60 protein-coding genes (1 of these 60 running past the window's edge) are annotated in these 54353 nt (G+C 70.9%); 31 read left to right on the top strand and 29 right to left on the bottom strand.

The window, feature by feature from the left end:
* The 6 genes from OCEPR_RS00280 to OCEPR_RS00255 all read left to right on the top strand — a co-directional run.
* Positions 1 to 448, top strand: partial view of a Bug family tripartite tricarboxylate transporter substrate binding protein gene (locus OCEPR_RS00280; protein WP_013456695.1) — the 3' end only. The gene continues 527 nt to the left of window position 1, outside the view; the window shows 448 of its 975 coding nt (coding positions 528-975); the start codon falls outside the window, past its left edge; it ends in the stop codon at positions 446 to 448.
* 2 nt (positions 449 to 450) lie between these two features.
* Complete coding sequence (locus tag OCEPR_RS00275) at positions 451 to 900, top strand: tripartite tricarboxylate transporter TctB family protein (protein WP_013456694.1); 450 nt, start codon at positions 451 to 453, stop codon at positions 898 to 900.
* A gap of 8 nt (positions 901 to 908) precedes the next feature.
* Complete coding sequence (locus tag OCEPR_RS00270) at positions 909 to 2414, top strand: tripartite tricarboxylate transporter permease (protein WP_013456693.1); 1506 nt, start codon at positions 909 to 911, stop codon at positions 2412 to 2414.
* Positions 2415 to 2482: 68 nt separating this feature from the next.
* Positions 2483 to 3046, top strand: a complete 564-nt coding sequence (locus OCEPR_RS00265) for a LemA family protein (protein WP_013456692.1) — start codon at positions 2483 to 2485, stop codon at positions 3044 to 3046.
* Between the two features lie 4 nt (positions 3047 to 3050).
* Positions 3051 to 4052, top strand: coding sequence for a DUF3137 domain-containing protein (locus OCEPR_RS00260; RefSeq protein ID WP_013456691.1), 1002 nt, complete (start codon positions 3051 to 3053; stop codon positions 4050 to 4052).
* Complete coding sequence (locus OCEPR_RS00255) at positions 4043 to 5047, top strand: DUF3137 domain-containing protein (RefSeq protein ID WP_013456690.1); 1005 nt, start codon at positions 4043 to 4045, stop codon at positions 5045 to 5047. The genes OCEPR_RS00260 and OCEPR_RS00255 overlap by 10 nt, the downstream gene beginning before the upstream one ends.
* On the opposite strand, the gene OCEPR_RS00250 is transcribed toward OCEPR_RS00255, so the two are convergent.
* Genes OCEPR_RS00250 through prfA form a run of 5 tightly spaced genes read right to left on the bottom strand, consistent with a single transcriptional unit; the run spans position 5030 to position 9845 of the window.
* Positions 5030 to 6238, bottom strand: a complete 1209-nt coding sequence (locus OCEPR_RS00250; RefSeq protein WP_148229241.1) for a hypothetical protein — start codon at positions 6236 to 6238, stop codon at positions 5030 to 5032. The genes OCEPR_RS00255 and OCEPR_RS00250 overlap by 18 nt on opposite strands.
* Before the next feature lie 31 nt (positions 6239 to 6269).
* Positions 6270 to 6983, bottom strand: a complete 714-nt coding sequence (locus OCEPR_RS12085) for a tetratricopeptide repeat protein (RefSeq protein WP_013456688.1) — start codon at positions 6981 to 6983, stop codon at positions 6270 to 6272.
* Positions 6980 to 8299: a glycogen synthase gene (locus OCEPR_RS00240; RefSeq protein WP_013456687.1), complete on the bottom strand. Its 1320-nt coding sequence runs from the start codon at positions 8297 to 8299 to the stop codon at positions 6980 to 6982. The genes OCEPR_RS12085 and OCEPR_RS00240 overlap by 4 nt, the downstream gene beginning before the upstream one ends.
* 3 nt (positions 8300 to 8302) lie before the next feature.
* A complete protein-coding gene (locus OCEPR_RS00235) occupies positions 8303 to 8803 on the bottom strand; it encodes an NUDIX hydrolase (protein ID WP_013456686.1) in 501 nt (166 codons plus the stop codon).
* Positions 8769 to 9845, bottom strand: coding sequence for a peptide chain release factor 1 (gene prfA, locus OCEPR_RS00230; protein ID WP_013456685.1), 1077 nt, complete (start codon positions 9843 to 9845; stop codon positions 8769 to 8771). Before prfA ends, OCEPR_RS00235 begins: the two co-directional genes overlap by 35 nt.
* A gap of 85 nt (positions 9846 to 9930) precedes the next feature.
* Here prfA and OCEPR_RS00225 point away from each other — a divergent pair, with 85 nt between their 5' ends.
* From OCEPR_RS00225 to OCEPR_RS00215, 3 genes are all read left to right on the top strand, one after another.
* Positions 9931 to 10596: a metal-dependent transcriptional regulator gene (locus OCEPR_RS00225; RefSeq protein WP_013456684.1), complete on the top strand. Its 666-nt coding sequence runs from the start codon at positions 9931 to 9933 to the stop codon at positions 10594 to 10596.
* Entirely contained in the window at positions 10593 to 11843 is a 1251-nt protein-coding gene (locus OCEPR_RS00220; RefSeq protein WP_013456683.1) for an Nramp family divalent metal transporter, read from the top strand. The genes OCEPR_RS00225 and OCEPR_RS00220 overlap by 4 nt, the downstream gene beginning before the upstream one ends.
* A gap of 70 nt (positions 11844 to 11913) precedes the next feature.
* A complete protein-coding gene (locus OCEPR_RS00215; protein ID WP_083804352.1) occupies positions 11914 to 12669 on the top strand; it encodes a ZIP family metal transporter in 756 nt (251 codons plus the stop codon).
* 898 nt (positions 12670 to 13567) lie between these two features.
* Here OCEPR_RS00215 and OCEPR_RS12940 read toward each other — a convergent pair.
* Both OCEPR_RS12940 and OCEPR_RS12080 read right to left on the bottom strand, forming a co-directional pair.
* A complete protein-coding gene (locus tag OCEPR_RS12940) occupies positions 13568 to 13735 on the bottom strand; it encodes a hypothetical protein (protein WP_013456681.1) in 168 nt (55 codons plus the stop codon).
* 463 nt (positions 13736 to 14198) lie between these two features.
* Entirely contained in the window at positions 14199 to 14705 is a 507-nt protein-coding gene (locus OCEPR_RS12080; RefSeq protein ID WP_013456680.1) for a helix-turn-helix transcriptional regulator, read from the bottom strand.
* 98 nt (positions 14706 to 14803) lie between these two features.
* Here OCEPR_RS12080 and OCEPR_RS12075 point away from each other — a divergent pair, with 98 nt between their 5' ends.
* On the top strand, positions 14804 to 15379 hold the full coding sequence (locus OCEPR_RS12075) for a GNAT family N-acetyltransferase (RefSeq protein WP_013456679.1): 576 nt from the start codon (positions 14804 to 14806) through the stop codon (positions 15377 to 15379).
* A gap of 178 nt (positions 15380 to 15557) precedes the next feature.
* Here OCEPR_RS12075 and OCEPR_RS00195 read toward each other — a convergent pair whose 3' ends face one another.
* Positions 15558 to 16493: a nucleoside hydrolase gene (locus tag OCEPR_RS00195; protein ID WP_013456678.1), complete on the bottom strand. Its 936-nt coding sequence runs from the start codon at positions 16491 to 16493 to the stop codon at positions 15558 to 15560.
* Positions 16494 to 16523: 30 nt separating this feature from the next.
* Positions 16524 to 18539 carry a WD40/YVTN/BNR-like repeat-containing protein gene (locus tag OCEPR_RS00190; protein WP_049773438.1) on the bottom strand — a complete coding sequence of 672 codons (2016 nt, stop codon included), beginning with the start codon at positions 18537 to 18539 and terminating at the stop codon, positions 16524 to 16526.
* Between the two features lie 272 nt (positions 18540 to 18811).
* Between OCEPR_RS00190 and OCEPR_RS00185 the strand changes: the two genes are divergently transcribed.
* Positions 18812 to 19534, top strand: a complete 723-nt coding sequence (locus OCEPR_RS00185; RefSeq protein ID WP_013456676.1) for a spondin domain-containing protein — start codon at positions 18812 to 18814, stop codon at positions 19532 to 19534.
* A 58-nt stretch (positions 19535 to 19592) separates the two neighbouring features.
* Positions 19593 to 21005 carry a hypothetical protein gene (locus OCEPR_RS12695; RefSeq protein ID WP_013456675.1) on the top strand — a complete coding sequence of 471 codons (1413 nt, stop codon included), beginning with the start codon at positions 19593 to 19595 and terminating at the stop codon, positions 21003 to 21005.
* Here the strand turns inward: OCEPR_RS12695 and OCEPR_RS00180 are convergent.
* Genes OCEPR_RS00180 through OCEPR_RS00170 form a run of 3 tightly spaced genes read right to left on the bottom strand, consistent with a single transcriptional unit; the run spans position 20976 to position 23931 of the window.
* Positions 20976 to 22424: a sensor histidine kinase gene (locus tag OCEPR_RS00180; RefSeq protein WP_013456674.1), complete on the bottom strand. Its 1449-nt coding sequence runs from the start codon at positions 22422 to 22424 to the stop codon at positions 20976 to 20978. The two genes, OCEPR_RS12695 and OCEPR_RS00180, sit on opposite strands and share 30 nt — an antisense overlap.
* Entirely contained in the window at positions 22421 to 23113 is a 693-nt protein-coding gene (locus OCEPR_RS00175; protein ID WP_013456673.1) for a response regulator transcription factor, read from the bottom strand. The genes OCEPR_RS00180 and OCEPR_RS00175 overlap by 4 nt, the downstream gene beginning before the upstream one ends.
* Positions 23114 to 23151: 38 nt before the next feature.
* Entirely contained in the window at positions 23152 to 23931 is a 780-nt protein-coding gene (locus tag OCEPR_RS00170) for an alpha/beta fold hydrolase (RefSeq protein WP_013456672.1), read from the bottom strand.
* Between the two features lie 77 nt (positions 23932 to 24008).
* Here OCEPR_RS00170 and OCEPR_RS00165 point away from each other — a divergent pair, with 77 nt between their 5' ends.
* Positions 24009 to 24368, top strand: coding sequence for an ArsR/SmtB family transcription factor (locus OCEPR_RS00165; protein WP_013456671.1), 360 nt, complete (start codon positions 24009 to 24011; stop codon positions 24366 to 24368).
* Between the two features lie 85 nt (positions 24369 to 24453).
* Positions 24454 to 26514 carry a heavy metal translocating P-type ATPase gene (locus tag OCEPR_RS00160; protein WP_013456670.1) on the top strand — a complete coding sequence of 687 codons (2061 nt, stop codon included), beginning with the start codon at positions 24454 to 24456 and terminating at the stop codon, positions 26512 to 26514.
* On the opposite strand, the gene OCEPR_RS00155 is transcribed toward OCEPR_RS00160, so the two are convergent.
* From OCEPR_RS00155 to OCEPR_RS00145, 4 genes are all read right to left on the bottom strand, one after another.
* Entirely contained in the window at positions 26511 to 27017 is a 507-nt protein-coding gene (locus OCEPR_RS00155) for an asparaginase domain-containing protein (RefSeq protein WP_013456669.1), read from the bottom strand. The two genes, OCEPR_RS00160 and OCEPR_RS00155, sit on opposite strands and share 4 nt — an antisense overlap.
* A 112-nt stretch (positions 27018 to 27129) precedes the next feature.
* Complete coding sequence (locus tag OCEPR_RS12440) at positions 27130 to 27756, bottom strand: HNH endonuclease (RefSeq protein WP_083804184.1); 627 nt, start codon at positions 27754 to 27756, stop codon at positions 27130 to 27132.
* Between the two features lie 97 nt (positions 27757 to 27853).
* Entirely contained in the window at positions 27854 to 28903 is a 1050-nt protein-coding gene (locus OCEPR_RS00150) for an inorganic phosphate transporter (RefSeq protein WP_013456668.1), read from the bottom strand.
* Positions 28903 to 29556 (bottom strand): DUF47 domain-containing protein, encoded by a 654-nt coding sequence (locus OCEPR_RS00145; RefSeq protein ID WP_013456667.1) that lies wholly within the window; start codon positions 29554 to 29556, stop codon positions 28903 to 28905. The genes OCEPR_RS00150 and OCEPR_RS00145 overlap by 1 nt, the downstream gene beginning before the upstream one ends.
* A gap of 61 nt (positions 29557 to 29617) precedes the next feature.
* Between OCEPR_RS00145 and OCEPR_RS00140 the strand changes: the two genes are divergently transcribed.
* Complete coding sequence (locus OCEPR_RS00140; RefSeq protein WP_013456666.1) at positions 29618 to 30526, top strand: DMT family transporter; 909 nt, start codon at positions 29618 to 29620, stop codon at positions 30524 to 30526.
* Here the strand turns inward: OCEPR_RS00140 and OCEPR_RS12935 are convergent.
* Entirely contained in the window at positions 30523 to 30693 is a 171-nt protein-coding gene (locus tag OCEPR_RS12935) for a hypothetical protein (RefSeq protein WP_013456665.1), read from the bottom strand. The genes OCEPR_RS00140 and OCEPR_RS12935 overlap by 4 nt on opposite strands.
* Positions 30694 to 30732: 39 nt before the next feature.
* On the opposite strand from OCEPR_RS12935, the gene OCEPR_RS00135 reads away from it, so the two are divergent.
* From OCEPR_RS00135 to OCEPR_RS00115, 5 genes are read left to right on the top strand one after another with little or no spacing between them, the layout of a single operon-like run.
* The gene (locus OCEPR_RS00135) at positions 30733 to 31164 is read left to right on the top strand and encodes a hypothetical protein (RefSeq protein ID WP_013456664.1); all 432 of its coding nucleotides are present in this window, start codon (positions 30733 to 30735) and stop codon (positions 31162 to 31164) included.
* A gap of 50 nt (positions 31165 to 31214) precedes the next feature.
* The gene (locus tag OCEPR_RS00130; RefSeq protein WP_013456663.1) at positions 31215 to 31772 is read left to right on the top strand and encodes a hypothetical protein; all 558 of its coding nucleotides are present in this window, start codon (positions 31215 to 31217) and stop codon (positions 31770 to 31772) included.
* Positions 31759 to 32520 carry an acetylglutamate kinase gene (gene argB, locus OCEPR_RS00125; RefSeq protein ID WP_013456662.1) on the top strand — a complete coding sequence of 254 codons (762 nt, stop codon included), beginning with the start codon at positions 31759 to 31761 and terminating at the stop codon, positions 32518 to 32520. The genes OCEPR_RS00130 and argB overlap by 14 nt, the downstream gene beginning before the upstream one ends.
* A gap of 41 nt (positions 32521 to 32561) precedes the next feature.
* A complete protein-coding gene (locus tag OCEPR_RS12070) occupies positions 32562 to 33185 on the top strand; it encodes a hypothetical protein (protein ID WP_013456661.1) in 624 nt (207 codons plus the stop codon).
* Positions 33186 to 33191: 6 nt separating this feature from the next.
* Entirely contained in the window at positions 33192 to 35027 is a 1836-nt protein-coding gene (locus OCEPR_RS00115) for a cation:proton antiporter (protein WP_013456660.1), read from the top strand.
* Here OCEPR_RS00115 and OCEPR_RS00110 read toward each other — a convergent pair.
* The 3 genes from OCEPR_RS00110 to OCEPR_RS00100 are packed head-to-tail and all read right to left on the bottom strand — an operon-like array spanning position 35004 to position 38666.
* Complete coding sequence (locus OCEPR_RS00110) at positions 35004 to 36611, bottom strand: helix-hairpin-helix domain-containing protein (protein WP_013456659.1); 1608 nt, start codon at positions 36609 to 36611, stop codon at positions 35004 to 35006. The genes OCEPR_RS00115 and OCEPR_RS00110 overlap by 24 nt on opposite strands.
* Entirely contained in the window at positions 36608 to 37408 is an 801-nt protein-coding gene (locus OCEPR_RS00105; RefSeq protein ID WP_013456658.1) for a histidinol-phosphatase HisJ family protein, read from the bottom strand. The genes OCEPR_RS00110 and OCEPR_RS00105 overlap by 4 nt, the downstream gene beginning before the upstream one ends.
* A gap of 55 nt (positions 37409 to 37463) precedes the next feature.
* Entirely contained in the window at positions 37464 to 38666 is a 1203-nt protein-coding gene (locus OCEPR_RS00100) for an adenylosuccinate synthase (RefSeq protein ID WP_013456657.1), read from the bottom strand.
* A 126-nt stretch (positions 38667 to 38792) separates the two neighbouring features.
* Here OCEPR_RS00100 and OCEPR_RS00095 point away from each other — a divergent pair, with 126 nt between their 5' ends.
* From OCEPR_RS00095 to OCEPR_RS00070, 6 genes are read left to right on the top strand one after another with little or no spacing between them, the layout of a single operon-like run.
* Positions 38793 to 39908 (top strand): carboxylate-amine ligase, encoded by a 1116-nt coding sequence (locus OCEPR_RS00095; RefSeq protein ID WP_013456656.1) that lies wholly within the window; start codon positions 38793 to 38795, stop codon positions 39906 to 39908.
* Positions 39909 to 39932: 24 nt separating this feature from the next.
* Positions 39933 to 41078: a M20 family metallopeptidase gene (locus OCEPR_RS00090; protein WP_013456655.1), complete on the top strand. Its 1146-nt coding sequence runs from the start codon at positions 39933 to 39935 to the stop codon at positions 41076 to 41078.
* 14 nt (positions 41079 to 41092) lie between these two features.
* Complete coding sequence (locus OCEPR_RS00085) at positions 41093 to 41368, top strand: hypothetical protein (protein ID WP_013456654.1); 276 nt, start codon at positions 41093 to 41095, stop codon at positions 41366 to 41368.
* The gene (locus tag OCEPR_RS00080) at positions 41365 to 41700 is read left to right on the top strand and encodes a cupin domain-containing protein (RefSeq protein WP_013456653.1); all 336 of its coding nucleotides are present in this window, start codon (positions 41365 to 41367) and stop codon (positions 41698 to 41700) included. The genes OCEPR_RS00085 and OCEPR_RS00080 overlap by 4 nt, the downstream gene beginning before the upstream one ends.
* A gap of 1 nt (position 41701) precedes the next feature.
* Complete coding sequence (locus tag OCEPR_RS00075; RefSeq protein ID WP_013456652.1) at positions 41702 to 42418, top strand: SDR family NAD(P)-dependent oxidoreductase; 717 nt, start codon at positions 41702 to 41704, stop codon at positions 42416 to 42418.
* A gap of 40 nt (positions 42419 to 42458) precedes the next feature.
* Entirely contained in the window at positions 42459 to 43046 is a 588-nt protein-coding gene (locus tag OCEPR_RS00070; RefSeq protein ID WP_013456651.1) for a trimeric intracellular cation channel family protein, read from the top strand.
* Positions 43047 to 43214: 168 nt separating this feature from the next.
* Here the strand turns inward: OCEPR_RS00070 and OCEPR_RS00065 are convergent, their stop codons facing one another.
* Positions 43215 to 44282: a fatty acid desaturase gene (locus OCEPR_RS00065; RefSeq protein ID WP_013456650.1), complete on the bottom strand. Its 1068-nt coding sequence runs from the start codon at positions 44280 to 44282 to the stop codon at positions 43215 to 43217.
* A 93-nt stretch (positions 44283 to 44375) separates the two neighbouring features.
* Between OCEPR_RS00065 and OCEPR_RS12930 the strand changes: the two genes are divergently transcribed.
* Genes OCEPR_RS12930 through OCEPR_RS00060 form a run of 3 tightly spaced genes read left to right on the top strand, consistent with a single transcriptional unit; the run spans position 44376 to position 45047 of the window.
* Entirely contained in the window at positions 44376 to 44546 is a 171-nt protein-coding gene (locus tag OCEPR_RS12930; protein ID WP_187288495.1) for a hypothetical protein, read from the top strand.
* 4 nt (positions 44547 to 44550) lie between these two features.
* The gene (locus OCEPR_RS12925; protein ID WP_013456648.1) at positions 44551 to 44715 is read left to right on the top strand and encodes a hypothetical protein; all 165 of its coding nucleotides are present in this window, start codon (positions 44551 to 44553) and stop codon (positions 44713 to 44715) included.
* A complete protein-coding gene (locus OCEPR_RS00060) occupies positions 44712 to 45047 on the top strand; it encodes a hypothetical protein (protein ID WP_013456647.1) in 336 nt (111 codons plus the stop codon). Before OCEPR_RS12925 ends, OCEPR_RS00060 begins: the two co-directional genes overlap by 4 nt.
* On the opposite strand, the gene OCEPR_RS00055 is transcribed toward OCEPR_RS00060, so the two are convergent.
* Positions 45044 to 45619 carry an HD domain-containing protein gene (locus OCEPR_RS00055; protein ID WP_013456646.1) on the bottom strand — a complete coding sequence of 192 codons (576 nt, stop codon included), beginning with the start codon at positions 45617 to 45619 and terminating at the stop codon, positions 45044 to 45046. The two genes, OCEPR_RS00060 and OCEPR_RS00055, sit on opposite strands and share 4 nt — an antisense overlap.
* A 42-nt stretch (positions 45620 to 45661) precedes the next feature.
* Here OCEPR_RS00055 and ispF point away from each other — a divergent pair, with 42 nt between their 5' ends.
* Entirely contained in the window at positions 45662 to 46147 is a 486-nt protein-coding gene (gene ispF / locus OCEPR_RS00050; protein ID WP_013456645.1) for a 2-C-methyl-D-erythritol 2,4-cyclodiphosphate synthase, read from the top strand.
* Positions 46144 to 46941, top strand: coding sequence for a PhzF family phenazine biosynthesis protein (locus OCEPR_RS00045; protein ID WP_013456644.1), 798 nt, complete (start codon positions 46144 to 46146; stop codon positions 46939 to 46941). Before ispF ends, OCEPR_RS00045 begins: the two co-directional genes overlap by 4 nt.
* Here OCEPR_RS00045 and OCEPR_RS00040 read toward each other — a convergent pair.
* From OCEPR_RS00040 to dnaA, 7 genes are all read right to left on the bottom strand, one after another.
* Complete coding sequence (locus tag OCEPR_RS00040; RefSeq protein WP_013456643.1) at positions 46938 to 47558, bottom strand: TenA family protein; 621 nt, start codon at positions 47556 to 47558, stop codon at positions 46938 to 46940. The two genes, OCEPR_RS00045 and OCEPR_RS00040, sit on opposite strands and share 4 nt — an antisense overlap.
* A 10-nt stretch (positions 47559 to 47568) precedes the next feature.
* Positions 47569 to 47823 (bottom strand): hypothetical protein, encoded by a 255-nt coding sequence (locus OCEPR_RS00035; RefSeq protein WP_013456642.1) that lies wholly within the window; start codon positions 47821 to 47823, stop codon positions 47569 to 47571.
* 8 nt (positions 47824 to 47831) lie between these two features.
* Positions 47832 to 48911 (bottom strand): vWA domain-containing protein, encoded by a 1080-nt coding sequence (locus OCEPR_RS12065; protein WP_013456641.1) that lies wholly within the window; start codon positions 48909 to 48911, stop codon positions 47832 to 47834.
* Between the two features lie 2 nt (positions 48912 to 48913).
* Positions 48914 to 50341: a pyruvate kinase gene (gene pyk, locus OCEPR_RS00025; RefSeq protein WP_013456640.1), complete on the bottom strand. Its 1428-nt coding sequence runs from the start codon at positions 50339 to 50341 to the stop codon at positions 48914 to 48916.
* Positions 50331 to 51599, bottom strand: a complete 1269-nt coding sequence (eno, locus tag OCEPR_RS00020) for a phosphopyruvate hydratase (RefSeq protein ID WP_013456639.1) — start codon at positions 51597 to 51599, stop codon at positions 50331 to 50333. The genes pyk and eno overlap by 11 nt, the downstream gene beginning before the upstream one ends.
* A 20-nt stretch (positions 51600 to 51619) precedes the next feature.
* On the bottom strand, positions 51620 to 52705 hold the full coding sequence (gene dnaN, locus OCEPR_RS00015) for a DNA polymerase III subunit beta (protein WP_013456638.1): 1086 nt from the start codon (positions 52703 to 52705) through the stop codon (positions 51620 to 51622).
* 260 nt (positions 52706 to 52965) lie between these two features.
* On the bottom strand, positions 52966 to 54294 hold the full coding sequence (gene dnaA / locus OCEPR_RS00010) for a chromosomal replication initiator protein DnaA (protein WP_013456637.1): 1329 nt from the start codon (positions 54292 to 54294) through the stop codon (positions 52966 to 52968).
* Between the last annotated feature and the right edge of the window lie 59 nt (positions 54295 to 54353).

The following is a 54353-nucleotide window of genomic DNA, read 5'->3' as shown; positions in this document are numbered from 1 at the left end:
CGACCCCAAGGCGCTCAAGTACGTGCCCTTCGACGGCGGCGGCGAGGCGCTCACGGCCATGCTGGGCGGCTTCGTCCAGGTCTTCCCGGGCGACGCCTCGGAGACGATCGGCCAGATGCAGGCGGGCAAGATCCGCATCCTGGCGGTGCTCAGCGAGAAACGCCTGGGCGGCGACTTCGCCCAGATCCCCACAGCCCGCGAGCTCGGCTACGACGCGGTCTGGGCGGTATGGCGCGGCTTCTACATGCCGCCGGGGGTGCCCGACGACGCCTACGCCTTCTGGGTGGACGCGATGAAGAAGCTCGAGGCCTCCCCCGAGTGGGCCAAGATCCGTGACGAAAGCGGCCTCGGCCCCTTCTTCAAGGGCGGCGCCGACTTCGAGGCCTTCGTCAAAAAGCAGGTCGCCGACTTCAAGGAGCTGTCCAAGGCTCTGGGGCTGATCAAGTAACCGTGGAACGCGGCCGGCGCACCGACCGCATCGCGGGCGCGCTCCTGCTGCTGGTGAGCGCCGGCTACGGCCTGGAGGCGTACCGCCTCCAGGCCGACTTCCTCGCCGATCCCCTGGGCCCGCGGGCCTTCCCGCTGCTCTTGGCCGCGAGCCTCGCGGTCTTCTCGCTCTACCTGCTCGTCCGCCCCGACCCCGACCCCGCCTGGCCGCCGCCGCACGTGCTGCGCGGCCAGCTGGGCATGCTGGCGAGCTTCGTGGTCTACAGCTACGCGCTCGCGCCCCTGGGCTTCCTGCTCGCCACCACGCTGGAGATGGCCTGGCTCTCGCGCCTCTTCGGGGCGAGCTGGCGCACCGGACTGCTGGGCGGCCTGGGGCTCGCGGCCGTGCTCTACGTGATCTTCGTCTTCGGGCTGGGCATCCCCCTGCCCCTGGGCCGCTGGTGGCCCGCTTAGGAGGCGCGGTGGACGTTCTCGCGCAACTCGCCCACGGCTTCGAGGTCGCCCTCGCCCCCCTGAACCTCTTCCTCGCCTTCGCCGGCGCCTTCCTGGGCACGCTCATCGGGGCGCTGCCCGGCATCGGCCCCGTCAACGGCGTGGCCATCCTCATCCCCATTGCCTACGCCCTCAAGCTGCCGCCCGAGTCGGCGCTGATCCTGCTCGCCGGGGTCTACTACGGCGCCGAGTACGGCGGGCGCATCTCGAGCATCCTCCTCAACGTGCCCGGCGACGCCGGCGCGGTGATCACCACCCTGGACGGCTACCCCATGGCCCAGAAGGGCAAGGCCGGCGAGGCGCTGGCGCTCTCGGCGCTCAGCTCCTTCATCGGCGGCACCCTGGCGGTGATCGGCCTCACCCTCTTCGCCCCCTACCTGGCCGAGTGGGCGATCCGCTTCGGCCCCGCCGAGTACTTCGCGCTGATGGTCTTCGCCTTCACCACCCTGGCGAGCCTGGCGGGCAGGAACCCGGTCAAGGCGCTGATCGCGAGCGTCTTCGGCCTGATGCTCGCCACCGTGGGCATCGACCCCGGGAGCGGGGTGCCGCGCTTCACCTTCGGCGAGCTCAAGCTCTACGACGGGGTGGACTTTTTGGTGGTGGCCATCGGCCTCTTCGCCATCAGCGAGGTGCTGACGCTGATGGAGCACACCTTCCTGGGCACGGCGACCCGGGTCAAGGTGGAGACCGCGCTGGTCTCGCTGAAGACCTTCATGGGCTCGCTGTGGACGATCCTGCGCAGCTCGCTGATCGGCTTCTTCATCGGGGTGCTGCCGGGGGCGGGGGCCTCGATCGCCAGCGCCGTGGCCTACACCACCGAAAAGCGCCTGGTGGACCGCGAGGGCACCTTCGGCACCGGCGACCCCCGGGGCGTGGCCGCCCCCGAGGCCGCCAACAACGCCGCCTCGGGCGGAGCGATGGTGCCGATGCTGACCCTGGGGGTGCCGGGCAGCGGCACCACCGCGGTGCTGCTGGGGGCGCTGATGATGTTCAACGTCACCCCGGGCCCGCTGATCTTCGAGCAACGGCCCGAGATCGTCTGGGGCCTGATCGCCTCGATGTACATCGGCAACGTGATGCTGCTCGTGCTCAACCTGCCGCTGGTGGGCTGGTTCGCGCGCATCCTCACGGTGCCCCGCTGGTTTTTGGTCCCGGCCATCGCCGCGCTCAGCTTCATCGGCGTCTACGCGGTGAACAACAGCGCCTTCGACCTGCTCTTCATGACCGGGATCGGGGTGGTGGGCTACCTGATGCGCAAGGCCGGCTTCCCGCTGGCTCCGGTCATCCTGGGCCTGGTGCTGGGGCGGCTGATGGAGATCAACCTGCGCCGGGCGCTGGCCATCAGCGGGGGCGACTACACGATCCTCTACGCCAGCCCGCTTTCCAAGGTGCTCTGGGCGCTGGCCATCCTCAGCCTCTTCTTCCCCTGGCTGGCGGGCCGCTTCGCCGCGCGGCGCGTGCCCGAAGGCGAGTGATCCATCCCCCATTTGGGGGTTCCGTGTAAAAACCCCGTTAACTTAAACTCTTTTCGAGGAGGTCTGCCTTGACGGCCCTTTTGATTTTGCTGATCCTCGTCGCCATTGTCGGCGCATTTATGGTTCTTACCTACAACACCCTCATTGCCCGCAAGAACCAGATCGACTACGCCCAGGGCGCGATCGACGCCCTGCTCAAGAAACGCTACGACCTGATCCCCAACCTGGTGGCCACGGTGAAGGGGTACGCCAAACACGAGCGGGAACTGCTCGAGAAGGTGACCGAGCTGCGCGCGCGCATCGGCCAGGCGCGCTCGGACGACGAACGGCTGGGGCTGGAGGGCCAGATGTCCGGCCTCCTGGGCCGGCTGCTCGTCCAGCTCGAGGCCTACCCCGACCTCAAGGCCAACCAGAACTTCCTGCAGCTGCAGGCGGCGCTCAACGAGATCGAGGAGCAGATCTCGGCGGCCCGCCGTGCCTTCAACGCCGCGGTGGTCGAGTTCAACAACGCCATCGAGATGTTCCCCTCGAACATGGTGGCCGGGTGGATGGGCCTGAAGCGCCGCCGCGTCTTCGAGGTGGCCGAGTCCGAATCCGAGGCCCCGAACGTCGGCCGCCTCTTCGGCAGCTAGGACGATGTCCACCTCCCCGGGTCCCCTACGCGCCTACTACCGGCTCGTGCCCCGCATCCGCGGGCTCGAGCCCGAACGGCGCCGGACCTGGGTCAGCCTGATCGCCGCCTGGGCGGGGCTGGTGATCCCGGGGCTGCTGCTGGGGATCTGGCTCTGGCGCCTGGGCGGGGGCTGGTTCCACCTGCTCGCGCCGCCACTGGCCGCGGCGGCGCTGGCCGCCTGGCTCTCGCCCAGCCTGATCTACCCCTTCAAGCACGAGTTCAAGCGCAAGGTGATCCGGCCGATGATGCGCGAACTCCTCCGGGACGTGGACTACGCGCCCCTGGGTTCGGTGAGCCCGATGGACCTGGAGGCGAGCCTCCTCTTCCAGGCCCCCTTCAGCGGGGTGGAAGGGGAGGATTTGGTCATCGGCCGCTTCGACGACGTCGAGATCAAGTTCTCCGAGGTGGTGGGCTACCGCGAGCTGGAATCGCAGGGGTCGGGCGCGCCGCTGGCCCCCCGCAGCGGGCAGAAGCTGCGGACCAAGCAGGTGGTCTTCCGCGGCCTCTTCTTCGTCGCCGAGTTCAACAAGCCCACCCGCGGGCAGGTCGTGGTGCACCCCGACCGCCTGGAGCCGCACCTGGGGCCGATCGCTGCCGCGCTGCAGCCCCGACGCGACGAGGCCGGGCTGGTGCACGTGCGCATGGAGGACCCCCGCTTCGAGCGCCACTACGTCGTCTACGCCTCGAGCCCCGAAACCGCGCACTACGCGCTCACGCCGGCGCTGATGGAACAGCTGGCCGAGTTCCGCGAGCGGGTGGGGGCGCCGGTGGCCTTCTCGATTCACTACGGCAAGCTCTACATGGCCGTGGCCACCCGCAAGAACATGCTCGAGCCCCCGCTCTTCGGCCCGCTGGCGAGCCCCCGCGTCTTCCGCGGCTACCTGGAGGACGTGGAGCTCTTCCTCTCGCTCGTCGAATCGCTGGGCCTCAACCGCAGGATCTGGGGCGAGGGGACGTGGCCCTAGAAGCCGGCGCGCCGCGGCTCGACCTGGACGACCTGATCCGCCGCGCGCAGGGGCTCGAGGCCGACCGGAGTCGTGCGCGCGCCGCGGTGGCGCGCGTCTGGCTCTCCGCCGCTGCTGGCGCGGCGGCGGTCTACCTCCTCAGTGGCCCGCTGCTCGGCCCTTTCGGCGGGTTCGTCTTCCCGGCGACCGCCTTCGCCCTGCTCGTCTGGGCGCTGCTGCGCCACCGGGCGGTGACCAAACCCTACCGCGAGGCCTACAAGCGGCGGGTGCTCGCCCCCCTGGTCGAGGCGGTGCTGCCCGGCTTCCGCCACGAACCCCACGCGGGGCTGCCCCAGGAGGTCTACCTGGCGAGCCGCCTCTTCCCGGCCCGTCCGGACCGCTACGCCAGCGAGGACCGCTTCAGCGGCGCGGTCGCGGGGGTGCCCCTCACCTTCGCCGAGGTGCACGCCGAGCGCGAGCACGAGGACTGCGACAAGGACGGCTGCCGCACCGAGTACGTGACGATCTTCAAGGGGCTGCTGGCGGTGGCCGAGTTTCCCAAGGCGTTTTCGGGCACCGTCCTCGTCTACCCCGACCGCAGCGAGCGCCTGCTGGGGCCGCTTTCCCAGAGCCTGCAGCGGCTGGGCGGGCGCACCCGGGGGCTCGAGCTGATCCGCCTCGAAGACCCCGGGTTCGAGCGGCGCTTCGTCGTCTTCGCCGACGACCCGGTCGCCGCCCGCTACGTGCTCAGCACCCGCTTCATGGAGGCCCTGCGCGGCTACCGCGGCCGCCACGGCCCGCTCTACGCGGCGGTGATCGACGGCACCCTCTACCTCGCCCTCCCCACCCGCGCCGACCTCTTCGAGCCACCGCCGCTGTGGCGCCGGGGCGTTGACGTGCGCAGGCTGGAGCGCTACGCCGGCGCGCTCGCCACCATGCGCGCGGTGGTCAGCGAGCTGGACCTCGATGTGCGCATCTGGGGCGCTCGCGCCCTCAGTTCAAGGAGGCCGAAGTAGCGCCGCCCAGGCGTCGGCCTGCCCCGCGTTCGCGGCGAAGAAGCTGCCGTAGCTGACCCCCGCGAGCCACACGCCGCCTCCGGGCCGCAGCCCCAGGGCCCGCGCCTCGTCCCGCGCCGGCGTGCCCGCCTGCCAGCCCCACGCGGGGCGGCCCGCGGGGTCGAGGCGGGCCAGGAAGGCGTCGAACCCTCCGGCGGAGGCCGCGAAGAGGGCGCCCGCCGTGGCCCCGGCGGCCCAGAGCGTCCCGTCCACGTCGCGCGCGAGCGCGTAGGGCAGGTCGGCCGCGGGGCTGCCCCACTGCACGCCCCCGGCCGGCGCGCCGTCCGCGGTCAGCCGCAACACGAAGGCGTCGCGACCGCCCGCGAAGGCGCCGTAGAGCGAACCGTCGGTCTGGCCCAGCACCCAGACCCCCGCGCCGTCCGCCGCCAGCGCCACGGGCCGCGAAGCGGCGTCCAGGCCCCAGCGGTAGGCCCAGGCCAGCTCGCCGGTCGGCCCGTAGCGGAGCACGAAGCCGCGCTCGCTGACGCGGCGGCAGTCCTCGTCGACGTCGCTGTAACCGTCCAGGTAGACGCCGCCCGCGCCGTCGGGGGCGGCGGCGGTGAGCACGTCGTCGTCGTCCGTACCCCACTGCGCGCCCCAGAGCCGCCGGCCGTCCGCCGCAAAGCGGGCGACGAAGGCGTCGCGCCCGCCGGCGCCGGGTCCGAAGACGCGGCCCTCGCCGAATCCGGCCAGGTAGACGCCGCCATCGGGGGCCGGGGCCAGGGCGCGGGCCTCGTCGGTGAGCCGACCGCCGACCCGCGCCTGCCAGACGAGGCGGCCCGCGTCGTCGAGGCGGGCCAGCCAGGCGTCGGTCTGGGCGCGCATGGCGTCGCCGGCGGCCCCGCCCCGGGTGCCCGCCAGGTAGCGACCGCCCGCGGCAGGCAGCAGGGCGTAGGCGCGTTCGAGCCCCGCCAGCTCCGACTGCCAGGGTCGCGGTTTGGAGCCGTCGAACCGGACCACGAAGGCGTCCACGTCCCGGACCGGCGCGAAGAGGCCGCCCGCGGTCCAGCCGGCCACCGCCCCCGGAGACGCGGCGAAGGCCCCTTCCCAGGCCGGCGTGCCCCACTGCCAGCCCTGCACCGCCGCGCCGGAGGCCAGGACCAGGCCCCCCAACCAGGCCAGCACCGCGGCGCGCAAACGCCTACCCGTCATGGGCATCAGGCTATCCCAAAGCGGGCGGCGGCTAGCGCCGGGTCCACCAGTAGGCCAGCAGGATGAGGGCGATCCAGATCCACCAGCGGTTGCGCCAGCTGAAGAGCGCGCCCGCACGCGCGCGTCGCGGCGGCAGCACCGCGCCCGGCACCTGCTCCTCGCGCGGCCGCAGCCGCATCTTCTGGGCCTTCTTGAGCAGGCGCACCATGCGATCGATGCGGCCGCGGCGCTTTTCCAGGGCCGCCATGCCCTGGTAGACCTCGGGGTAGTTCTCGTTCGCCTTCACCGCTTCGGCGTAGGCGGCCTCGGCGGCGTCGAGGTTCCCCAGCTCGAGCTCGGCGTTGCCCAGGTTGGTGAGGGCGCGCCAGTGCTGGCGGTCGCGCCGCGCGGCCTCCGCGAAGGCGTCGCGGGCGTCCGCGAGCCGCCCCTCGGCCACGTCCAGAAGCCCTTTCTGCACCCAGGCCTCGGCGCCCACCACGGGGTGGGCCAGCCAGTCCTCGAAGCGCTCCTCGGCCAGATCGGCGAGCGCCCGTTCCAGCTCCTCGACGTCGATGAGCTCGGCGAGGGCCTGACGGCCGGCCTCGGCCGCGGCCCGCGCCCCTTCCGCGTCGCGCATGCGCAACGACAGCCGGATCCGCTCGAGCGCCTCCAGCGCCTCGCGGGGGCCCTCGCCGGCCAGGCGCACCCGCGCCAGCGCCTCGGCGATCCGCCCCTCGGCGACGAGCGTCTGCAGTTCTTCGTTCACGAAACCGCCTCCTCGTAGAGCTCCCGGTAGGCCTGCGCCCGCCGGCCCCAGGAGAAGTCGCGCGCCATCCCGGCGCGCGCCAGGGCCTCGGCGTCGAGGTCGAGGATCCGCCGCACCCCCGCGAGCACCCCTTCGCCGCTCGCTTCCTCGAAGAGCACCCCGGTCACCCCGTCCTCGACGGTGTCGGCCAGGCCGCCGGTGGCGCGGGCGATGGGGGGCGTGCCGTAGCGCATCGCGATCATCTGCGCCAGCCCGCAGGGCTCGTAGCGCGAGGGCATGAGGAAGTAGTCGGCGCCGCCGTAGATGCGGTGGGCGCGCGCCTCGTCGAAGGCCGCGTGGAAGGCCACCCGCCGGGGGTAGCGGCGCGCCGCCTCGGCGAAGCCGCGCTCCAGCTCGGCCTCGCCCGTGCCCAGCAGCACGAAGTTGACCCCCAGGTCGAGGATCCGGGGCAGGACTTCGAGCACCAGGTCGAACCCCTTCTGCCAGGTGAGCCGGGTCACCGCGCCCACGGCCGGCAGCCCCGGGTCGAGGCGCAGGGTGGCCAGCAGGGTCATGCGGTTGCGGCGCTTGCGCTCCAGGTGGTCGGCGTCGTACTTCTGCGGCAGGAAGCCGTCGGTGGCGGGGTTCCAGTACTCGGTGTCGAGGCCGTTGAGGATGCCGGTGAGCTTGCCGCGGATGCTGCGCAGCACCGCGTCGAGCCCCATGCCGAACTCGGGGGTCTGGATCTCGCGGGCGTAGCGGGGGCTGACGGTGGTCACCCGGTCGGCCGCGAGCAGCGCCCCCTTCATGAGGTTGACCCGGCCCTCGTGCAGCAGGTCCGCCTCCGGCGCCTCGCCGGTGAGGCGTTCGAAGCGGTCGGGCTCGAGCTCCCCCTGGAAGGCGAGGTTGTGGATCGTGAAGACGGCCGGCCGCGGCGCGCGCCGCACCACGTAGGCGGCGTGCCAGTCGTGGGCGTGCACCAGGTCGTGGTCCTGCTCCGCCAGCCAGGTGGCCGCAGCCTGGGTAAAGGCCAGGTAGCGCGCGTCCTCCGGGGGTTCGTAGGGGGCGGACCAGTCCGGGTCCACCTCGAGGAAGCGGTAGGCCACGCCGCCCAGAGCGGCGCCCCAGACGCGGGCGCGGCGCGCCTCGCCGCAGCAGCGGTAGGCCACCTCGCCCAGGGGCTCGAGCGGATCTGCGATTTCGCGGTAGCGCGGCAGCAGCACCGTGGAACGCACCCCGGTGGCGGCCAGCGCCCGCGGCAGGCTGCCCAGCACGTCGGCGAGCCCCCCCACCTTGACGAAGGGGAGGGCCTCGGCGGCGACGTGAACGACGCGCATGGCTCAGATGGGCTGACCCGGGGTGCTCCAGCTGGTGTAGGCGTAGAAGCGCCCCACCTCGTGGGTCTCCAGGTAGTGGAGCAGCGGCTCGGCCAGGGGGAGGTGGGTGCTCAGGCGCTCGGCCACCTCCTCGGCGTCGAAGAAGCGGGCCTCGACGATGTGGCCGTCGGGGTCGCGGGGGTTGAGGAGGCCGTCCCAGCTCGCGGTGAAGGCCATGGCGATGGTGCGCTCGCGCTTGCGCCGGTCCTCCACCTGGGCCACGTAGGCCAGCTGGTCCACGCTGCGCACCGCAAGGCCGGTCTCCTCGCGCACCTCGCGCACCAGCGCGTCGGGGATCGTCTCGCCCGGCTCGACCATGCCCCCGGGCAGGGTGTAGCGCACCCGCCCGCGGCGGCCCCAGTCGTTGGCGACGAGCAGCACCCGCCCGCGGGCGTCCTGGAGGATCGCCGCGGCGACGAGCAGCTCGCGCCTAAGCGTTCTGGGCCTGTCCGCTGAGTTCTTCAAGCATCCTCTCCTGGTCGGCCTTCTTGAGGGCTTCGGTCAGTTCGTCCAGCTCGCCGGCGAGCACGCCTTCGAGGTTGTGGGTGGTGAAGTGGATGCGGTGGTCGGTGACCCGCGACTGCGGGAAGTTGTAGGTGCGGATCTTCTCGCTGCGCTCGCCGGTGCCGATCTGAGCCAGGCGGCTGGTGCGCAGGGCCGCCTCCTCCTCGGCGCGCTTCATCTCGAGCAGGCGGCTGCGCAGGATCGAAAGCGCCTTCTCGCGGTTCTTGATCTGGCTGCGCGAGTCCTGGATGGTGATGATGATGCCGGTGGGCTCGTGCACCACCCGCACCGCGCTGTCGGTGGTGTTCACCCCCTGGCCGCCCGGCCCGGAGGCGCGCATCACGTCGATGCGGACCTCGCTCATGTCGAGCTCCACGTCGCTCTCCTCGGCCTCGGGCAGCACGGCCACGGTGGCGGTGGAGGTGTGGATGCGGCCCTGGGTCTCGGTCGCGGGCACCCGCTGCACCCGGTGCACCCCCGACTCGTACTTGAAGGTGCCGTAGGCGCCGGGCCCCTTGACCATGAAGCTCACCTTGGAAAAGCCGCCCAGATCGGTGGGGTGGCTCTCCAGCATCTCCACCTGGTAACCCAGCCGCTCGGCGTAGCGGGTGTACATCTCGAAGAGGTTGCCGGCGAACAGCGCCGCCTCCTGGCCGCCGGTACCGGCGCGAATCTCGACGATGGCATTGCGCACGTCGGCCGGGTCGCGCGGCAGCAGCAGCAACTCCAGCTTCTTCTCGAGCTCGCCCAGTTTTTCTTCCAGCTCCGCCGCTTCCTCGCGGGCCATCTCGCCCAGCTCGGGGTCGGCGGCGAGCTCGCGGGCCTGCTCGAGCTCGTCCTGCACCCTGCGGTAGGCGCGGAACGCCTCGATCACCTCGCCCAGCTCGGCGTAACGGCGGCTCTTCTCCCGGAAACGGGCGGCGTCGGCGAGCACCTCGGGGTCGCCCAGTTCGCGCTCGAGCGCCCGGTATTCTTCTTCCAGTTTTTTCAATTTATCCAGCATTGCACGTCCCTACCCCTGAGGATACCACCCGGGGCTTGCGGATTGGTTTAGGCAGGTCTAAACTATTATATCAGGAGTTTTAGGTATGACTAAATCCCACCGCGCCCACCTCTCGGAAGCCCAGGAAGACTACCTCAAGCAGGTCCTGCTGCTCTCGGGGGAAGGGCCGGTGACCACCCAGGCCCTGGCCCGTCGCATGGGGGTGCGCCCGGCCTCGGTGACGGGCATGCTCAAGAAGCTGGCCTCGCTGGGCCTCGTCGACCACGCCCCCTACCGCGGGGTGACCCTCACCGAGGCGGGCCGCGCGGTGGCCCTCGAGGTGCTGCGCCACCACCGCCTGATCGAGACCTACCTGGCCGAGGCCCTGGGCTACGACTGGGACGAGGTCCACGAGGAAGCCGAGCGGCTCGAGCACCACATCTCCGAGGCCTTCGAGGCGCGCATCGCCGAGTGGCTGGGCCACCCCGAGCGCGACCCCCACGGCGACCCCATCCCCACCGCGGGCCTGGCCCTGCCCCACGCCGAGGGCCCGCGCATGAGCGAGAGCCGGCCGGGGCGCTACCGGCTGCTGCGCGTGCGCGCCCAGGACGAGGGCACGCTGGCGCTGCTGGCGCGGCTGGGGCTGGTGCCGGGGGCGCGCTTCGAGCTGATCGAGTGCGGCCCCGAAGGGGCCCGCATCGAGCTGGCCGAGGGCCGCTTCCTGCTGCCGCCGGAGCTGGCGGCGGCGCTCGAAGTGGAGGCGGCGCCGTGAAGGCCGCGCGTGTGCGCTTCCAGCGCCCCTTCTGGTTCTACCTGGGGCCCGCCTTCCTGGTCTCGGTGGGGTACATGGACCCGGGCAACTGGGCCACCAGCCTCGAGGCCGGCAGCCGCTACGGCTACGCGCTCCTCTGGATCGTCACCCTCTCCTCGGCCATCGCCGTGCTGATGCAGGTCCTCGCGGCCAAGCTGGGCATCGCCACCGGCATGGACCTCGCCCAGGCCATGCGGGCGCGCTACTCGCCGCCGGTGGCCCGCTTCCTCTTCGTCACCGCCTTCCTGGCCATGATGGCCACCGACCTGGCCGAGTTCATGGGGGTGGCGCTGGCGCTCAACCTGCTCTTCGGCATCCCCCTCACCTGGGCGGTGGTGCTCACCGTCTTCGACGTGCTGCTCATCCTCTGGCTCGAGCGCTTCGGCTTCCGCTGGGTCGAGATGGTGATCCTGGCCTTCGTGGCCACGATCGGGATGGCCTACGTGCTCGAGATCTTCTTCGCCCACCCGGCGCTGGGCGCGGTGGCCTGGAACGCCTTCGTGCCCAACGGCACCGTCTTCGAGAGCACCACGGCGCTCTTCATCGCCATGGGCATTCTGGGGGCGACGGTCATGCCCCACAACCTCTACCTGCACTCCGCCCAGGTGAAGACGCGCACCAGGGGCAACCCCGAGAGCAAGCGGCGCGTCTTCTTCTGGAGCGTGGTCGACACCGTCACCGCCCTCTCCGCCGCCTGGCTGGTCAACGGCGCCATCCTGGTCATGGCCGCGGCCGTCTTTCACGAGAACGGCCTCCTCGTCACCGAGATCGACCAGGCCTACCTGACCCTGAAGCCGCTGCTGGGGCAGGCCGCCGCCCTGACCTTCGCCATCGCCCTGCTCGCCTCGGGGATCTCCAGCTCCACCACCGGCACCCTCGCGGGGCAGGTCGTCTTCGAGGGCTTCCTGAACGTGCGCGTCCGCAACGTCGCGGCGCTGCGCCTCTTCGTGCGCCTGCTCACCATGGCCCCGGCGCTCGTGGCCGTCTGGTTCTCGGTGCGCCCCGTAACCCTGCTGGTCCTCAGCCAGGTGATCCTCTCGATGCAGCTGCCCTTCTCCGTGATCCCGCTCGTCCTCTTCACCTCGGACCGGCGGCTGATGGGCGGCCTCGCCAACCCACCCCTCCTCCGCGCCCTGGCCTGGATCAGCACGGGCGTCATCGTGGTGCTGAACCTCTTGCTGCTCGCCTTTGCCACCCTGGGGGTCTGAAGTGTTCGAGGGTCTGCAAGGTTACCACCCCGCCCTGCTGGCGCTCCTCGCCGGTCTGTTCACCTGGGGCATGACCGCGTTGGGCGCGGCGACGGTGCTGACGACGCGCGACATGCCCCGGAGCTGGCTCGACGCCATGCTCGGCTTCGCCGCCGGGGTGATGATCGCCGCCAGCGTCTGGTCGCTGCTGCTGCCCGCCATCGACCTGGCCGAGGCCGCGGGCAAGCCGCCCTGGCTGCCCGCGGCGGTGGGGTTCCTGCTCGGCGGCGGCTTCCTGCGCCTGGTGGACAAGTACCTGCCCCACCTGCACCTCTTCCAGCCCGACGAGGCTGCCGAGGGCGTGAGCACCACCTGGCGGCGCACCACCCTGCTCATCCTCGCCATCACCCTGCACAACCTGCCCGAGGGCCTGGCCGTGGGCGTGGCCTTCGGCGCCGCCCACGTGCTGGGCGGGGGCGAGGAGGCGGCGACGCTGCTGGCGGGCGCGGTTACGCTGGCCATCGGCATCGGGCTGCAAAACCTGCCCGAGGGCGCGGCGGTGAGCATGCCGCTCCGGCGCGAGGGGCTCTCGCCGGGAAAGAGCTTCTTCTACGGCCAGCTGTCCGGCGTCGTCGAGCCCATCGGCGCGGTGATCGGCGCGGTGGGCGTGCTGCTGGTACAGCCGCTCTTGCCCTACGCGCTCGCCTTCGCCGCCGGGGCGATGATCTTCGTGGTGGTGGAGGAGATCATCCCCGAGTCGCAGTCCTCGGGCAACGGCGACATCGCCACCTTCGGGGTGATGGTAGGGTTCACGGTGATGATGGTGCTCGACGTGGCGCTGGGGTAACGGGCGCGCGCCCACCCGCACCTCATTGCACGATGCGGCCGTCGCACATGAGCGGGACGCGGTCGGACCGGGTGGCCGCTTCGGGATCGTAGGTGACGATGACGAGGGTGCAGCCTTGTTGGTGAGGCTCGTCAAACAAGTCGTGGATTTCGTCGTGCGTCCTATGTCCAGGTTGCCGCTCGGTTCGCCGGCGAGGAGGGCCTTGGAGCCGATCGCGAAGGTGTGGGTAGGGGACGAGCGCAAGCCAGCGCCCGCGAACCGCTGGGAAAAGTTGAGAATTTATGTGTCACCCTCCCGATACGTTGTCTGTGCGCGGCGAACCGCGAAGCGGCCCTCCTTTGATCCAAACACGTACAAAAACCACCCGGGGATTGCTTGCAAGCTTGCCGCTGTCACGATAAATAGTGGTTGCCGACCGCATCGTGCAGCCTTTCCGGTGCATTCGGTGCCATACCTTGCGGAGGTGTGTATGTGCTGACACCCTACGCGCGTTGCGGATCGCGAGGCTCACGGCAAGCGTAAGCGGGGAGGTTTGGTACCTCCCCGCTGACAAGTGGCCTTTGGGGCAGGGGGCAACCGCGCTCTAATTGCACCCGCTGTATGCGTCGCTATCCGACGAGATGGTTTCGGGAAAACCGGCTACCGTGACGTATGCGGATGCAGCACCGTAGCTGCTGCAGCTCCGGTCTCCGTATTTAGCAGCTGACGCATACGACCCGTCTCGCCCCGAGTCCCGGTTCTGGACCACACTTCCTTCGGCCTCGGCCCTGGCATAAGAGTTATTGTACGCATCCACGCACGATCCCTTGGCGTAAGCCTTGGCCCCGGGGCCGGCCGTGGTGCGCATGGCGGATGCGCACGTACAAGGAAGCAGGTGCGCGGGCGCAACGGATGTGCTTTAAGGTTGGTGAAGATTTGGCTTCACAAAGCGGTCGTACAATTCTTGCTTTTGGGCGGGCGAGAGCCGCTGAAGGTTTTCCCACCCCTGCTTGACGTTGTCTAAGGCGTGGTTCAGCTGGCGCTGAATCATCTCGGCCACGGAGCCGTCCTTGGAGATGCCGTTCACGTCGAGACTCTTCAGGAAACTTTCAAACTGAGGCAGCGTGCGCTCGGTGAAAAAAGGGGGGGTCCATGTGAATGCGCACGCCGTCCGCACGTACGTCAACCCAGACCCCGGGGGCCACTTCCTTCAGCCTTGCGTCAAGCGCCGACCTCATCGCCATCATTTCTTGTACTTCCTGCTCCACTGCGGCATCATCCAGACGGGCAGGGGTGCTGGAAGGTTGAGCTTTGGAACTCTGACACGAAGCCAGCAGCAGGCTAAGCCCTATTGCCAGAGATACCAGCACCATAGAGGGTCTTGACTTACGCATGCTGCCTCCTTTCGTGTACACATGACCGCATTACAGCTCTAGGCTAGGATGGAAATGGGCAGGATTCCACCCTAAAACCTGGAGCTCCCTCCCAGGTATCTAGAGGTGCATGCTTTTCAAACACATGGAGCCGTGGGTGTGGCCTGGAACGCCTGGTTAAGCTGGTGGGTCATGTCGGATCAACCCGAGGTAGGTCAGCACGAGTTCGTGCTGGCTTTCGGCCCCAAGTTTTTCGCGCAGGGCCTGGTAGTAGGTGTAGACGGTATCGCGTTTGACCCCCAGGCGGCGGGCGATGGCGTCGCTGCAAAGCCCCCGGGCCAGCAGGCGCAGGACCTGGCGCTCGCGGGTGGTGGGGAGGTCGAAGGGGAGGGTGGGGGGCGAACCCACGGGCCGGCCCGCGGCCACGAGGTCCAGCGCGGCGTCAATTTCGGCGAGTGAACCGGGTGTGACCAGCAAACCCACGGGCCGACGTTCGAAGAGGTCCAGCAGGTACAGCGGGTACGGGTTGAAGGTGACCACCAGCGCGGGGGCGGGCAGCGGGTCCAGACCCCACAGAGCGAAGCCTGCGGGCTGGTCCAAGACCAGGTGAACGCGCTCGGGCACGGCGTCCGCGAGGAGGTCGCGCCAGAGGCCGAAGTGGCTCCGTCCGGCGTGCAGGGGCATGGGTTGATTATACTTGTTCTTCTTTGTTTGCAGTACGGAATTTACGCTTTTCGCATTCGATAGAGGATTTTCCCCGCCCCGAAGCGTAGGATGGGGGCATGGCCCAGGAGGTCCGCCGGGCGGAGCCGGGCGAGGTCGGGGCGCTGCGGCGCGTGCTGGTGGCGGCGTTCATGGACGACCCGGTCATGGCCTGGTTCGATCCGGACGCAGGCGCGCGCGAGCGGCGGCTCGCGCGCCTATTCGGCCACGTGCTGGAAAAGCACGGGCCGCGGGGAACGGTCTGGGCGAACGCGGACCGTAGCGCCGCGGCCGTCTGGGTGGCGCCGGGCACGCCGGTGACCGCGGCCGACGTGCGCTTCTACCTGCGGCTCTACAGGGACCGGCCGTTGAAGGGGCTCTTCTGGGCGCTCTTCGTGGAGGGCCGGCGGCCGCGCTTTCCGCACTGGCTGCTCCTCTACCTGGGGGTGTTGCCCGGGCGTCAGGGCCGGGGGCTGGGCAGGGCGCTGCTCGAAGCGGGCCTCGAGCGCGCGGCGGCGGAGGGCCGGCCCGCCTACCTGGTGGCCAGCTCACCCGGATCGCGGCGGCTCTACGAGCGCTGCGGCTTTCGGGTGTTGCGCGAGGTGCGGCTGCCGCGGGGGCCGGGCGTCTGGCCGATGCTGTGGCAGCCCGGCTAAGTCGGGCGGCAACCGCGGGCACGCCCGGCGGCGAACTCCGCCTCCATGACGTCGGGAACGGCGACGGGAACCGTGCACACACGAGAGCGCGCCCTATCAAAAGCTCCTTGCCGGCAAAACGCTCACGCTATGAGCGAACTGCGCTCACGCCGTGAGCGATTTGACAGGTTCGGCGGCCTCAGCCGGCGAGCGCGCGGTGGAAGAGCGCCCGCACCCCTTCGCGGTCCAGCCCCGTGACCACGCGCACGTTGGGCGGCTCGGCGCTCCGGCCGTGGTCGAGGACGAGCTGCCCGCGGGTGTGGGCGCCGCAGGTCTCCACCCAGCCGCGGTGGCGTTCGACCGACGTGACCAGGCCGGGCTCGAGCGCCGCCGCCATGGCCAGCGGGTCGGGGATGAGCAGCCCCGGAAGCCCCCTTTTCTCCAGGAAGCCGCGGGTGGTGCGGGTGACGGCGGCGTAGAAGCGGGCCCGGGGCGTGTCCAGCGCCGCCAGCGCCTCGTGCTCGGCCCAGAGGATGGGGTGGGCCAGGGTGGTTTCCCAGGTCACCAGCGTGAGCTCTTCGAAGGCCTGGACCGCCATCTGGGCCGCCTCGGGGTCGTAGTAGAAGTTGAACTCGGCGGCCCAGTGGGGGGTGTTGCCGCGGGCGGTGTGGGCCCCGCCCATGACCACCAGGCGCCGGAGCAGGCGGGGCAGCTCGGGCTCGAGCCGCAGCGCCAGCGCCAGGTTGGTGAGCGGCCCCAGCGCCACCAGGGTGAGCTCGCCCGGGCGCTCGCGGGCGCGGCGCGCGATCGCCACCGCGGCCGGCTCGGGCTCGGGGCGCACCCGGGCGCGGCGATTTGGGTAGTCGCCCAGGCCGTCTTTGCCGTGGAACTCGGTGGCGTGCACGCGCTCCCCGGGCAGCAGGGGCTCGCGCGCCCCGGGGAAGACGGGCACCCCCTCGGCCCCCATCACGTGGAGCACCTCGAAGACGTTGGGGACCACGTGCTCAAGCGGCACGTTGCCGCCCACCGCGGTCACGGCCACCACCTCGGCGCCCGGGTGGGCCAGGGCCAGCATCAGCGCCAGGGCGTCGTCCACCCCGGCGTCGGTGTCGACGATCAGCGGCTCGGGGCGCATCGCCTCATTCTAGCCGCACCGCCCGCGGCCCTAGGGCGAGGTCAGGATCACCCCGCCCCGCCCCACCGCGGCGAAGGCGCCCGGGCGGTAGGCCGCGGCGTAGAGCCACTCGTCCGTGGGCCGTTCCGCGGCGGTCCAGTTCGCGCCCTCGGGCGAGGTGTACACCGCCCCCTCGCTGCCGACGGCGACGAAGCCGCCGGCACCGTAGGCCAGGCCGTAGAAGGAGGCGTCCGCGCCCATGTCGCGCAGCGTCCAGGTTTCGCCGTCGGGCGAGGTGAGCACGGTGCCCGCGTCGCCCACGGCCACGAAGCGGCCGTCGCCGTAAGCGACGGCGTTGAGGTCGCGGTAGGTGCCGGTCGCGTGCGCGGTCCAGGTGATGCCGTCGGGGGAGGAGATCAGGGTGCCGGCCTGACCCACCGCCACGAAGCGGCCCGCAGCGAAGGCGACGTCCTGGAGCCAGTTGTAGGTGCCGGCGTCCCGCTTGCTCCAGGTTTCGCCGGCGGGCGAGGTGAGGACGCGGCCCGCATACCCCACGGCCACGAAGAGGTCGTTGCCGTAGGCCACGGCGGAGAGGTCGTCGTAGGTCCCGGAGCGCCGCGCCGTCCAGCTCGCGCCGTCGGGCGAGACGAGGACCGTGCCGCTCGAGCCCACGGCCACGTAGGTTTCGGGGCCGCGGACGACGCCGTAGAGGGAGTACCCCGAAGGCGAGGCGCGCTCGCCCCAGACCGCGCCGTCCGCGGAGGCCACCACGGTCCCGCCGTACCCCACGGCGAGGAAGCCCCCGCCGTCGGCGATGACGGCGTTGAGGGTGTCGCGGGTGCCCTGCGGCCGACGCGCCCAGGCGCCGGCGTCGGAGGAGGTGAAGACCGCGCCCCCCTCGCCCACGGCCACGTAGACGCCTCCGCCGTAGGCCACGCCGGCCAGCGCGTGGTAGGTGCCGGTGCGGTGGAGGTTCCAGCTCGCGCCGTCGCGGGAGTCAAGGACGACCCCGCCGTCGCCCACGACGACGTACCGCCCCCCGCCAAAGGCGGCCGCGGAGAGGTTGTAACCCGTGCCCGCGTCGCGCGCCGTCCAGGTTTCGCCGTCGGGCGAGGTGAGGAGGGCGCCGCGGAAACCGGCGGCCACGAAGCCTTCGTCGCCGTAGGCCACCGCGTCGAGAGGAACGCCGGTGCCCGCGTCCTGGGTGGTCCAGACGGCTCCGTCGGCGGAGGTGAGCACGGCCCCGCCGGACCCCACCGCCACGAAGACGCCGTTGCCGTAGGCGACGGAACGGAGTTCCTGGTCCGTACCGGAGACCCGGCGCTCCCAGGCCGCGCCGTCCGCGGAGGTGAAGGCCGCGCCGCCCTCACCCACGGCCACGAAGACGTCCCCACCGTAAGCGACGCCCCGCAGGTTGCGCGACGTCCCCGAGGTGCGGACGCTCCAGGCCGCGCCGTCCGCGGAGGTGAGCACGGCGCCGCCGTCGCCCACGGCCACGAAGCGTCCGCCGCCGTAGGCGACGGCGTTCAGTCGGGGGTAACCCGCGGCCGGGTGCGGCGTCCAGCTCGCGCCGTCGGGCGAGGTGAGGAGGGCGCCGCTCGCCCCCACGGCCACGAAGCGATCGGCTCCGTAGGCTGCGGCGAGCAGCGCCACCGAGCGCGGCGTCCAGCGCACCCCCGTGCCGCTTTCGACGGTCACGGCCAGCGCCGTCGCGGCCGAGGCCGTTGCGGCCCGTCCCCGCAACCGCAGGTCGAGTGCGCCGGGCGGAACCGTGAGGCCGGCGGCGAGGTCGAGGGTCAACCGCGCGGGCCCGCCGCCAACCTCGACGCGGCTCGGGGACAGGTGGAGGCCCGCCGGCGCGGCGGCGCCGTCCGCGGTTTCCAGGCGCAGCTCCACCGCTCCGGTGAAGCCGTCGTGCGGGGTTACCGTCAGGGTCAACCCGGCGCCGGCACCGCCGGGCTCCACGGTGAGCCGGTCGGGATCGAGCGCGAGCGTGAAGCCCGGCTCGGGCGGGGGCGCGACCTCCCCGCGGCAGGCGGTCAGAACCGCCGCGGCGAGTAAAAGCAAGCCTGCGGTACGCATCCCATGGGCAAGTGTCTTCATTGGCGTCCTTTCCTGGGCTTTACGGATTCCTGCTCCTGGTCGGCTCGTTCCGGAGATGGTATAGTCTCTCTCGTAACCGTTTCATATAAAGCCCACGGGAGTATACCCCATCCGTCGGTGCCGCCGTGTCGTCTGGGCGACACGGGGCCGTGACCCCTCCGTGATGGTTGCGGGACGGTTCCGTGAGGGGGCCCGTCTAGCCTGCGGGGGAGCTGGACGCTCGAAAGGAGAACGCGATGAAACGAGCATGGACGATGGGACTGGCGGCGCTGACCCTGGCCGCGGCGGCGCAGATGTCGGGGGACAAGGACAAGATGGGTTCGGACGCGATGATGGGCAGCTACGCCTTCGAGGTGCGCGTCGAGAACGTGAGCACCCCGACGACGTTGATGACGATGAAGGGCGGCGTGGCCGTGCCCCTGGCCCCGGGCGTGTGGGCGGTGCACGAGGGCGCAAACCCCCTCTTTACGCCGGGCGAGGCGGCGGGGCTGGGGCTCGAACGGCTCGCCGAGGACGGCGACCCCGCGGCGCTGGCCGCGGAGCTGGCGATGAAGCCGGGGGTGGCTTCGGCGGGCGTCTTCGCCGTGCCCGCGGGCAAGGACGCGCCCGCCCCCATCTTCCCGGGCGAGGCCTACACCTTCCGCATCACCGCCGCCCCGGGGGCGCGGCTCTCGCTGGCGACGATGTTCGTGCAGTCGAACGACTGGTTCTACGCGCCGGGGCCCGAGGGCATCGAACTCTTCCCCATGAACCACCCGCTCGAGGGCGAGGTGACGATGTACTTCAAGCTCTGGGACGCCGGTACCGAGGTGAACGAGCCCGCCGGCGAGGGGCCCAACCAGGCCCCGCGGCAGATGGGCAAGAACTACGGGGCCGACGAGGGCGGCGTGGTCCACGACGTGATGGGCGTCGAGCTCACGGGGCCGGTGATCAAGGTGACGGTCGCGCCGGTGAAGTAGAACTCTATATCCGGACTACCGCACGGTCCTAACAAGGCCGTGTGGTAGAATATTTCCTATGATGAATCCTCTAGGCTTTTTGAGGTTCTTTCGCTCCGAAATTTTATATGTTTATCTTGGTCGACCGGATAAATATAGCATTGAGTTTGGGTTGCACGGTGGCCATATTAAGTCGACTGAGAGCGCACCTCCAGAAAACCTCATTAACTTACGCTTCGCTTTTCGAGAGCTCCCTGACGGAGAACTAGCCATTGCGGCATATAAGCCTGATCTTATGAAGAATACGGCTGCGTCAGAACAATCGAAGTGGGACTGCTTCGAACTAGACCCGTCTGAATTTCAAGACAGCCCAGACCCTAAATTTGAAGAGTGGGTTTCTGTCTACTTGAAAGGAGACTGGGCAAAAGAAACGCCTCCTTTGCAGCAGCTAATTAAACAGGTTGAGTGGGCCAATGCGCTGTCTCAAGTACATGCGGGTTGCGGAATTTTCTCTATTCGACATACCGAGTTAGTATCCCTTCGGTTTCCATTTGTGAATCACACGCACGCCTATGAGGATGCACACAGAGAGCTTTATCGATATATTAACGACGCATTAGATGTGGAATGCATTAATAAGTTAGGCAGCATTCTAAAAAGAAAATCATCTAATAGCAAGAAAGGTTATAAGGCTCTGAAAGCAGCGTTTCCAGAGGCTACATATTTACAAGAAATCCTTGGACACATTAGTAAGTATCGAGGAAAGAGCGTTCATAAGGTGCGTGAAAGCGCGGTCAGATGCGAGGCTTATGAAACGTTTGTCTACGATCTAGAGCGGCTTGCCAAGAGTGTGGAGCATCTCGTTTATATATTAGAATATAATTTTTACACTGGAAAAGAAAAAGCCTTAGCGCTTGCCAGTTTGCCTACATACTCTGACACCCCCGTTGATAAACCAGAGAATACGAATTTATCGAAATACCTCCATCAGGAAATCAGTGGTGTTGAGGTCTGCGAAATCAAGAAAAGTGGAGAAGTCTCAAGAGACGCCCTGCGGATTCGATTCAACAGCGGCTCGCAAATTGCAATCACTTTTCATGCGGACGGAATAACCTTCATTAGCAAGAAAACGCCAGCCGCATCCGACATGAGTGTGAGTTTCTCGATTATTGACCATGACGCTATTAAGCAACTCAAATTGGAGTGCAGCGAGGATCTAACAAAGCTTTATATACATCAAGGAGTCATACAAAAACTTGTAGGCCGTCAGCTTGTTGGCTTCCGTATCCATGCCGTAACCGAAGATAGCGCATACTTGCCGCAGCGCCAGCTGTTATTCTTGGACCTTGAAGACGGTAGCAGTGTTGTTGTTGAGCCAACATGGAACCTAGGCGACAAGGTAGAAGATGGTTTGGTTCATCTAGTGGGTGAAGACACGATGCCCGAAAGTATTCACCTACAGCTAGGGCTGGTATATATCCCGCCCTGGTAAGGGTAGCTTGATCTCAAAGCGGCTGCCCGCGCCCGGGGCGCTCTCCACCTCGACGCGGCCGCCGTGCAGGCGCAACGCCTGCTGGGCGATGGCGAGGCCCAGTCCGGAGCCGCCGTCGCGCCGCTGGAAGGTCCGTTCGAAGAGGTGGGGCAGGTCCTCGGGGGCGATGCCGGAGCCGGTGTCGGCCACCGCGACCCGCGCCTCGCCCTCCGCCTCGGCCAGGCGCACCGTTACCCGGCCGCCCTCGGGCGTGTGCTCCAGCGCGTTGACCAGCACGTTGACGAGCGCCCGCTCCAAGAGCCCCGCGTCGCCCTGCACCACGAGCGGCCCCGGCGGCGGGGCCAGCTCGAGCGCCACCCCACGGGCCTCGAAACGCGGGCGCAGCTCGAGCACCACGTCCTGCACCAGCTCGGCGAGCGCCAGCGGCTCGGGGGCGAAGGGCCAGGCCCCCGACTCGAGCCGCGCCAGGGTGAAGAGGTCGTCGGTCATCCGCGCCAGCCGCGCCGCCTGGGCCCGCGCCGCGGCCAGGTAGCGGGCGCGCTCGGCGGCGCTCAGGCGCTCCCCCGCCTGCTCCAGCGTCTCCAGGTAGCCCGAAAGCACCGCCAGCGGGGTGCGCAGGTCGTGCGAAACCCCGGCCACCAGCTCGCGCCGGTGGCGGTCGGCCTCGCGCTCGGAGGCGAGGAGCGCCCGCACCCGGGCGGCCAGCTCGGCGAAGCGGGCGTGCAGGCGGTCGATCTCGTCGCGCTCGCCCGCGGGCGGGTCGGGCGGGCCGGCCTCGGCCGCGGGGTCGAAGCGCTCCATCGCCGCCTCCAGGGCGGTGAGCCGCCGCGTCAGCCCCCAGGCGGTGCCCGCGGCCACGAGCGCCGCCAGCAGCACCAGCCCCAGCCCCGCCCACAGCGCCAGCCGCAGCACGGTGCTGCCGGCCACGGCCTCGGCCACCGAGTCGAGGGCCAGGTCGGAGAGGAGGACGTAGATCCAACCGCCCCCGGGCACCGGCGCGGCCGAGAAGACCTGGCGGCCCCGCGGCCGCTTGGGGTCGTCGCCCAGCAGCGGCCCCCGCACCTCGCCGCGCACGAAGCGCTCGAGCGGGCGCAGGTCCACCCGCTTGCGCACCAGGGCGTCCATGGGGGGCGAGGCCCCGACGATGCGGCCCTCCGCGTCGAGCAGGTAGACCTCGACGCCGGGGTTGGTCATGGCCAGCTCGGCGGCCAGCGCGTCGAGCGCCCCGGCCCGTTCGCCGCCGACCATCAGGTCCGGACTCTTGTGGAGCAGGTTGGCGGCCAGGTCGCGGTACTGGTTCTGGGCGATCTCCTGGTGGTAGCGGCGCGCGGCGTCGAGCGCCCCCCAGACGAAGAGGGCCCCCAGCGGCAGCACCAGCAGCGAGAACGCCAGCGCCAGCCGCGCGGCCAGGCGCCTCACGCCTCCCCGCCCCCGAAGCGGTAGCCCACGCCCCAGACGGTCTCGACGTAGACGGGGCGTTTGGCGTCGGGTTCGATCTTGGCGCGCAGGCGGTTGATGTGCGAGTTGACGGTGTGCTCGTACCCCGAAAATCCCGCGCCCCAGACGCGCTCGAGCAGCTCGGCGCGGGTGTAGACGCGCCCGGGGTGGCGCGCCAGCTCGTAGAGCAGGTCGAACTCGCGGGCGGTCAGGTTCACCGTCCGCCCGTCCACCCGTACCCGCCGGGCGGCGGGGTCGATCTCGAGCGCGCCGAAGACGAGCGGGCCCGCGGGCTTCGGCTCGGGCCCGACGCCGCGCCGCAACAGCGCCCGCACCCGCGCCTCCAGCTCGCGCAGCGAGAAGGGCTTGGTCAGGTAGTCGTCCGCGCCCAGCTCGAGCCCCAGCACCCGGTCCACCTCCTCGGCGCGGGCGGTGAGCATCAGCACCCGCGGGTAGCCGGGCCGGCGGCGCAGGCGCTCGACGATCTCGAAGCCGCTCACCCCCGGCAGCATCACGTCGAGGACGAGCAGGTCGTGCCCGCCCTCGAGCGCCTCCGCAAGCCCCGCCTCGCCGTCGTGCACGACGCGCACGGCGTGGCCGGCGCGCTCCAGCTGCGCGGCGGCGAGGGCGGCGATCTCGCGGTCGTCTTCGACGATCAGGATCCGCGCCATGCCTCAGTATGGCGCAAGGGGTTCACGAAACCCTCCCGTCAGGCCGCGGCCCAGAACGCGCGCAGCCGCTCCACGAAACGGTCGGGATCGACGAGGTGGGGGTAGTGCCCGTACTCGGGCCAGACCTCGACGGCCGCGCCGGGAATGCGCGCCGCGAGCCAGTCCACGTAGGCCGGCCCCGGGTCGATGCCGTGGAGCGCCAGGTAGGGCGTCCGGTACCCTTCAAGCAGCTCGTTCACCAGCACCGCCAGGTCGTCCTCCGAGAGGACCCAGACGTCGTGCCAGATGCCCAGCACGGCCTCCTGGAGCGGCCGCCGCAGCGCCCGCAGACGGGTGCGCTCGGCGGGGTCCAGGCGTTCGCCCTCGAGCTGGCCCATCAGCTGCTCCATCACCGGCCCGAAGGTCGCGGGGTCCTCCAGAGGCGCCCGCAGCGGTTCGAGCATGGCCTTGAACCCGGCGAGCGCCAGCGGCTGGTCCACGTTCGCCACCGAACGCACCGGGTAGGCGTTTGCGAGCGCCGAGGCGACCAGGCCCCCCAGCGAGTGCCCCACCACGTCGGGCCGCTCGATCCCCGCGGCCTCGATGACCGCGATCACGTCGGCGACCATCGCCGCCAGCCCGTAGCCGTCCGCGCGCCCCGAGGCCCCGTGGCCGCGCAGGTCGAGGCGCACCACGGTGCGCTCTCCGGTCAGGCGCCGCGCCACCGGGTCCCAGACCCGCAGGTTTTCGGTGATCCCGTGCACCAGGACGACCGCCGGTCCCGAGCCTTCGGCGGTCCAGGCGATACGGGTGCCGTCCGCACTCGTCGCATGGTTCATCTTTCCCTCCTTGCTTGTTCAATGTACCACGGCTATATGTCCCTGCCGGAAAGGGCACCTTCGGCTAGAATGAAGGCGTGGCTCGAGACGACGTCGCCGTCTGCACCACGTTGACGCTGCATCCCGAGGCGCTCGAGCGCGCGCGGGCCGCCCTCCCCGACGCCGACACGATCGCGCGGGCCTCGGTGCTGCTCAAGGCCCTGGCCGACCCCACGCGGATGCGCATCCTGCTGGCCATGAAGCAGGGGGAGCTGTGCGTCTGCGACCTCTCGCACCTGCTGGGCATGAGCCAGAGCGCGATCAGCCACCAGCTGCGCGTGCTTCGCGACAACCGGCTGGTGAGCTGGCGGCGCGAGGGGCGCCAGGTCTTCTACCGGCTCGCCGACCGGCACGTCGAGGAGATCCTGGAAGACGCGCTCGAGCACGCCGGAGAGTAGCGGCGCGCCGCGCTCCTTCGCGGGCGCCGCCCCGGTGGGAGAGGCAATACTTGAACGACTGCTCATATTAGCATAAGATGGACCCATGAACGCCCCCGTACGTGAACTCACCTTCGACGTCGAAGGTTTGGACTGCGCCGACTGCGCGGTCAAGATCGAAAAGGCGGTCCGCAAGCTGCCGGGCGCCAAGGAAGTGGTCGTGGCCTACGGCAGCGGCAAGCTCTTCGTCAAGCTGGACGCCCAGGCCCGTCCTGAGGCGGTGGCCCGGGCGGTGGAGCCGCTGGGCTACAAGGTGCGCCCCGAGCGCGAGCCGGCCGGCGAGGCGCCCTGGTGGCAGAACCCCAAGGTGAAGATGCTGGGCGTGAGCGCGGGCTTCATCGTGCTGGCGCTCGTCAGTCAGCTGCTCTGGCCCGCCGCGGCCCGCTGGGTCTGGAGCGCGGGCGCCCTGGTCAGCGTGGCCCCGCTGGCGCGCAAGGCCTGGGCGGTGCTGAAAAGCGGCGGTGGCCTCGACATCAACGCCCTAGTCTCGATCGCGGTCGTGGGCGCGATCCTCATCGACGCCGCCCCCGAGGCGCTCGTCGTCGTCTTCCTCTTCCTGATCGGCGAGGTGCTCGAGGGCCTGGCGGCCTCGCGCGCCCGCGGCACCCTGCGCGAACTGGCCAAGCTGGCCCCCACCAAGGCGCGGCGGCTCGAAGCGGACGGCCGCGTGCGCGAGGTGCCGGTGGAGCTCCTGGCGGTGGGCGAACGGGTCCAGGTGCCCGCCGGGGAACGCATCCCCGCCGACGCCGTGGTCCTGGAGGGCGCGGGGGCGGTGGACGAGTCGATGCTCACCGGCGAGTCCGCGCCCGTGCCCAAGCGTGCGGGCGACCCCATCTACGCGGGCACCGTGCTGCTCGAGGGGCAGCTGGTGGCGCGGGTGACCGCGCCGGTCGCGGACAGCGCGCTGGCGCAGATCCAGAAGCTGGTCGAGCGCGCCGACGCGATGAAGAGCCCCACGACGCGCGTCATCGACCGCTTCGCCCGTTACTACACCCCGCTCGTGGTGGTCGCGGCGGCGCTCGCGGCCACGGTACCGCCGCTGCTCTTCGGCCAGCCCTTCGAGGTCTGGATCTACCGCGGGCTCGCCCTGCTGCTCATCGGCTGCCCCTGCGCCCTGGTGCTCTCGGCGCCGGCGGCCGTCACCTCGGCGCTGGCGCGCTCGGGGCGGATGGGCGTCCTCGTCAAGGGGGGCGACGTGCTCGAGACCGCCGGACGCCTGCGCGCCCTCGCCTTCGACAAGACGGGCACGCTCACCGAAGGGCGGCCGCGGCTCGTGCGGGTCTGGGGCATGGACGAGCGCGAGGTCCTGCCGCTGGTGGCGGCGCTCGAGCGCTCGAGCGCCCACCCCATCGCCGAAGCCGTCCTCGCGCGCGCCGAGGAACTGGAAGTCCCGGTGCCCGAGGCCGAAGACCTGGACGCCCTGCCCGGCGCCTGGGTGAAGGGTCGGGTGGCGGGCCGCGAGGTCTGGGTGGGCAGCCCCGCCGCCGCGGGCGGCCTGCCCGCGGGCGTGAGCGAGAACGGCGAGACCGCGAGCGTGGTCAAGCTCGACGGGCGTACGGTGGCCGTCCTCTTCTTCGAAGACGCCCCGCGGCCCGAGGCGGCCGAGGCGCTCGAGCGGGTGCGGGCCCTGGGCATCGAGACCGTCATCCTCTCCGGCGACCGCGAGCCGGCGGTGCGCCGCCTCGCCGAGCAGCTGGGCGGGGTCCGTTACCACGCCGAGCTGCGCCCGGAGGACAAGCTCGAGGCCCTCGCCGAGCTCCCCCACCCGGTGGGCATGGTCGGCGACGGCGTGAACGACGCCCCCACCCTGGCCGCCGCCGACCTAGGCGTGGCCATGGGCAGCGGCACCCAGGTGGCGCTCGAGGCCGCGGGCGTGGCCCTGGTCGAGCCCAACCTACTGCGGCTCGCCCACTTCCTGAACCTCGCCCGCGCCGCGCTCGGCAACATCTACACCAACGTCGCCGTGGCCCTGGGCCTCAAAGCGGTCTTCCTGGTCACCACCCTGCTCGGCTACACCGGGCTCTGGCTCGCGGTCATGGCCGACACCGGCGCGACCCTGCTCGTCACCGCCAACGCGCTCCGGCTCTTGGCCTGGCGGCCCCGCTAGGGGGCGGCCTCGAACCGCAGCCGTTCGCGGTTCTTGCGCACGCGCTCGGCCCCGAAGACCTGGCCGTTCATGGCGATGTAGACCCCCGGGGGCAGCAGCTGCACCGCGGCGACCGCGTAGCCGATGTTGAACTCGGCGTCCGAGCCCAAAAAGCGCGCCGGCTGCATCGCCCCCACGAGCACGATCGTCTTGTCGGGCACGCCCACGAGCGCCCGGGCCGTCTCCACCATCGTGTCGGTGCCGTGGGTGATGAGCACCCGCCGCGCCGGAGCGGCCGCCACCGCCTCACGAATGCGCGCGCGGTCGGCGTCGGTCATCTGCAGGCTGTCCTTCTTGAAGAGGGCCTCGATCGCGTAGGGGAAGTTGACCCGCGCCTCCTCCAGCAGCTTGCCGATCTGCGGGTCGCCCACGGTGTAGTCGTCCTTGGCGTCGTAGTAGACCTTGTCGATCGTGCCGCCGGTGGTGAAGACCTGCACGAACTCGGGTTCGGGGGTCGGGTTCACGGGGTCAGGATACCCGAACTAACTTGCAGAGGTGATGGCGCGTCCGCTTTGGCCTCTCTCGAGAGCCTGGAAAGGTGATCAGGTTATTTTGCGTTCGGGATGCAAGAGAGCGTTATATTTCCTCACGCGCAGCCGGATGGCAAATAACGTTATTATGATAACTAATGTATTCTTGGTTTATTCTGTGCTTGTATGTCAGTAAATCTCTTACATGTATTTGTAAAGCGCCATAGTCCAGTTGTACGTGGTGATTTGGACAAACAATAATAATATTATCTTCTATGTCGGGACCACTGTGTGGCTCCCCAAGCGGGCGCAGGTGGTGGGCTTCGCAGTAGTACCTATCTTGTAATCGTATCCGCAAGCCGCAAATTTGACATTGGTATTCATACAGACTTTTTAGACGAGCGATTATTGCTGTGTCACGTTTAATACGATGAATAGTGGCTGGAGCTCGTGGTGGAGCTTTATAATCAACACTGATGTCGGCGGGGGGCAGATCTTCTAGGAAAACCAAATGATACGTTCCTTTGTTGTCTAAAAAAATTATTTTTCCATCATCGCGCAAATCTTGCAAGGTCCTGTTCAGAGTCTGCTCTGGTGTTTTCCCACGAGATCCAGTGTGGATTACTATGGTCATCAGTTCTTCTTCAATGATTGTTTGGCGCTTTAAAACTGTTGTGAGATGCCTTCTCGAAAGGCGACGTAGCGCTTTTAAAACTGCCTCTTTCCATGTCATAGTTCAAGATTAAATCACATGACAAGAATAAACCTCGTCTGATTCACAGAGAGACGTGCAACCGCCAAGAGCTAAAGGATCTTTGGCTGCTTTGGCCTCAAGGCCGCACCGGCAGGTTGAAGACGTTCTGCAGCACGAACATCCCCACCACCGAGATGATCGCCGCCACCGTAGGGGTGAGGAGCCAGCCGATGGCGATGTTGCGCACCACGTCCCAGCGGACGCGCTCGCCGGGGGTGATCAGCCCCAGCCCGATCACCGCCCCCACGACCGCCTGGGAACTCGAGACCGGCACCAGCGGCAGCGCCGGAAGCCCGTGCTGGATCAGCCAGGAAGCCAGCGACTGCGAGGCGAAGAGGAAGAGCACCAGCGACTGCGCCAGCACCACCACCAGCGCCGCCACCGGGGTGAGGCGCACGATGTCCTGCCCCACGGTCAGCATCACCCGTTCGGAGTAGGTGTAGATGCCCACGGCGATGGCGAGGCCGCCGATCAGGAAGAGCTGCTGCGCCGAGGTGAGCACGATCGGGCCCAGCTGCAGATCGCGAAAGGGGGCGACCCCCACGAAGACCCCCATGACGTTGGCGATGTTGTTGGCCCCCAGGCTGTAGGCCCCGAAGGCGCCCACCAGGATCAGCCCCGCGCGGGTGTAGTGGTCGAGCCGCAGCAGGTGGATCTTGGTGCGGCGCAGCACCGCGCGCGTCAGCATGAAGAGCAGCGCCGCCATGATCCCGGCCATGATCGGCGAGGCCACCCAGGCGAAGGCGAACTTGGAGACGACCGCGGGGTCGGTGGGCCGGCCCATGAAGAGGTTCCAGCCGATGATGCCGCCGACGATCGCCTGGCTGGTGGAGACGGGCAGCCCCCGCTGGGTCATCAGGTAGACGCTCAGCGCGGCCGCCAGCGCCGCCATGAACGCCCCCGGCAGGGTGTTGATCGCCCCCAGCTTGCCCAGGGTGTGCGAGGCCCCCGCACCGCTGATCACCGCCCCCAGGATGACGAAGACGCTGGCGATGAGGGCGGCGGTCGCGAAGCGCACCATGCGGGTGCCCACGGCGGTGCCGAAGATGTTGGCCGCGTCGTTGGCCCCGAGCGACCAGCCCAGGAAGAGGCCGCTCGACAGGTAGGCGAAGAGGCCCGGGTTCATCAGACCATCCGCTTGATCGTCAGGATCGAGAGCTTGTCGCCGATGTCCTCGGCGGTGTCGGCGATGCTGTCGAGGCGGTCGAGGAAGGAGGTCAGGTGCATCTTGTGGGCCAGGTCGAGGTCGCTCTCGAAGATCTGCCGCCCTACGCGGGTGGTGATCTTGTCGGCCTCGGACTCGTAGAACTGCACCTTCTTGACGTGGTCGCGCACGGCGCTGAGGTCGCGGAAGAAGGCGCGCGCGGCGGTGACCATCTCCTCGGCGGTCTGCTGCACCATCCGCGCCAGTTCGGCGAAGTCGGCCCGGTAGGCCGCGGCGATGACGGGCCGCTGGATGTAGAAGCTGTAGACCGCCGCCTCGTAGTGGTTGGTCACCTCGTCCACCTGCTCGATGAGCGAGAGCACGTCCTCGCGCAGCTCGGGGATGAGGGTGTGGGTGGTCATCTGGGTCTCGATCTCGCGCCGCAGGTCGTCGGCCTCCTCCTCCACCTCGGTGACGCGCCGCACCAGGTCGCCGTACTCTTCCGAGACGCCGCGGTCGAGGTAGATCTCCATCGCCCGGCCGAAGACCAGACCGGCCTCCTGCACCTTGTCGAAGTAGAGGTCGATCTGGGCCTCCAGGCCGCGGGTGCCGCCGAAGAGCGAGGGTAGTTTCATGGTGAGCCCATTATAGGCAGAGCGCCCGGGGACGCGTCTCCCTGCGGGGTAGGATCGGACCATGGGGGCTCGTCCGGGTTCGGGCACGGTGGTCGCCGTGCTGGTCGTGGGGGTGGCCGCGGTGAGCGCGGCCGCGATCTTCATTCGCTTCGCCTTCGCCAGCGCCGGCAGCGCCGGACCCGGGGTGGCCCTGCTGCTCGCGGGGGTGCGCCTGGGGATCGCGGCGCTGCTGCTGGCGCCGACCTGGCCCGGGCTGGCGCGCGCCCGCCCCCGGCCCGGGGCGTTCGCCATGGCCGTGCTCGCCGGGGTCTTCCTCGCCGCCCACTTCGGCACCTGGGTGACCAGCCTGGCCTACACTTCGGTGGCCGCCTCGGTCACGATCGTGACGACGAACCCCATCTGGGTGGCGCTCTTCGGCTGGCTCTGGCTGGGCGAGCGCGTCGGCCGCCTCACCCTGGGGGGCATCTTGCTCGCCACCGCGGGCGGCGTGCTCATCGGGCTGGGCGACGCCGCCGGGGGGTCGGCCGGTTCCGCGCCGCTCCTGGGGGACGCGCTGGCGCTGGTGGGCGCCTGGACGGTGAGCGGCTACTTCCTGCTGGGCCGCGAGGCCCAGCGCCGCGGGCTCTCGATCGGGCAGTACGTCGCCGTAGCCTACGCCACCGCGGCGGCGGTGCTGCTGCCGCTGCCCGCGCTCTTCGGCACCCCCTACACCGGCTGGCCGCCCGCCTTCTACGGCTACGCCTTGGCCATGGCGCTCACCAGCCAGCTGATCGGCCACACCAGCTTCAACTGGGCGGTGCGCTGGATCCCGCCGGTGATGGTGACGCTGGCCATCCTCTTCGAGCCCCTGGGCTCGGGGTTCTTGGCCTACCTCTTCTTCGGGGAGGTGCCGGCGCCGCTCGTCTTCGCGGGGGCGGCGGTGCTGCTCGTGGGGGTGGGGGTGGCCGTGCTGGGGCAGGGGCGGCGCTAGCCCTCTTCTTCTGCGGCCTCCTCCCCGGGGGCCTCGCCTCGGGCGAAGAGGGGGTCCTGGTCCTCCTCCTCGCGGCGGGCGTAGGCGCCGCAGCGGGTGCAGCTGACGGCGATCACCTCGACGAAGGGGCGCACCCAGCGGCCGCAGGAGGGGCAGGCGTAACGCACGCGCGCATTATGGCACGGCGCCGCGCGGTATGCTTGGGTATGCTCCGGATCGGTCTTTCGCTGGTCTTGGCCCTCGGTCTGGCCTTCGCCGCCCAGCTCGAGCGCGTGGAGATGGGCCCGCCCGCGCCCGGCTTCGACCCCGCCGATCTGCACACCTACAAGATCGCCCGCCCCGCGCGCGTCTTTCACGCCGCCGACGGGGCGATCGTCTTCGTCACCTACTGGCGCTTCGAGCCCGGCGACGCCGGGGAGGAGGCCTTCGAGATGTACCTGATCCCGCCCCGCGGCGAGGTCGAACGCGCCGGGTACAGCTTCGACGTCCCCAAGAGCTGGGAGGGCCGGGTCAAGCCCACCTTCTGGCACTTCAAGCTGAACCCCACCAAGGCCCGCGTCCAGGAGGGGGAGTGGACGGTCTACTTCCTCTTCAACGGCGAGCTCAAGGGCCAGGTCAGCTTCCGACTCGAGCCCTAGGCGCGCCCCGACCTCACCCGCACCCGCGGGCGGTCGTGTAAGATTGCGGCGTGCGCAGCTTCACCAGCCTGCACGTTCGCACGCAGGACGCGGACGCGGTGCGCGCCCTGGCGCGCGAACTCCGCACCCCGGGGCTCGCGCTCTACGTGGCGCCCGATCCGCCCTGGTACAGCCTCTACGACGAAGGTCTCGAGGCCGACGAGCTGCCCGCGCGGCTCTGGGCGGCGCTCGAGGCGGCGGCCCGGATCGGCCGCGCGGCGCTCTTCGCCGTTTACGAGGACGAGGGGCTGTGCTGGGGGCTGGCCGAGGGCGGCCGCGTCCGCTACCGCTTCTGCGAGGGGGTGGAGGGCGCGCCGTCGGGGTCCGCCGGGCGCCTGCCCGACGACTTGGACGCCGCGGCGGTGGCCGCCGCCCAGGCGGGGGAGCCCAAGACCGCGGCGGTGCGCGCGCTGGCGGGCATGCTGGGGATCTTTCCCGACCACGCCGTGATCGGATTCGGCGACGTACTGGAACTCGACGAGGAAGGCGGGCTGCCCGAGGACGTCTGGGTCGTCGAGGACGACGCGGCGCCCGGGCCCGCGCTGGAGGAAGACCATGCTGGTGGTTAAGATCGGCGGAAGCCTGGACGGAGCGGAGCCCCTGGTGCGCGACCTCGCGCACCACGAGGGGGAGCTGATCGTGGTGCACGGCGGAGGCCCGCGCATCGGGGCCGAGCTGGAGGCGCGCGGCTTCGAAACCCGGTTCGAAAGCGGCCTGCGCGTCACCCCGCCCGAACAGATGGCGGTGGTGGAACAGGTGCTGACGCAGCTCGGCAAGGAGCTGGCCGACCGGCTCTCGCAGCTGGGGCGGCTCTCCGTGGGCCTCAGCGGCCGCGACGCCCGGCTGCTGCGCGCCGAGCCGCTGGACGAGCGCCTGGGGCGCGTGGGGCGGATCACCGCGGTGAACACCTCGCTCCTCTTCGCGTTGATGAGCCGCCACCTGACGCCGGTGATCAGCCCGATCGCGAGCGCCGAAGGGGGGCCGCTCAACGTCAACGCCGACGAGGTGGCCGCGGCGGTGGCTGGCTGCCTGGGCGAGCCGCTCGTCTACCTGACCGACGTGCCGGGGGTGCTCGCCGACCCCGCCGACCCCGAGAGCCGCATCCCCGTACTCGACGGGGCCGAGGTGGAGGCGCGCATCCAGGACGGCACGATCGCCGGGGGGATGATCCCCAAGGTGCGGGCCGCGCTCACGGCGCTCGAGTTCGGCGCCCCCTGGGTGATGATCGCCCCGGGCGAGCCCGGCAGCCTCCCCCGCCTGCTCTCGGGCAAGCTGGGAACCCGCATCGTTCCGGAAAAAATCTCGCGCGAAGTATAATCGCAGACGACGTTCCCGGCCCGCCGGGGAAAGGGGGTTCCATGAACCTACGCAACCTGACCGTGCTGGTCATCCTGCTGCTGGTGGCGCTCTTCGCCGGCCTGAACTGGCCGCTCTTCACCGCGCCCAGCGAGATCAACCTGCTCTTCACGCGCGTCTCCGCGCCGCTGGGGCTGATCCTGCTGGCCGTGATCGCGCTCCTCAGCCTGCTCTACTTCATCTTCATCGCCGTGATCGAAACCGGGGCCCTCATCGAGATCCGCCGTTACGCCCGCCAGGTGGAGCAGGCGCGCAAGCTCGCCGACCAGGCCGAGGCCAGCCGCTTCGCCGAGCTCAAGCGCTACCTCGAGCAGGAGCTGAGCGCGCTGGCCCAGGGCCAGTCCGACCTCAAGGCGCACGTCAGCCTCGAGGCCGGGGAGGCGCGCAAGGCCCTTTCCCTCGAGCACGACACCCTCAAGTCGCAGCACACCGAGATCTCCGGGCGCGTGGACCAGAAGACCGAGCAGCTCAAGGGCGAGCTGCTGGCCCGTCTGGAGAGCCTGGAGCGCGGCCTCGCCTCCGACGTCGAACGCACCGGCAACACCCTGGCCGCCTACCTGGGCGAGCTCGAAGACCGGCTGCTGGGCCGCGCGGGCGGGGACGAAGCCGCAGACGAAGAGGCCTGACCCCCCGTGCCGCACGAACAGGCGCTGCTCCTTACCATTTCCTGGGCCGTGGGCCTGGGCCTGGCGGCGCAGCTGGTCGCGCACCGGCTGCGCATCCCCGCGATCGTCCTGCTGCTGGTCACCGGGGTTCTCGCGGGCCCGAGCGTCCTCGGCTGGGTGCACCCCGAGTACATGGGCGAAGGCCTCGGGGTGCTCGTCAAGCTGGCCGTGGCCGTCATCCTCTTCGAGGGCGCCCTGAGCCTGCGCCTCGAGGACCTGCGCCGCGCCGCGTCCGAGGTGCGCGGGCTGATCACCACCGGGGTGGTCGTCACCTGGGTGCTGGCCACGCTGGCCGCCTACGCGCTGGCCGGGTTCACCTGGCCGCTGGCCATCCTCTTCGGCTCCCTGATGACTGTAACCGGACCCACCGTGGTGCAGCCGCTCCTGCGGCGGGTGCGGGTGCCGCGCAAGCTCAAGGCCATCCTCGAGGGGGAGGCGATCCTCGTCGACCCCGTGGGCGCGGTGCTGGCCGTCGCGGTGATGGACGTCGTCCTCGGCCTTTCCGGAGCCCACCCGCTCACCTGGTACGGGGCGGTCTGGGCCTACTTCGGCCGCCTCCTCACCGGCGGCGCGGTCGGGGCGGTGGGGGCGCTCCTGCTCTCGCGCCTCTTCCGCCGGCACGACTGGGTGCCGCTCGAGCTGCGCAACCTGGTCGCCCTCGCCGGCGTCTGGGTCGCCTTCGCCGCCGCCGAGGCGCTCCTGCCCGAGGCCGGCCTGATGGCGGCGGTGGCCATGGGCCTGGTCTTCCAGCGCAGCGAGGTGCCCGAGGAGCGCCGCCTGCGCCACTTCAAGGAACAGCTCACGGTGCTGGGCATCAGCGTGCTCTTCATCCTCCTGGCCGCCGACCTGCCGCTGGCGGTGGTGCGCGAGGCCGGCTGGCCCGCCGTCTGGACCGCGCTGGTGCTGGCGCTGGTGGTGCGCCCCCTGGCCGTGGCGGCGGCGACCTGGCGCTCGCCGCTCTCCTGGAGGGAGAAGTTCTTCGTCGCCTGGATCGGGCCCCGCGGCATCGTGGCCGCCTCGGTGGCCTCGCTCTTCGCGCTCGCGCTCCGGGGGGCGGGCATCCCCGGGGGCGACGCGCTCCTGGCCGCGGTCTTCGTGACCATCTTCGTCACCGTCACCCTCGCGGGGCTGACGGCCCCCTGGGTGGCGCGGCTTCTCGGCCTTACCCGGCGCACCGGCAAGCTCGCGATCCTCGTGGGCGCCGGACCCCTGGCGCGCAAGGTGGGCCAGCTGATGAAAGAGCACGGCCGCCAGGTCGTCCTCATCGACCGCAACCAGAGCCTGGTCTGGGCCGCCCGGCGCGCCGGGCTCGAGGCGGTGCTGGGCAACGCCCTGGAGGAGGACACCCTCGCCTCCGTGGGCGCCGACGAGGCCGAGACGCTGCTCGCCGCCACCACCAACGCCGAGGTCAACGTTCTGGCCGTGGCCATCGCCCGCGAGGAGTTCCACACCGCCCGCGCCTACCCCGTGGTCGACGCCAAGGGCGTCAGCGCCGAGATGGTGGAGCAGATCGGGGGGCAGATCGCCTTCGGGCGGCCCATCGACATCCGCGACTGGGAGCACGCCCTCAACTACGAGCCCGTCGTCACCCTGGAGTGGCCCGTGCCCGAAGGGTTCGCCGGCGGGGCCGTGGGCCAGCTCGAGCTGCCCGACTTCCTGCTGCCGCTGGTGCGGCTGCGCGGCGAGGAGGCCGAGATCGTCCACGCCGCGCAGACCTGGAGCCGCGGCGAGCGCGTGGTCTTCGTCGCGCGCGCTCCCGAGGACGAGGTCCGCGCCGCGTTAGACGCCCTCGCGCAGGGCTAGCCAGCGCTCCGCGGGCCAGGTGTTGGCCACCCGCTCGGGGCCCAGCCCCGCCTTCTGCGCCATCCACAGCCCGTAGGCGACGTCGGCGTAGCCCTCGGGGGCGTGGGCGTCGGGCCCGATCGAGAAGACGAGCCGCTCGCGCCACGCGAGCGCCAGCCGCCAGTCGAGGTCGAGCCGCCAGGGGTTGGCGTTGATCTCGACGATCTTCCCCAGCTCCGCGGCGCGCGCGAGCACCCGCTCCCAGTCGGCCTCCGCGCCCTTGCGCCGCAGCAGCAGGCGGCCCGATGGGTGCGCCAGGACGGTCAGGTAGGGGCTCTCGACGGCCCGCAAGAGCCGCTCGGTCTGCTCCTCGGGCGAAAGGTGGAGGTGGGAGTGCAGCGAGCCCAGCACCACGTCGAAGCGGGCCAGGACCTCGTCCGGGTAGTCGAGGCTGCCGTCCGGGAGGATGTCCGACTCGATTCCCTTGAGGATGCGGAAGGGGGCGAGCTCGGCGTTCAGGGCGTCGATCTCGGCCCACTGGCGCTCGAGGTCCTCCAGGGTGAGGCCGCCGGCGTAGGCGGCGGTCTGCGAATGGTCGCTGACCACCATGTAGGCGTAGCCCTCGGCGATGGCCGCCTCGGCCATGGTGCGCAGCGAGGCGCTGCCGTCGGAGTAGGCGGTGTGCAGGTGCACCAGGCCCACCAGGTCGCGCCGCTCGACGAGGCGGGCCGGGGGCGCGAGCCCCAGGTGCTCGGGCTCGCGCCAGCAGGGGGGCGCCGGCGGCCGGCCCAGCGCCGCGAAGACCCCGGCCTCGTCGGGGGCGACGGGCAGCTCGCCCAGCGCCCGCACCCAGCTCTCCGAGCCGGTGGCGCGCACCAGCGCGGTGCCGAAGTCGCGCTCCGTGGCGCAGAAGACGCGCAGCGGCAGCCCCTCGAGCCGCCCGTGCACCACGCCGCCGCGCACCTCGCTCGCGTGCTCGCCCAGGGCGGCGAGCACCGCCTCGGGCGCGGCCCGGGCCACCAGGTCCACGTTGCCCGCGGTCTCGAGCCGGCGGCGCAGGCTGCCGGCCAGCGCGGCGTGGATCCCCGCGGCCTCCAGGTCGGCGAGCAGCAGCCGGGCGGCCTCGAGCCCCACCGGCAGGTGCACCCGCCGCAGGTTGGCGAGCGCGAAGCGGGCGGCCTCGGCGAGCGCCTGCTGGGTCTTCTTGCCGAAGCCGGGCATGGCGGCGACGCGCCCCTCCTCGGCGGCGCGCACGAGCTCCTCGAGGCTGTCGATCCCCGCCTGCCACAGCGCGCGGATGCGCTTGGGCCCCAGCCCCTGCACCATGAAGAGTTCGGCCACCCCCGGGGGCACTTGGCCGCGCAGCTCCTCGAGGTAGCCGAACTCCCCGGTCTCCACGATCTCGGCCAGCGCCCCGGCGAGCCCCTTGCCGATCCCGGGGAGGCGGTCGAAGCCCGCGGCCATCAGCTCGGGCAGTTCGCCCTCGTAGCGCTCGAGCGCCCGTGCGGCCTTGCGGTAGGCGTTCACCCGGAAGCCCGTCTCGCCCAGGACCTCCATCAGGTCGGCGGCCTCGGCCAGCATCCGCGCCAGGTCCTTGGGGGTCACGGCGCCTCCAGCGGGTAGGGCTCCGGCTTGCGGTTCTTGTAGACCCAGGCCTCGCGGTAGCCCGCCTCGGCCAGCAGCGCCGCCGCCTCCGCGAAGCGCGCCCCCACCTCGTCCGGGGCGTGGGCGTCGGAGCCGAGCACCACCGGGACGCCCAGCTCGCGGGCGCGCCGCAAGATCCGGGGCGCGGGGTAGAGCTCGCCCACGGGCTTGCGCCAACCGGCGGTGTTCACGTCCAGGGCGATCCCGGCGTCGCGGATCGCGCCCAGCACCCCCTCGACCAGGTCCCAGGCCTCCTCCGGGGGGAGGTGGCCGAACTTCTTGGGCAGGTCGAGGTGGCCGATGGCGTCGAAGAGGCCCGACTCGGCGGCGGCGTAGACCAGGGCGTAGTAGTCGGCGTAGACCTCGAGCCGGTCGCGCCGCTCGAACTCGGCGGCGAAGTCGGGGTGGTCGAAGGGCCAGGCGCCGATGAAGTGCACCGAGCCAATCACGTAGTCGTAGGGGTAGGCCTCGAGCTGGGCCCGCACGTAGGCCTCGGTGCCGGGATGGAAGTCGGCCTCGAGCCCCAGCCCCACGTAGAAGCCGTCGGGCGCCTGGGCCCGCACCGCCTCGACGAGGCGGTGGTAGAGCGGCAGCTGGGCCTCGCCCATGCGGCTTTTCGGGTCGAACCAGGGGGGCATGGGGTTGTGGTCGGTGAAGACGAGGCCGGCCAGGCCCCGCTCCCGCGCCGCGGCCAGGTAGGCCGCGGGCTCGCCCTCGGCGTGCTGGCACAGCGGGGTGTGCACGTGGCTGTCGTACATGGCCTCAGTCTACGGCCGAAGGGTCCGCCGCAGCGTCGCAGGCCGCGGGCTTCCCTTACACCCAGCTCACGCTGCCGAAGGTGTCCTCGCGCCGGGGGCTGGTCGAGAACATCACCACCGGCACCTCGAGCGCGTCCTCGATGAACTCGATGTAGTCGAGCAACGTCCGCGGCAGGTCCTCGCGGCGGGCGAGCCCCGCGAGGTCGCCCCAGCCCTTCATGGTGCGGTACTCCACGCTCCCGTCCTCACGGTAGGCCACGCCCACCTTGACCTCTTCGAAGCCCGAGAGCACGTCGAGCTTGGTGAGCACGATCCCGTCCATGCCGTTGACGTCCACGGCGTACTTGAGGGCCACCAGGTCGAGCCAGCCCACCCGCCGCGGGCGGCCGGTGGTCACCCCGAACTCGCCGCCCTTCTCCCGCAGCGTCTCGGCGAGCTCGCCCTCGAGCTCGGTGGGGAAGGGGCCGTGGCCCACCCGGGTGGCGTAGGCCTTGGCCACGCCGTAGACCTTGCCCACCGCCTTGTGGGAGAGCCCGGTGCCCACGACGATCCCGCCCACGCTGGGGTGGCTGCTGGTCACGTAGGGGTAGGTGCCGTAGTTGAGGTCGAGCATCGTCCCCTGGGCCCCCTCGAAGAGGATCTTCTTCCCCGCCTTCCAGGCGGCGCGCAGCTCGGCGCCGGTGTCGGCCACGAAGGGCCCCAGCACCTCGCGCATCCGCTCCAGGTCCTCGAGCGCCCGCGCCGCGCTCGTCCAGCCGGCGCCCGCGGTGGAGTTGGGCTTGGCCGCGAGCAGGCGCTCCACGCGCTCGGCGAGGACCTCGGGCTCGAGCAGGTCGCCGACGCGGATGCCCACGCGGCGGGCGCGGTCGGCGTAGGCCGGGCCGATGCCGCGCCCGGTGGTGCCCACGAAGTTGCCCTTGCTCTCCACGAACTTGTGGTGCGGCAGCACCAGGTGCGCCCGTTCGGAGACGCGCACCCGGGGCTCGAAGCCCAGCCGGCGGATCTCGGCGAGCTCTTCCGCGAACGCCTCGGCGTCGACCACCATCCCGTCGGCGAGCACGCTCGTCGCGTGCGGGTGGATCACCCCCGTCGGCAGCAGGTGCAGCTTGAAGGTGTGCCCCCCGGCGACGACCGTGTGTCCGGCGTTGGCCCCGCCCTGGAAGCGCACCACGTAGTCGGCCTGGGCCACCAACGCGTCGGTGACCTTCCCCTTCCCCTCGTCGCCCCACTGGGCCCCTATGATCGCGACTCCCGGCATGACGGCCCCAGCTTACCCCACCCCGCGGTGCATAGCTATACAGCGCAGCGCGCGGGGCGGGGGCGCGCGTTTGCGCAAACCTGGCCCTTTGCCGTAAAATGCTCCAACCGTTTTGGAGGAATGGTTATGCACGAGGGTGCGCCGCCCCTGACCGTGGGCATCGAGGAAGAATACCAGCTGATCGATCCGGAGACCCGCGACCTGGCCCCGGTGGCCTCCGAGGTGCTGGGGGAGGCCCCCCTCGCGCTCAAGCAGCTGCTCAACCCCGAGCTGCACCAGGCGATGGTCGAGATCGGCACCCCGCCCGCGGCCAACATCCGCGAGGCCTACGGCATGCTCGTGGAGATGCGGCGCGAGGTGGCCCAGCTGGCCGCGGCCAAGGGGGCCCGCATCGTCGCCGCCGGCACCCACCCCTTCGCGCTGTGGGAGGACGTGCCCATCACCCAGAAGGACCGCTACGTGGAGCTCCTGGGCGAGTTCCAGGACGCGGTGCGCGCCCTGCTCATCTTCGGCACCCACGTCCACGTGGGGGCGGGGGACGACGACGAGTTCCGCGTCGACGCCATCAACACCCTGCGCTACATGCTCCCCCACCTGCTGGCCCTCTCGGTCTCGAGCCCGCTGTGGCGCGGCCGCGTCACCGGCCTCAAGAGCTACCGCAGCCTCATCTGGCGCGGCCTGCCGCGCACCGGCATCCCCGCCACCTTCTCCAGCTACTCCGACTACCAGCACTTCGTCGAGGTCCTGATCGAGACCGGCTCCATCCAGGACGCCTCGCGCATCTGGTGGGCGATGCGGGCCCACCACCGCTACCCGACGATCGAGTTCCGGGCCACCGACCTGGCCACCAACCCCCGCGACGCCATCGCCATCGCGGCGCTGGCCCAGGCGCTGATCTACAAGCACTGGCTGATGCGGCGCGACAACGTCACCTTCCGCCAGTACCCCACCCCGCTGATCGAGGAGAACGTCTGGCGCGCCGCGCGCTACGGCCTCGACGGCAAGCTGATCGACTTCGGCGAGCGCCGCGAGAAGTGGGCCCGCGACCTGCTCGTCGAGCTCGTCGAGTTCGTGGACGACGTCCTCGACGACCTGGACAGCCGCTGGGCGGTGGAGCACGTCTACACCATCCTCGACCGCGGCACCGCCGCCGACCGGCAGCTGGCCATCTACCAGGAGACCGGCGACCTGCGCGCCGTGGTGGACTGGCTGATCGAGGAAACGCTCCGGGACATCGCCTGAGAACTGCAGTATCGTGAAGACGTGATGTCAGCGCAGGCACGTGCCCAAGACACCCTCGCATACTTCGAACGCCACCTGGACGCCTACCTGACCGACCTGCGCGAGCTGGTCGAGATCGAGTCGCCCACCCACCACCTGCCCGGGATCAAGAAGGCGGCGCTGTGGCTGCAGACCCAGTTCGCGGGGCTGGGCGAGCTGCGCCGCTTCGAGACCGAGGCCGGCGCGGTGCTGCGCCTCTTCCGCCGCGGCAGCGGGCCGCGGGTGCTGCTGCTCGCCCACTACGACACCGTGCACCCGGTGGGCTCGTGGAAGAAGCTGTGGCGCGAGGAGCGCGGCCGGATCTACGGTCCGGGCGTCTACGACATGAAGGCGGGGCTGCTCTTCATCCTCTGGGCGCTGCGCTACCTGGGCGACTCGGGGGCCGAACACCCCAACCTGGAGGTGCTGCTCACCCCCGACGAAGAGGTGGGCTCGGTGACCTCGCGCATCTTCATCGAGGACGCCGCCCGCGGCGCCGACTACGCACTGGTGCTCGAGCCCCCCACCGGCGCCGGCGACCTCAAGGTGCACCGCAAGGGCGTGGGCTGGTACAAGCTGCGCGTCCACGGCAAGGCCGCCCACCAGGGGGTCGAGCCCGAGAAGGGGGTGAACGCCATCGTCGAGGCGGCGCACCAGGTGCTGCGCGTCGTCGAGGCCCAGGACCTGGAGAAGGGCACCACCCTGGGCCCCAACGTGGCCCGCGGCGGCACGGCCGGCAACGTGGTGGCCGACTACGCCGAGGTGCTCGTGGACCTGCGCGCTTGGACGCTCGAAGAGGCCGAGCGGGTGGACCGCTTCATGCGGGCGCTCGAGCCGGTGCAGCCGGGGGCGCGCCTCGAGCTCGAGGGCGGCCTCAACCGCCCGCCGATGGAGCCCACCCCCGAGAGCCTGGCGCTGTTCGAACTGGCCCGCGGCGTGGCGCGCGACCTCGGCTTCGACTCGAAGCCCGGCAAGGTGGGCGGCGGCTCCGACGGCAACTTCACCGCCAACCTGGGGGTGCCCACCCTCGACGGCCTGGGGGCGATGGGGGCGGACGCCCACCAGCTGAGCGAGCGCATCGTCACCGCCGAGCTGCCCCGGCGCATGGCGCTTTTGGCCGAGCTGCTCACCCGCCTGGTGCGCGACGCCTAGTAGACTGAGGCGAGATGTTCTTCCGCAAACCCGATCCGCACGTCAAACCCGAGGGCATGGCCTACTGGGTGCGGGTGCGCACCGAGAAGAGCGGCGAGGTCGTGCCGCTGCGCATCTCCCGCGCCAGCGAGCTCAGCCCCACGGCCGAGGGTTACTACGTGCGCAAGGTGATCGTCGCTCCCGAGAGCCTCGACCGGGCGGTGCTCGAGATCTGGTTCGACCGCCGCGCCCGGGTGGTGCGAAAGGCCTGCGAGGGCGGCGAACTCGTGCCCATCAAGGAGTGGACATGAAACGCAAGGACCTGGAGGGAAGCCCCCACGGCGAGCTCTTCCCCGGAGCCCGCGCCGCGGCCTTCGGCGGCCGGCAGACGATGCTCAACCACGTGGTGCTCGACCACGGCGTGACCGTGCCCGAGCACAGCCACCCCGAGGAGCAGATCACCTACGTGCTCTCGGGGCGGCTGGCCTTTCAGATCGAGGACGAGGTCTGCGAGGTGGCCGCCGGCGAGGCCGTCTGGATTCCCGGGGGCGCGACGCACGCGGTGCGGGCGCTCGAGCCCAGCGTGGTCCTCGACGTCTTCAGCCCCGTCCGCCCCGACCTGTTGGAACGCTTCGGTGGCTAGCGTGGTGCGCGGCAAGGCGGTGCTCGTCACCGGGGCCAGCCGCGGCATCGGCGAGGCGGTGGCGCGGGCGCTGGCCTGGCGCGGCGCCAAGGTGGGCCTCTTCGCGCGCGGACGCGAAGCCCTCGAGGACCTGGCCCGCGAGCTCGTCTACCCCGAGTCGGGCGGCGCCGCGATCCCCCTGCCCGGCGACGTCACCCGTCCGGACGACCTGGTTGCGGCGGTGGAGCGGCTGGAGGCCGCCTTCGGCCCCGTCTGGGCGCTGGTGAACAGTGCCGGCGTGGGGGTCTTCGGCCCCGTGTGGGAGCTTTCCGAGGACGACTGGGCGCGGGTGCGCGCGACCAACCTCGACGGCGCCTTCTACGCCATGCGCGCGGTCCTCCCGACGATGCTGCGCGAGCAGCGCGGCACCATCGTCCACATCGGCTCGCTGGCGGGCCGCTACGCCTTCGCCGGCGGCGCGGCCTACAACGCCAGCAAGTTCGGCCTGCTGGGCCTGGCCGAGGCCAGCCTGCACGACCTGCGCCCCCGGGGCGTGCGCGTGAGCACGATCCTGCCGGGCTCGGTGAACACCACCTTCTCGAGCGCGCGCGCCGACGCCGACTGGAAGATCCAGCCCACCGACGTGGCCGAGACCGTGCTCTACGTGCTGGAAAGCGACACCGGGGTGATCCCCAGCGTGATCGAGCTGCGCCCGCGGCGCAGCAAGCCCGCGGGCTAGCCGGCGTCGCCGCGTGCCGGGGCCGTGCCACAATGGGCCCGTGGAGTTCTGGGTCTGGCTCGGCACCCTGGCCTTCGCCGCGGGCGGCGCGCTTGAGGGCGTGCGGAAGCGCTACGACCTCGTGGGCGTGCTGCTCGTCGCCGGCATCACCGCCGTGGGCGGCGGCTCGGTGCGCGACCTGGTCGTGGGGCGGCTGCCGCCGGCGGCGCTTTCGGACGAGGCCCTGCTCTGGACCGTGGCCCTGGTGGGCGCGGGGGTCTTCTTCCTGCACCGCGCCGTGCGGCGGCTGGGGCGGGCGCTCTACCTGCTCGACACCCTGGGCCTCGGCGTCTTCGCGGCGCTGGGCGCGGCCAGCGGGCTCGAGGCCGGCCTCGGCTTCTGGGGCGTCGTCTTCGCGGGGATGACGAGCGGCGTCGGCGGCGGGGTGCTGCGCGACCTGCTGACCCAGCAGGTGCCGGGCGTCTTCTACCGCGCCGGCGACTGGTACGCGACCGCCGCCGCGGGCGGGGCCGCGCTCTACTACCTGCTCGGCCCCGGGCCCTACGCCCTGGCGGCCGCCGCGACGGCCGCGGTGCTGCTGCGGCTCGGCAGCCGCGCGTTGGGCCTGGTGCTGCCGACGCCGCGCTAGGCGGCGCCAAAAGAAAAAAGGCGGACCGGGATTCCGCCTATTGACAAGACACAGTATACCACGACATGCAGGTATGCACCAGGAGATGCATCCGCGCGCGCTAAAGCGTGCGCGTAGCCACGAAAAAACCGCCGCAGACCGGCGGTTTTCTTCCCGAGACCGGGGCGTTTACTGGACGGTGCGCTCGCCGCGGGTGCGCTCGCGGTCCGCGGCGCGGGCCTGCGCCGCCACCTCGCGGAAACCGACGAGGCGGTCCTGGCCGGCGTCGTAGAGGTGCAGGTCGGCGAAGGCGATCTTGAAGGCGTCGCCGAGGGTGACCGTGGGGGCGGCCTTCATCAGCTCGATGCGGTCGTGGGCCTCCTGCAGGCGGTAGTTGGGGATCTTCGGGGCCAGGTGGTGCACGTGGTGCAGCCCGATGTTGCCGGTCAGCCACTGCAGCAGGCGCGGCAGCTTGAGGTAGGTGCTGCCCTCCATCGCCGCCTTCAGGTACTCCCAGCGGGGGTCGGGCTCCCAGTAAGCGTCCTCGAACTGGTGCTGGACGTAGAAGAGGAAGATGCCGATCATCGCGGCGAAGTACTGGACGGGCAGGTAGACGAGCAGGAAGGCCTTCCAGCCGAAGACGGCGAAGACGAAGGCCACCAGGCCGGCCAGCGCGAGGTTGGTCCACCAGACGCTGGCGCGCACCTTCGGCTTGTCGCCGCCGTAGCCGAGCGGGAGGCGGTAGCTGAGCATGAAGACCCAGATCGGTCCGATCAGGAACATCACGAAGGGGTTGCGGTAGACGCGGTAGCTGAAGCGTTGCCAGGGGGTGGCCGCCAGGTACTCCTCGGTCGTCATCGTGTAGATGTCGCCGACGCCGCGCTTGTCGAGGTTGCCGCTGGTGGCGTGGTGCCGCGCGTGGGCGTGCTGCCAGTAGCCGTAGGGGGTCAGGGTGAGCACCCCGCTCACGAAGCCCAGCACGTCGTTGGCGCGGGGGTTCTTGAAGAAGGAGCCGTGGCCGGCGTCGTGCTGCAGGATGAAGATGCGCACCAGGAAGAAGGCGGCGGCGAGGTCGAGCGCCAGGGTCAGACCCCAGTGCACCTCGAGCGCGCGGTAGGCCAGGTACCACAGGGTCAGGAAGGGCAGGTAGCTGGTCAGCACCTGCGCGAGGCTGCGCCAGGCCTGCGGCCGGGCGAAGGGGCGGACCAGGGGAACCCAGTCCGCGGGCTTGACTTTTTGCTGTGGGGATTCGTTCATGAAAAACTCCAGGCGCCGAAGCGCGGGCCGGATGGCTTGCCGTAAGTATAGCCACTTTCGCGGGCAGATGGTGGGTATCGTATGATAGCTTTCATGGAAGCAAACCCGTTCATCGGCGCCTTCCTCGTCGCCCTGGGGCTGGTCGACGCCCTGATCGGGGTCGTCCTGCGCGCGCGGGTGCCGGCCTTTGCCCGCGTCTACCCGCTCTGGATCGCCTCGTCCCTGGTCCTCGCAGGGGTCGGCGTCTGGTTCCTGGTAACGTAGGGGCATGCCGCTCCGACGCGTACTGGCCCTGCTCCTCCTCGTGGGGGCGTGGCTCTACCTGGGCTATCTGGTCTGGCAGGGGAACCCCCCCGTCAACGCCTTCATGATCGCGCTCGGCTTCTCGGTGATCGCGGGCTTCCTCTGGGGCCCCAACCCGCCCGAGTCGTGAGCGCGGAGCCCTCGCTCTGGATCGTGGCCTCCGGCAGCGGCGAGGTGCGCCGAGCCGACTGGCCCAAAGGCGGCCTGGCCGGGCTGGCGCCGCGGCTGGTGGCCGTCTGGCTCGTGGTGGGGGGCGGGGTGCGCTACATCGTGCGCGCCGGAACCGGCCCCTGGCCCGCCCCCGACCCGGGGGCGCCGGGCGGCCCCGAGCGCTGGGCGCGCGAGGACGCGGCGCGCTTTTCGGGCCGGGTGCGCTACCGCATCGTCACCCAAGACCCCTGGATGACGCTCGACGAGGGGTTCTTCCTGCCCGGGCAGCTGGGCCTGGACGGCCCCGCCTAGTCCCCGGGGGACGCCGCGCCCGCCAGCCCCAGCCGTTCGGCGTCGGCTTGCATGGCCTCGAGCACGAAGCCAACGTGCTCCCACAACTCCACGCCCAACAGCTCCGCGCCGCGCCGGACCATCTCGCGGTCCACGCCGCGGGCGAAGGACTTGTCCTTGAACTTCTTCTTCAGGCTCTTGACCGTGAGGGTGTGGATCGAGCGATCGGGGCGCACGTAGACCGCGGCGGTGATGAGGCCGGTGATCTCGTCGGAGGCGTAGAGGGCGCGCTCCATCAGGGTCTCGGGCTCCACGCCGCTGCGCTCGGGGGCGTGGGCGCGCACCGCGCGCACGATCTCGGCGGGCCAGCCCAGCGCTTCCAGGTGGTCGGCCCCCTTGTTGGGGTGGGTCTCGGGGTGCTTCTCCCAGTCGAAGTCGTGGATCAGTCCGGCGATCGCCCAGGTTTCCTCGTCCTCGCCGAACCTGCGGGCGTAGGCGCGCATCGCGGCTTCGACCGCGTACATGTGCCGGCGCAGGGACTCGGAAGGGGTCCAGGCGTGCATCAGTTCGAGGGCTTCGTCGTAGGTGGGCATGCTTAAATATACCGCCGGGCACGGGGCGGGTAGGATGGGACCATGTGGATCGGATTCGGTGAGGACGCGCACCGGCTCGAGCCGGGACGGAAGCTGCTGCTGGGCGGGGTGGAGGTCGCCGCGGACCGGGGGCCGGTGGCCCACTCCGACGGCGACGCCCTGCTGCACGCGGTCGCCGACGCGGTGCTGAGCGCCGTCGGCGCGGGGGACATCGGCGAGGTCTTTCCCGACACCGACCCGCGGTGGGCGGGGCTGTCGGGGGCCGAGCTGCTCGAGCGGGTGCTCGAGCTCGCCGGCGCCCACCCCCTGCGGTGCGAGCGCCCCCGCTGCGGCCGGGTGCGCCAGGTGCGGGCGGTGGTGACGCTCGACCGCCCCAAGCTGGCCCCCTACCGCGAGGCGATGCGCCGCCGCGTCGCCGAGCTGTGCGGGCTCGAGCCCGCCGACGTGAGCGTGGCCTTCAAGACCAGCGAGGGGCTGGCCCCGGACCACGTGCAGGCGCGGGCGCTGGTGGTGCTGGAGGAGGCGTGAGCCGCCTCTTCGGCGTCGACGCCTTCACGGACCGCCCCTTCGCGGGCAACCCCGCGGCCGTCTGCGTGCTGGAGGCGCCCGCGGACCCGGCCTGGATGCAGGCCCTGGCCCGGGAGATGAACCTCTCGGAGACGGCCTTCCTCTGGCCCGAAGGGGACGCCTGGCGGCTGCGCTGGTTCACCCCCAAGGTCGAGGTGGACCTCTGCGGCCACGCCACCCTGGCGAGCGCACACGTGCTCTGGCGCCACCTCGAGCGCCCGGAGCCGCGCCTCGCCTTCGAGACCCGGAGCGGCCGGCTCTACGCGACGCGCGCAGGGGCGCGGATCGGCCTCGACTTCCCCGCGCCCGAGGCCGTGGCCGCACCCCTGCCCGAGGCGATCGCGGCGGCGCTGGGCAGGGTGCGCCCGGTCTGGAGCGGCCGCGCCGAGGACGACTGGATCGTGGTGCTCGAAAGCGCGGCCGCGGTGCGCGCGCTCGCGCCCGACCCGGGCCTGCTGGCGCGGGCCCCGGCCCGCGGCGTGGTCGTGACGGCCCGGGACGAAAGCGGCGCTTACGACGTCGTCTCGCGCTTCTTCGCCCCGGCGGTGGGCGTACCCGAAGACCCCGTCACCGGGTCGGCCCACGCGCGCATGGCCCGCTACTGGGCCGCGGCGCTGGGCAGGGACCGCCTGCGCGCCTACCAGGCGTCGGCGCGCGGCGGGACGCTCGAGCTGGAGCTGCGCGGGGACCGCGTGCTGCTGTGGGGGCGGGCCGTGACCGTCTGGTCGGGGCGGGTGGAGGCCGGTCCGGGCTAGCCGTAGTGGCCGGCGAAGGCCTGGGCCATGTCCCAGCTGCCCCACTCGAGGCGCAGGATCTCGCCCACGAGGGCGTGCACCCGTTGACGCTCCGCTTCGCCGGCGGCCAGCCACGCCTCCTCGGCCACCTCGGCGAGGTCGTGCAGGTAGGCATGGAACTCCGGGGCCGTCCAGTGCTCCACCAGGTCGACGAAGGGGCCGCCGCTGGGCGCGGCGCTGCTCCAGGCGTCGTGGAAGACGCGGTTGATCGTCCACAACGCGACGACGCTGACCGGGTAGGGCTCCTGGTCCAACAGCCGCAGGAAGGCCAGGTAGCGTTCGCGGGCGGGGTGGGCGGGGGCGCCCGGGTTGATGGGTTGGATGGCCATCCAGTCGAGGTCCTCGACGATCCCCACCAGGCCGTGGGCGAGCACCAGCCGGTGGGCGCGGGGGGCCCGGGGCACCAGGCGCGCCTGCAGCTCCAGCAGCCCCTCGACGAAGCGGTAGTTCTGCTCCATCCAGGCGTAGACGCTGCGCTCGGACACCTCGCCGCCGCGCAGGCGGTGCAGGAAGGGATGCCCCAGCAGGCGCTCCCATTCGTCCCAGTGCGCGTCCCGTAGAGCCAGCAGGTGCTTCATCGCTCCAAGTCTACCGCCGCTCCTCCGGCGGGGCGGTGCAGGTGAACAAGAGGTCCTCAACCTCCTGCAGGTAGGCGTCCTTGGGCACGAGCTCGATCCCGCGGGCGCCGCGCGCCGGATAGTAGGGGAGGCCGAGCGAGAGCGGCGTGCGCGCCTGCCGCTGCTCCCAGACCCAGGCCGGGGCGCGGTGCGTCCAGACCCGCACGCTCCGCGACCAGCCCTCAAGCACGCCCGTCACCCAGGCGGCCTGCCACCAACGGCGCATGCCCCAGTCTACCGCGCGGCCCGCATCAGATCGGTGAGGACCCGGCGCCCGAGCTGTTCGGGATCGACCTGGAACGCCCGTCCCCGGGCGGTGCGGGCCAACTCGCGCACCCGGGCCAGCGCCTGGGGCTCGTCGTCGAGCATGTAGACGTCGAGCTCCGCGCCCGCCCGGCGCAGGCGGGCGGCCGCCGCGCGGGTGGTGCGCTCGATTTCGGGGTCGCGCCCCCAAGCGTTCTTGTAGACCCGGCCGTCGGGGCGCAGCACCGCGGTGGGGCGGCCGTCGGTCACCAGCACCGCCCGCCGGCGCACGTCGCCCTGGCGGCGCAGCCACTCCCGGGCGGCCTCGAGCGCTGCGGCGGTGTTGGTGTGCGAGGGATGGGCGCGCAGAAAGGGTAGGCGCTCGGGCGGAACCGGGACGGCGACGTCGTGGAAGCAGACGACCCGGAGGCGGTCGCCCTCGCGCCCCAACCAGTGGTGCAGCGCCAGCGCGAGCCGCTTGGCGGGGCCGAAGCGGTCGACCCCGTACAGCACCATCGAGTGGGAGCAGTCGAGCAGCAGCGCCACGGCGGAGCGCCGGCCGCCCTCGCCCTCGCGCACCCGCAGGTCCGCCAGCGTCAGCCCGCCCCGCAGCAGCCCCGCCTTCAGGGTCGCCGCGGCGTCGAGCTGCAGCGGCTCCCCCCAGCGCCAGGGCCGCTCCGGGCCGTGGGGCTCGTGGGGCCCGCGCACCCCGGGGCGGGGCCAGGCGCCGGCGGCGGGGCGCGCGTGCGGCAGCAGCGCCCGCAGCGCCCGCAGCGCCGCCAGCCGCAGCAGCTCGGGGTGGGCCTGGAGCCGCGGCTCCCCGCCGCCCGCCCGCTCGATCCACCCCCGGTCGCGCAGGAGCTCCAGCGTCGCCGCCGCGGCGGTCCGGGGATCGGCCTCCCCCGCCTCGCGGGCGACGCGTTCCAGCGCCTGCTGCAGGCGCTCCTCGTCGGCGAGCCCCTCGGGCTCGGGCCGGTCGCCCAGGCGCAGCAGCGCTTCAGCGGCCAGGGCCAGCGCCGCGGCCGGCGGCGGCCCCGCGGCCTCGCGGACCCGGGCGTAACGCACCCGCACGGTTACTTCACCTGTTCCACCCAGACCATGTTCGTCGAACCGCGGACGCCGAAGGGCACCCCCGCGGTGATGACGATGCGGTCGCCCACGTCGGCCAGCTTCGCGCTCTTGACGAAGTCGACGGCCTCGGCGACCATCTCGTCGGTGCTCGTCGGGTCGGGGGCGGTGGCCGTGTAGACCCCCGAGGCCAGCACCAGCTGCTGGCGCACCCGGGCGTTGGGGGTGAGCGCCAGGATGGGCACCCCGGGGCGGTAGCGGGCCACCCGCCACAGCGAGGAGCCCGACGCCGTGAAGACGACGATCACCTTGGCCGGCAGCGACTCGGCGACCTCGGTGGCCGCGAGCGCGATCGCGTCCTGGGTGTTGTGTTCGGGCTCGGGCCGCAGGATCCGCTGGGCGTTCTGGTACTCCGGGGAACCCTCGACGGCGCGGGCCACCCGCGCCATCATGGCCACGGCCTCGACCGGGTACTCCCCCACCGCGGTCTCGGCCGAGAGCATCACCGCGTCGGAGCCGTCGAAGATGGCGTTGGCCACGTCCGAGGCCTCGGCGCGCGTGGGGCTGGGGCTGTGAATCATGGACTCGAGCATCTGCGTGGCCGTGACCACCGGCTTGCCGGCGGCGCGGGTGCGCCGGATCAGCCGCTTCTGCACGATGGGCACCTCCTCGGGGGGCATCTCCACCCCGAGGTCGCCGCGGGCGACCATGACGCCGTCGGCCTCGGCCAGGATCTCGTCGAAGCGCTGCACCGCCCCCGGTTTCTCGATCTTGGCCATCAGCTTGGCCTCGTGGCCCAGGCGGTTCATGTAGTGGCGGGCGAGCAGCAGGTCGTCGCGGCTGCGCACGAAGCTGACCGCGACCCAGTCCACCCCCAGCTCGGCCCCCAGCGCCAGGTCCTCGATGTCCTTGTCGGTCATCGCCGGGATCGAGAGGTCGGCCCCGGGGATGTTGATCCCCTTCTGGTCCGAGAGCACGCCCCCCACCTCGACGACGGTGTGGATCTCGCCCGCCGCGTGGTCGACCCGGTCCACCCGCAGGCGCAGCCGCCCGTCGTCGAGCAGCAGCACCTGGCCGGGCTCGACGTCGCCCACCAGCCCCTTGTAGCTCACCGAGACCCGGTGCTCGTCGCCGGTGACGTCGGCGGTGGTGAGCACGAAGGGCTGGCCCGCCTTCAGCACCGCCTTCCCCTCGGCGAAACGGCCGACGCGGATCTTGGGCCCCTGCAGGTCCTGCAGGATGGCGACGGGGCGGGCGGCGTGCTCCGCGGCGGCGCGCACCATCTCGACGGTCTCGCGGTGGTCCTCGGGGCGGCCGTGGCTGAAGTTGAGCCGCACCACGTTGAGCCCCGCCTGGATCATGCGGGCGAGCACCTCGGGGTCGCGCGAGGCGGGCCCGATGGTGGCGACGATCTTGGTGCGCTTAGAAAGCATCGTACCCCAGGAAGCGGGCGGCCGCGCCCAGCGCCTCCTCGATGCGCAGGAGCTGGTTGTACTTGGCCAGGCGGTCGGAGCGCGAGGCCGAACCCGTCTTGATCTGGCCGGCGTTCACCGCCACCGCCAGGTCGGCGATGTAGCTGTCCTCGGTCTCGCCCGAGCGGTGCGAGATCACGGTGCGGTAGCGGTGGCGCTGCGCCAGCCGCACGGTCTCGAGCGTCTCCGAGAGCGTCCCGATCTGGTTGAGCTTGACCAGGATGGCGTTCGCCACCCCCTCGCGGATGCCGCGCACCAGGAAGTCGGGGTTGGTGACGAAGAGGTCGTCCCCCACGAGCTGGATCCGATCCCCCAGGCGCTCGGTGAGCCGCCGCCAGCCCGCCCAGTCGTTCTCGTCGAGGCCGTCTTCGAGCGAAACGATGGGGTAGCGCTCCACCCACTCGGCCCAGTACTCGACCATCTCGTCGCTGCCGAGCACCTTGCCCTCGGCCTCGAGGTGGTACTTGCCGTCTTTGTAGAACTCGCTCGCGGCCGGGTCGAGGGCGATCGAGATCTCCTTGCCCGGCTCGTAGCCGGCGGCCTGAATGGCCTCGAGCAGCACCTCGACGGCCTCTTCGTTGCTCTGCAGGTTGGGCGCGAACCCTCCTTCGTCGCCAACGTTGGTGCCGTAGCCGCGCTTCTTCAGCACCCCCTTTAGGGCGTGGAAGGTCTCGACGCCGTAGCGCAGCGCCTCGCGAAAGCTGGGGGCCCCCGCGGGCACCAGCATGAACTCCTGGAAGTCCACGCGGTTGTCGGCGTGCTTGCCGCCGTTGATCACGTTCATCAGCGGCACCGGCAGGGTGACCCCCTGCACCCCGCCCAGGTAGGCGAAGAGCGGCAGCTCGACCGCCTCGGCCGCGGCGCGCGAAACCGCCAGGGAGACCGCCAGGATGGCGTTGGCCCCCAGGTTCGCCTTGTTGGGGGTGCCGTCGAGGTCGAGCATCGCCCGGTCGATCCCCTCCTGGTCGAGGGCGTTCATCCCGATGATTTCGGGGGCGATCCGCTCGTTGACGTTGGCCACCGCCTGGAGCACGCCCTTGCCCCCGAAGCGGGGACCGCCGTCGCGTAACTCCACGGCCTCGTGCTCACCGGTCGAGGCGCCCGAGGGCACCATCGCGTGCCCGATCTGCCCGCCCTCCAGCGTCACCTCGGCCTCGACGGTGGGGTTGCCGCGGGAGTCCAGGACTTCGCGTGCGCTTACTTCGACGATTGTGGTCATGGCCACCTCCGCCCCTCAGCTTAAACCCGCAGGGGGACCACGACGGCCAGGTAGCCGCCGTCCTCGGCGTCCTGGATCACGCTGGGGCTGGCCGCCCCCGAGAAGCGCAGGCGCGCTTTGCCGGCGATCGGGCCGAGCGCCCCTTCCAGGTACTCGGCGTTGTAGGCGAGCACCATCTGCGCCTCGCCGCGGGCGTCCACCTCGAGCCGCTCGACGCCGCGGCCGTAGTCGCCCTCGGCCACCACCTCGAGCCGCCCGTCTTCGAAGACCAGGTCGACCCGGTGGTTGTTGCGGTCGGCCAGCACCTTGACGCGCTTGAGGCTGTCCTTGAGGGCGGTGGCGTCGATCTCGGCCTCCAGGGCGAACTCGGGGGGGATCACCCGCTCGTAGTCGGGGAACTCGCCCTCCATCAGCGCCGCGGCCATGCGGAACCCCTCGGCGGCGAGGGTGAGGTGGCCGCCGAGCAGCCCCAGGGCGACCTCGCCCTCGGTGCGCTCGAGGACACGCACGATCTCGTCGACGCTGCGCGCCGGCACGACGAACTTGCGCTCGGCGTCGAGGGCGAGCTCCAGGTCGTAGAGGGCGAGCCGGAAGCCGTCGGAGGCGACGCTGCGCAGCCGCGTCGGGTGCAGCTCGAGCTGCACCCCGCGGAAGATGGCGCGGTAGTCCTCGCCGCTGGCGGCGTAGCGCACCCGCGCCAGCGCCCGCCCCAGCTCGCGCGCCGGCAGGCGGGCCACGGTCTCGGCCTCGAAGGCCAGCGGGGGGAACTCGGCGGGGTCGGCCGTGGTGAGGCGGGTGGCGAAGGAGCCGCTCTCGATCGTGAGCTGCCCCTCCTCGAGCCCCAGCTCCACGAGCTCGCCGGGGAGGTTGCGCACCACCTGGCCGATCAGCTGGCCGGGAACCAGGCGCACCGCCTCGCCTTCGACCTCGGCGGGGACCACGAGCTCCAGGTCAAGCTCCCCGTTCGAGCCCTGGAGCCGCAGCCCCCCCTCCGCGACCTCGAAGCGCAGGTGGGTGAGCGCGGGGTTGCTGGCGCGGCCTGGGATGATGCGCTCGAGCATGCCGAGCGCTTCGGCAAAGGTGCGTTTGGGCAAGCGAACCTGCATACGTCCTCCGTTCTTAAAGGAAGGTGACGAAGTTCCTTAAGCTTAAAGATACCGTAGTCGTAACCGTAGGGGCTGGGGATACTGTGGAAAAGCCGCGTCGGGCCCGCAGGGGACGCGAGGCGGCCTGGGGAGGCCGCTGGGGACAAGCCCCCGCGCCCTGCGGAAAACCTGGGGAGGGCGGCGGGGTTCTCCACAGGGCGGCCGCGGCCGCGGTTGTCCACAGGGTCTTCCACAGGCTTTCCCCAGGGTTATGGGCAGGGTTATCCACGGCCGGCCCACCTGCTTTCGAACGCCTCGACGGTGCGGCGCAGCTCGGCGTCTTCGGCGAGCAGCTTGCCGATCTTCTGGGTGGCGTAGAGGACGGTGGTGTGGTCGCGGCCGCCGAAGAACTGGCCGATCTCGGGCAGCGAGGCCCCGGTGAGCTGGCGGATCAGGTACATGGCCACCTGGCGCGGGCGCACCACCTCCTTGCTGCGCCCCTTGGACTTGAGGTCGGCGGGGGTGACGCCGTAGTGTTCGGCCACGGCGGCGAGGATCTCGTCCATCGTCACCGCCTCGCCGGCGGTGTGGAAGAGGTCGGCCAGCGCGTTCTGGGCCACTTTGGGCGTGATCGTCACCCCGGAGAGCGAGGCGTAGGCGATCAGGCGCATCAGCGCCCCCTCCAGCTCGCGGATGTTCGAGGCCACCTGGCGCGCCACGTACTCGAGCACCTCCTCGCTGAGCTGGACCCCGCGGCGCTCGGCGTTCATCTTGAGGATGGCGATCCGGGTCTCCAGGTCGGGGGGCTGGATGTCGGTGATCAGCCCCCACTCGAAGCGGCTGCGCAGGCGCGACTCGAGCGTGAGGATCTCGCGCGGGGGCCGGTCGGAGGTGAGCAGGATCTGCTTGCCGTCTTCGTAGAGGGTGTTGAAGGTGTGGAAGAACTCCTCCTGGGTCCGCTCCTTGCCGGCGATGAACTGCACGTCGTCGACGAGGAGCATGTCCACCGAGCGGTAGCGCTCGCGGAACTGGTTCATGCGGTCGGAGCGGATGGCGCTGATCAGGTCGTTGGTGAAGGTCTCGGTAGAGACGTACTCGACGCGGATCTCGGGGAAGCGCTGGCGCGCGTAGTGGCCCACGGCGTGCATCAGGTGGGTCTTGCCCAGCCCCACCCCCCCGTAGATGAAGAGCGGGTTGTAGGCCTTGCCCGGGGCCTCGGCCACGGCCATGGCGGCGGCGTGCGCCATCGAGTTGCCGGGGCCGACGACGAAGCTCTCGAAGGTGTACTTGGGGTTGAGGCGGGTGCGGGGGGCGGCGGCCGGGGCGCGCGCGTCCTCCTCGAGAATCTTGTCCTGAACGACCTCGCCCGGTACGACCTTGAGGCGGAACTCGGGCGACTGGGCCCCCAGCCGCAGGAGCGCCTCCTGGATCAGGTGGCCGTAGTGCTTCTGGATCCAGTCGCCGGCGAAGCTGGTGGGCACGCCCAGCTCGAGCGCCCCGCCCGTCAGCCCCAGCGGCTTCACACGGGCGAACCAGGTGTCGAATTCGACGCTCGTGACGTTCTCGCGTACGTAGTCCAGGACGTTTTCCCAGATGCTTTCGTGGGTCAAACCGGGCACCTCCAACAAGCCTTTACATTCTACCCGAGCCGGGGCGGCGGGCCCCAAAT

Origin of the sequence: Oceanithermus profundus DSM 14977, assembly GCF_000183745.1 — a bacterium.
Taxonomy (GTDB): Bacteria; Deinococcota; Deinococci; order Deinococcales; family Marinithermaceae; genus Oceanithermus; species Oceanithermus profundus.
This window is presented reverse-complemented; position numbering and strand designations above follow the sequence as displayed.

Bases quoted from the DNA above. Each gene is read 5' to 3' on its own strand.
- OCEPR_RS00260 (WP_013456691.1), top strand. From the start codon at position 3,051: ATGTCCACCTCCCCGGGTCCCCTACGCGCCTACTACCGGCTCGTGCCC.
- OCEPR_RS00055 (WP_013456646.1), bottom strand. From the start codon at position 45,619: ATGCCCACCTACGACGAAGCCCTCGAACTGATGCACGCCTGGACCCCT.
- OCEPR_RS00170 (WP_013456672.1), bottom strand. From the start codon at position 23,931: ATGAACCATGCGACGAGTGCGGACGGCACCCGTATCGCCTGGACCGCC.
- OCEPR_RS00080 (WP_013456653.1), top strand. From the start codon at position 41,365: ATGAAACGCAAGGACCTGGAGGGAAGCCCCCACGGCGAGCTCTTCCCC.
- ispF (WP_013456645.1), top strand. From the start codon at position 45,662: ATGTGGATCGGATTCGGTGAGGACGCGCACCGGCTCGAGCCGGGACGG.
- OCEPR_RS12080 (WP_013456680.1), bottom strand. From the start codon at position 14,705: ATGCCCCTGCACGCCGGACGGAGCCACTTCGGCCTCTGGCGCGACCTC.
- OCEPR_RS00185 (WP_013456676.1), top strand. From the start codon at position 18,812: ATGAAACGAGCATGGACGATGGGACTGGCGGCGCTGACCCTGGCCGCG.
- OCEPR_RS12695 (WP_013456675.1), top strand. From the start codon at position 19,593: ATGATGAATCCTCTAGGCTTTTTGAGGTTCTTTCGCTCCGAAATTTTA.
- OCEPR_RS00215 (WP_083804352.1), top strand. From the start codon at position 11,914: ATGACCGCGTTGGGCGCGGCGACGGTGCTGACGACGCGCGACATGCCC.
- OCEPR_RS00085 (WP_013456654.1), top strand. From the start codon at position 41,093: ATGTTCTTCCGCAAACCCGATCCGCACGTCAAACCCGAGGGCATGGCC.
- OCEPR_RS00225 (WP_013456684.1), top strand. From the start codon at position 9,931: ATGACTAAATCCCACCGCGCCCACCTCTCGGAAGCCCAGGAAGACTAC.
- OCEPR_RS00240 (WP_013456687.1), bottom strand. From the start codon at position 8,299: ATGCGCGTCGTTCACGTCGCCGCCGAGGCCCTCCCCTTCGTCAAGGTG.
- OCEPR_RS00090 (WP_013456655.1), top strand. From the start codon at position 39,933: ATGTCAGCGCAGGCACGTGCCCAAGACACCCTCGCATACTTCGAACGC.
- dnaN (WP_013456638.1), bottom strand. From the start codon at position 52,705: ATGCAGGTTCGCTTGCCCAAACGCACCTTTGCCGAAGCGCTCGGCATG.
- OCEPR_RS00135 (WP_013456664.1), top strand. From the start codon at position 30,733: ATGCTCCGGATCGGTCTTTCGCTGGTCTTGGCCCTCGGTCTGGCCTTC.
- OCEPR_RS00160 (WP_013456670.1), top strand. From the start codon at position 24,454: ATGAACGCCCCCGTACGTGAACTCACCTTCGACGTCGAAGGTTTGGAC.
- OCEPR_RS12075 (WP_013456679.1), top strand. From the start codon at position 14,804: ATGGCCCAGGAGGTCCGCCGGGCGGAGCCGGGCGAGGTCGGGGCGCTG.
- OCEPR_RS12440 (WP_083804184.1), bottom strand. From the start codon at position 27,756: ATGACATGGAAAGAGGCAGTTTTAAAAGCGCTACGTCGCCTTTCGAGA.
- OCEPR_RS00100 (WP_013456657.1), bottom strand. From the start codon at position 38,666: ATGCCGGGAGTCGCGATCATAGGGGCCCAGTGGGGCGACGAGGGGAAG.
- argB (WP_013456662.1), top strand. From the start codon at position 31,759: ATGCTGGTGGTTAAGATCGGCGGAAGCCTGGACGGAGCGGAGCCCCTG.
- OCEPR_RS12070 (WP_013456661.1), top strand. From the start codon at position 32,562: ATGAACCTACGCAACCTGACCGTGCTGGTCATCCTGCTGCTGGTGGCG.
- eno (WP_013456639.1), bottom strand. From the start codon at position 51,599: ATGACCACAATCGTCGAAGTAAGCGCACGCGAAGTCCTGGACTCCCGC.
- OCEPR_RS12925 (WP_013456648.1), top strand. From the start codon at position 44,551: ATGCCGCTCCGACGCGTACTGGCCCTGCTCCTCCTCGTGGGGGCGTGG.
- OCEPR_RS00150 (WP_013456668.1), bottom strand. From the start codon at position 28,903: ATGAACCCGGGCCTCTTCGCCTACCTGTCGAGCGGCCTCTTCCTGGGC.
- OCEPR_RS00195 (WP_013456678.1), bottom strand. From the start codon at position 16,493: ATGCGCCCCGAGCCGCTGATCGTCGACACCGACGCCGGGGTGGACGAC.
- OCEPR_RS00145 (WP_013456667.1), bottom strand. From the start codon at position 29,556: ATGAAACTACCCTCGCTCTTCGGCGGCACCCGCGGCCTGGAGGCCCAG.
- OCEPR_RS00035 (WP_013456642.1), bottom strand. From the start codon at position 47,823: ATGCGCCGTTGGTGGCAGGCCGCCTGGGTGACGGGCGTGCTTGAGGGC.
- pyk (WP_013456640.1), bottom strand. From the start codon at position 50,341: ATGCTTTCTAAGCGCACCAAGATCGTCGCCACCATCGGGCCCGCCTCG.
- OCEPR_RS00175 (WP_013456673.1), bottom strand. From the start codon at position 23,113: ATGGCGCGGATCCTGATCGTCGAAGACGACCGCGAGATCGCCGCCCTC.
- OCEPR_RS00065 (WP_013456650.1), bottom strand. From the start codon at position 44,282: ATGAACGAATCCCCACAGCAAAAAGTCAAGCCCGCGGACTGGGTTCCC.
- OCEPR_RS12930 (WP_187288495.1), top strand. From the start codon at position 44,376: ATGGAAGCAAACCCGTTCATCGGCGCCTTCCTCGTCGCCCTGGGGCTG.
- OCEPR_RS00140 (WP_013456666.1), top strand. From the start codon at position 29,618: ATGGGGGCTCGTCCGGGTTCGGGCACGGTGGTCGCCGTGCTGGTCGTG.
- OCEPR_RS00095 (WP_013456656.1), top strand. From the start codon at position 38,793: ATGCACGAGGGTGCGCCGCCCCTGACCGTGGGCATCGAGGAAGAATAC.
- prfA (WP_013456685.1), bottom strand. From the start codon at position 9,845: ATGCTGGATAAATTGAAAAAACTGGAAGAAGAATACCGGGCGCTCGAG.
- OCEPR_RS00250 (WP_148229241.1), bottom strand. From the start codon at position 6,238: ATGACGGGTAGGCGTTTGCGCGCCGCGGTGCTGGCCTGGTTGGGGGGC.
- OCEPR_RS00105 (WP_013456658.1), bottom strand. From the start codon at position 37,408: ATGTACGACAGCCACGTGCACACCCCGCTGTGCCAGCACGCCGAGGGC.
- OCEPR_RS00040 (WP_013456643.1), bottom strand. From the start codon at position 47,558: ATGAAGCACCTGCTGGCTCTACGGGACGCGCACTGGGACGAATGGGAG.